The organism is Streptomyces sp. NBC_01549 (assembly GCF_026339955.1).
Taxonomy (GTDB): domain Bacteria; phylum Actinomycetota; class Actinomycetes; order Streptomycetales; family Streptomycetaceae; genus Streptomyces.
Genome location: NZ_JAPEPW010000004.1, coordinates 170,846 through 228,516, shown reverse-complemented (window position 1 = coordinate 228,516; position 57,671 = coordinate 170,846). Strand labels below are relative to the sequence as shown.

Below are 57,671 nucleotides of genomic sequence, written 5' to 3'. Positions count from 1 at the left end.
GGCTGCCGTACATCTCCACCCACTCGATGACCTGCTGGGCCGCACCCTTGCGGATGGCGCATACCGCGCCGTTGTCCCAGCGCAGGTCGACGCCGCTCATCCGGGTCTGGGCGCTGAACGGTACCCATCGCGCATGGCTCAACTCGCCCTCGGCGGGAGCCCGCAGCCCGTACCGTTCCTTCGCGAGTACGACGACGGACCGGCCCTCCGGTGTCTCGTCGGCCAGCGATGACAGCTGGGCGGCGTCGGCGAGCCGGGCCTCGTCGATGCCGGGCAGCGGGACGAACGAGGCCGCCTCGCGGTTGCCGAGAGTGATGGTGCCGGTTTTGTCGAGGAGGAGGGTGCCCACGTCGCCGGCGGCCTCGACGGCGCGGCCCGACATGGCCAGGACATTGCGTTGGACGAGTCGGTCCGTGCCGGCGATGCCGATCGCGGACAGCAGGGCGCCGATCGTCGTGGGGATGAGGGTGACGAGAAGGGCGACGAGGACGGTGGTGGACTGGGCGGCATCCGCGTACTCGGCCATCGGCTGGAGGGTGACGACGACCAGCAGGAAGATGATGGTGAGCGCGGCGAGCAGGATGTTCAGGGCGATCTCGTTCGGGGTCTTCTGCCGGGACGCGCCCTCGACCAGGGCGATCATCCGGTCCAGGAAGGAGTTGCCGGGGCGGGTGCTGACGCGGACGAGGATGCGGTCGGAAAGGACCGTCGTACCGCCGGTGACACCGCTGCGGTCGCCACCCGATTCGCTGATGACGGGTGCGGATTCCCCTGTGACGGCGGATTCGTCGACCGCCGCGACCCCGTCGATGACGTCACCGTCGGCAGGGATCAGTTCCCCCGCCTCAACGAGGACGACATCGAGGGGCCTGAGTTCGGTGGCGGCCACGGCCTCCGTCTCCACGTGGCGCAGGTCGGTGCCGTAGCTCCAGTGGCGCAGACGCAGCGCGACCGTGTCCGTGCGCGCCCGGCGCAGCGACTCCGCCTGCGCCTTCCCGCGGCCCTCGGCGACGGCCTCCGCAAGGTTCGCGAAGATCACGGTCAGCCACAGCCAGACGCTGATGACCCAGGTGAAGACGGCGGGGTGGAGGACCGCGGAGAGGGTGGTGAGGACGGCGCCGACGGAGACGACGAACAGCACCGGGTTCCTGACCAGGGCGCGCGGGTGCAGTTTGAGCAGTGCCTCGGGGAACGACTGGACGAGCTGGGCGGGTTCGAACAGCCCGCTCGGCGCGCGGCGTCTCTCCCGACCCTCCGATCCGGGCCGGGGGGTGCGCTGCGGGCGGGACGGCGGGGCCTGCTGGGGAGCGGCGGAAAACATGGGGACCTTCATGCCTCGGTGGAGACCGGGCGCACGCGCACCAGGGCACGCCGGAGACCGGTCGGGCTGACAGAACGCGTGGTGGCCGTGGGGCCCTGCGGTGCCGGGGCGGCACCGCAGGGCAGGGCAGCGCACGGACGCCGGGGAGGGACGACGAGACGCGTCCGGGTGCGCGGCCGCCGGAAAGGCGTTCTGACGGGAGCATCCGATGGGTGCTCCCGGAGGAGAGCCGTCATGCCACTGACGTCCGCAGCCTCTCCGACGGCCGAGAGGGAATCTAGCCCGGCCGGACGCCCGAACCGCTTTGTCCGGCACGGAATTTGCGCCTCCCTGACGGGCGATCCGCCGGTGGCGTCAGACTCCCGTCAAGGTCACCCGTCAAAGCGTCAGGAGGGCATCAACGGGCGACGCCCGTGGCCGAAACCGGCCGCAGACTGTGCGACACGGGCGACCGCCTGTGGCGTGACCTTGGAGGGCTCGTGACCATCACGGCCGGAACCACGAGCAGTTCCGAGGCGGAGGCCGGCGCTGTCGCGCAGCCACAGCACGGACCGGTCGCCCCGCCCGCGGGCGGGACCGGCCTGCGGCCACGAGGGGGGTCGCGGCCGGGCCGCCGAAGGCGGCACCTCCGGCAGCGGGCCGTGGCCGCGCGGGCCGCTCTGCGCCGCCGCTTCTGGGCCACCGTGCCCGCGCGGCTGCGCCTTCTGCGCGCGGCCACGGTCTCGCTCACCGTCACTCTGGTGCTGCTGCTCGGGCTGGCCGGGCTCGCCGCATCCGGCACGTGGGACGAGGTCGCCCGCCAGGAGGCTCCCAGGACGACCAGCGCCGCCGACCTCGACCTCGCGCTCAACGACATGGACGCGCAGGCGGCCAACATCCTTCTGTCCAGCGGCAATGCGGGCAAAGGGCGCCTGGCGACGCCGCACGAGAAGGCGGCCGGCTTCTACGGCGACGCGCGCCGCACCATCGGCCACGACCTGCGCACCCTCGCCGTCGCCGCGCAGGGCGACCGCACTGACGAGCACACCGTGGAGTCCCTCACCGACGGCTTCGCCGAGTACCAGGAACTGATCGGCCGCGCCCTGGAGAACGACGGCCGCGCCGGCGGCAAGCCGGCCGCACTCGCGGACTACCGCAAGGCCACCGACCTGCTGCGGAACCAACTCCTCCCAGACGCAAGGAAGTTGGTCGACTCCAACAACAGTGCGTTCAACAGGCAGTATGAAACAGCCCGTTCGGCCCTGTCGGGCCAACTCGCCGCTGTCCTCGTGCTCGGCGTGCTGCTGCTCGTCGCACTCGGCGTCCTCCAGTGGTACCTCGCTCGCCGCTTCCACCGGATCCTCAACCCCGGTGTCCTGGCCGCCACGGTCTGCGCCCTGCTCGCCGTGCTTCTCGGCGCCCAGGCGCTGTCCGCCTCCGCCGAGCATCTGCGCGGCGCCCGGCGGGATGCCTTCGACTCCGTCGTCGCCCTTTCCCGTGCCCGCGCGATGGCCTACGACGCGAACGCCGACGAGAGCCGTTACCTCCTCGACCCGGAGCGCCGCGAGCAGTACGGGCAGACGTTCCTCACCAAGTCGCAGGAGCTGTACGGCACTTCCAAGGTGACCCTCGGCACGTACGCCGACCAACTCGCCACGACCTGGCAGGCATATCGCTCCGACCACGACGACCTGCGCTTCACGGGTGAGTTCCGGCGCGAACTCGACAACATCACCTTCGCCGGGGAGCGGGCGGCGGCGGAGAAGACCGTCGAGACGTACGCCGCCTACCAGCGTGACGACCGCACGATCCGCGCGCTGGTGGCGCATGGCAAGGAGCGCGAGGCCGTCGCGTTCTGCATCAGTTGGGAGCCCGGGATGTCCAACGCGCACTTCGGGGCGTGGATGAACGCTCTGGACCAGGTGACCGACATCAACCGCTACCACTTCACCGCCTCCGTACGGGCGGGCCGCGCCGAGGTGACCGGCCTGCTTCCCTGGGCCCTCGGCGCACTCCTCGCGGCAGCCGCTCTCGCCGCGCTCGGGCTGCGGCCACGGCTCGCCGAGTTCCGCTGAGACGAGCTGTGCGGAGAACCGCGCTCACGCGTCCGCGAGCCGCGCCTCCTCCAGGTCCAGTGAGCGTTGCAGCCGGCGGCGGGTCGTGTCGCTGATGCGGTGTTCGTCGTACAGGCGCTGGAGTTCCGCCGCCTCGATGGTGATCAGGTCGCGGCGGAGCTGGCGGTAGACGAGGTCGGCGGACTCGGCGGGAGCACCCTGGCCGTTGCCCTCGGCGAGGCGGTCGTGAGCGTCGTCGAGGCGGGCCGTGAGGCCGCGGCGGAGGCGGTCGAGGACGACGTCGGGAACGGCTTCGAGTTCGGAGATCTCCTCCAGGCGGTTCAGCCCCGCGCCCGCCAGGCTGGAGCGTGCCTCGGCCTCCTCGCGTTCGGTGTGGTCGGGTTCCAGGGCGATGCCGGAGCGGCGGACGACCGGGGCGAGGGTGAAGCCCTGCACGACGAGGGTGGTGACGACGACCGAGGTGGTCAGGACGAGGACGAGTGGGCGCTCCGTGAGCGTGGCCCCGGCCTTCGTGGTCACCGGGATCGACAGCGCTGCCGCCAGCGGGACCACGCCCCGGGTGCCGGCCCAGGTCAGGACCATCGGGATCCGCCAGTTCATGCGCTGGATGCCTCCCTTGCGCTGAACCACCGCCGACAGCGGTGCCAGCCACAGCAGGCGCATGGCGATCAGGGTGGCGGCGACGGCGAGCGCGTACAGGGGCCAGGCCCGGTCGCCGTCGGACAGGGCCCGCACCTGGGCGGGCAGGGCCAGCCCGATGAGACTGAAGACGACGCTCTCCAGCAGGAACACCACCGTGCCGTACACAGCGTGCAGCTGGAGGCGGATGCGGGCGTTGGTGAGTCGGTCGCCCCGGCCGCCGAGGACGACTCCCGCCACCACGACGGAGGTGACGCCCGAGGCGTGCGCGGCCTCGGCCAGGACGTAGGCGGCGTACGGGGTGACGAGGGCGATCACGGTCTCCAGGACCGGGTCCTCGGTGCGCCGCCGGATCAGCGCTACCACGCCCGCGACGGCCGCGCCGATGACCATGCCGCCGCCCGCCAGCAGCAGGAACTCCCCGCCCGCCGCGTGCCAGTTCGCGGCGGCCGATGCCACGGCCACGCTCACAGCGACCCGGAACAGGACCAGCGAGGTCGCGTCGTTGAACAGGCTCTCGGCCTGGACGAGGACCTGGACCTTGGGCGGTAGCGCCAGGCGTCTGCCGAGCGCGGTGACCGCGACCGGGTCGGTGCTCGCGAGTACCGCGCCCAGTACGAAGGCCATCTGCCACGACAGCGGGGTGACCAGGGACGCCACCAGCGCGACGGCTGCGGCCGAGGCCAGTACCAGGCCGATGGACAGCACGCCGACCGGTTTCCACACCGCCCGCAGCTCACGCCAGGACAGTTCCTCGGCGCTCGCGTACAGCAGCGGGGGCAGGACGACGAGGCCGATGATCTCGGGGCTGATCTGGATCTCCGGGGTGCCCGGCAGCAGCGCGACGGCGAGGCCCGCGACCACCAGCAGGGAAGGGGCGGGGATGCGCCAGCGGCGCGCGAAGGTCGCCACCAGAGTGGCGAGCACCACGAGAGCCAGGACCGTTCCTACGCTGCGCATGCCGTCCCCTTGGCCTTGAAAAGGAGCCCTTGTGGCTCCCTGCCGACCAGACTTCCCGGCATACCGCTTTCACCCTATCGGGCCAGGGCCCGTCAAGGCAGTGTCAACGTCTACCGGAACGGCGCCAAGGATGCGTCAAGGGTCGTGCCGGGTGACCTGCGGAAGGGCTTCGGTGGGGGGAAGTACTCCTTCCCCATGGGGAGTTGATCGTCAGTGAGTGGAGCACGTCGGCTGCGATGAGTGACGTACGGAACGATGTGAGTGACGTACAGGCCGACAGGGGGGATGTCCGGCCCGGCCTGGGTGACGTACGGCCCGGTCGGCTGAAGGTCTTCCTGGGGGCCGCCCCGGGCGTGGGCAAGACCTACCGCATGCTCGACGAGGGACGGCGCAGGGCGGCGCGCGGCGCCGATGTGGTGGTGGGGTTCGTGGAGTGTCACGGGCGCCCCGGCACCGAGGCGATGCTCGACGGCCTGGAAGTGGCCGGGCGCCTCCCGTGTGTCTATCGCGGCGGGGAGTTCGAGGAGATGGACCTCGCCGCGGTCCTCGAGCGCCGCCCGCAGGTCACGATCGTGGACGAGTTCGCCCACAGCAACGTCCCTGGCGAGGGCCGCAATCCCAAGCGCTGGCAGGACATCGAGGAACTCCTCGCCGCCGGGATCGACGTCATCACGGCGCTGAACATCCAGCACCTGGAATCCCTCAACGACGTGGTCGAGAAGATCACGCGGGTGCCGCAGCGCGAGACGGTGCCCGACGAGGTCGTACGACGGGCCCAGCAGATCGAGCTGGTGGACATCCCGCCCGAGGGGCTGCGCCGCCGGATGGCGCACGGCAACATCTACGCCCCGGAGAAGGTGGACGCGGCGCTCGCGAACTACTTCCGGCCCGGCAATCTGACCGCGCTGCGTCAGCTGGCCCTGCTGTGGGTGGCCGACCGGGTCGACGAGGCGTTGCAGTCCTACCGCTCCGAGCACGGCATCGGCGGGGTGTGGGAGACGAGGGAGCGGGTGGTCGTGGCCCTCACCGGCGGGCCCGAGGGGGACACCCTCATCCGGCGGGCCGCCCGGATCGCCGACCGGTCCGTGGGCGGTGACCTGCTCGCCGTGCACGTGACCCGCAGCGACGGCCTCGCCGCCGGCGCCTCGCATGCCTCACTCGCCCGGCAGCGGCGGCTGATTGAGGACCTCGGCGGCAGCTACCACTCGGTCGTCGGCGACGACGTGGCCACCGCCCTGGTGGAGTTCGCCCGCGCCGAGAACGCCACCCAACTCGTCGTCGGCACCAGCCGCCGCGGCCGTATCGAGCGCTTCGTCACCGGACGTGGTACGGGTGAGACAGTGGTGGAGCTCTCCGGGGACATCGACGTCCACATCGTCACGCACGAGCGCGCAGGACGCGGCACGCTGCTGCCCTCGCGGCGGCGCACCCTGTCGACCGCGCGCCGGGTCGCGGGCCCGGTCACCGGGCTGCTGCTGCCGGTGGCGCTCACCTTTCTGCTCGATCTCGACTGGGCCCGGGACCGGCTCAACCTCACCAGCGAGGCGCTGCTGTTCCTGCTCACCGTGGTGGGGGTGGCCTGCATAGGCGGGGTCGTCTCGGCGGTGATCGCCTCGGTGACGGCGTCCCTGCTGCTCAACTACTGGTTCATTCCGCCCGTCGGGCAGTTCACGCTCGACGATCCCAACGCGCTGCTGGCGCTGGCGGTCTTCGCGGCGGTCGCCGCCGTGGTCGCCGGCGTTGTCGACCGCTCCCTTCGCCTGTCCCGGCGCTCGGCGCGGGCGACGGCCGAGGCGGAGACCATGTCGTCGCTCGCGGGCACGATCGTGCGGGGCGGTGCGACCATCCCGGCATTGGTGGAACGGACCCGGGAGACCTTCGGCATGGACTCCGCGGAACTGGTGGACGAGCCGCCAGACGCCGCCCGGGCGTCCGAAGCCGCCGGCGCGACCGTCGTGCCCGCGGGCCCCAGTGCCTTCCTGGTCCTGCGTGGCCGCACCCTGCCGTCCTCCGAGCGGCGCGTACTGTCCGCCTTCGCCGCGCACGTCGGCGCCGCCGTCGAACGGGCCCGGCTCGCCGAGGCCGCCGCCCAGGTCGAACCGGTCAAGGCCGCCGACCGGATGCGTACGGCGCTGCTGCGGGCGGTCGGCCACGACCTGCGCACCCCGCTGGCCGCCGGCTGGGCCGCCGTCACCTCGCTGCGCAGCCGTGACGTGGAGTTCTCCCCGGAGGACCGGGACGAACTCCTCGCCACCGCCGACGAGTCCATGGCCCGGCTGAACCGGCTGATCGAGAATCTGCTGGACCTCAGCCGCCTCCAGGCGGGCGCGCTCACCCTGAACCTTCGGGCCACCACCCTGGAGGAGGTCCTCCCGGCGGCGCTGGCCGACACCCCTGACGCGGAGGTGGCGGACCTGGAGGAGATCCCGGCAGTCCTGGCCGACCCACCGCTCCTCGAGCGGGTGATCGCCAATCTGGTCGGCAACGCCGCCCGCCACAGTCCGGCGGGACGCAGGGTCCTGCTGACGTCCAGCGCCCACGCGGGCCGGGTCGAAGTCCGGGTCGTCGACCGTGGCCCCGGCCTGCCGCCCACCGACCTCGACCGTCTTTTTGAACCCTTCCAGCGCCTCGGCGACACCGACAACACCACCGGACTGGGCCTGGGCCTCGCCCTCGCGCGCGGTCTGACCGAGGCGATGGACGGCACGCTCACTCCGGAGGACACTCCCGGCGGCGGTCTGACCATGGTGCTGTCCCTGCCCTTTGCCGAGCGGGTGGAGCACTCCAGTGCTACGCAGAGCATAGGAGGAGGCGTATGAGCCTTCAGAAGAGCTTTCGAACGGGCCCTCACATGAGCCTTCGAAAGAGCGACGTAGGCGGGCGCGGGCCCGAAGGCGCCGCGGTGGACGCAGGAGGTGAAGGCGTGATGACCGGCTATGCGATCCGGGACCGGCTCGCCCTGGTGGCGGGCCTCGCGGGGCCGTTCCTGGTGGCGCTCGCGCTTGTGCCGTTCCGTACGGACCTGTCGCGCACCAACGCGGCGCTGATCCTGGTCGTGGTGGTCGTCGCGGTCGCGGCCCTCGGGAGCCGCGTGGCGGGAGCGGTCGCGGCGCTGTCCGCCGCCGCCTGGTTCGACTTCTTCCTCACCCGCCCGTACCAGACCTTCGACATCACCGCGTCCGCCGACATCGAGACCGCGGTCCTGCTTCTGGTCGTCGGCCTGATCGTGTCCCAGCTCGCGGCCCGTGCCCGTCGCCTGGAGGTGATCACGGTGACGGACGCCGGCTACCTGGCCCGTATCCACGAGACGGCCGAGCTCGCCCAGTCCGCCAAGTCCGCGGACACCGTCGTCGACCACGTCCGCCGGGAACTGACCGCACTCCTCGGCCTGCGGGCCTGCCGCTTCGAGTACGGCACCCTCATGGGACAGCCGCCCCGCCTGGAACAGGACGGGCATGTGGCGGTCGGCCGCCGGCACTGGGACATCGACGGCGGAGGCTGGCCGGACGGCGAGATCGAACTGCGTACATACGGCAACGGCCACTACCTCGGCCGCTTCATGCTCACGCCCGGCCCGGGCCCCGTGCCCCCGCTCCAGGCCCGCCTCGTCGCGGTCACCCTCGCCGACCAGACGGGCGCGGCCCTCGACACGGCGGGGCCGGTCAAGGACGGGTGACACCTGGAACCCCTCCGACGGCATGGACTATATGGGCGGCATGGACGGTCGTCACGAGGAGCATCTGACCTGCCGGTATCGCGGGCCGCTCCATACGGAACGTTGACGCGATCCCCCGTCCCATCCGGAACCGGGCGCGCCCGTCCTGCCGTTCATGACTGATGTGACGTCAACTCTGCATCTACGAACGGAACTTGGCCCCAGATCCCAGCACATGGTGATCTGCGGCGACGACGGTCTCGCGCACCGGCTCGCCGTCGAACTGGACGCCGTGTGCGGAGAGGCCGTCACCGTCGTACTGCCCTCCCGGCGCGACGGGCGCGGCGCCGAGATCGCCGCGCTGCACCGCGACCCGCACTCGCCGATCGAGCTGCTGGTGGCCCCGCATCCGGACGAGCAGACCCTGCGGTCCGCGGGCGTGCAGCGGGCCGCGGCCCTCGCGTTGACCTACGGCGACGACCAGGTCAACATGACCGCGGCGCTCCTGGCCCGGAGCCTCAATCCCTCCATACGCCTGGTCATCCGCATGTTCAACCGCGAACGCGGACACCACCTGGAACGCCTCCTGGACCGGGCTGCCGAGGCCACGGGAGGAAACGGCGACGATCCGTGGCCGGACATGTCCACCACGGTACTGTCCGACGCCGACACCGCCGTACCGGAACTCGTGGCGGCCGCCGCGGTCGGCCATGGCCACACCCTTCAGGTCGAGGGCAAGGTCTTCCGCGGTGTCGTGCGGGCCGCCGGGTCGCCACCCCGGTCGGCCGATCTGACCACCCTCGCCGTGCTCTCCGGCTCGCACCAGGACGACCCGGCGAGTGAGGACAGCCCCGAGACGCCGGGGGAGGAAGGCACCCAGCTCCTTCCCGACACCCGCACCGCCTACCACCGGCAGTTCACCCACGGCCGGCTGATGCTGGAGGAGGTCACCCACCACCACGCGCCCGAGCCGCCCGCCCGGGAACGCCACGGCCTGGCGGGCTGGCTGCGGGCACGGCTCGCACACCTGCCGTGGCGGGTGTTCCTCTCCCGCGAGGTCATCGCGGTCTACGGGGTGCTGGCCGCGATCGTGCTGGCGCTCGCGGCCGCCACGGCGCTCTTCGCGCACGAGCACCCGTGGTGGAAGAACGTCTATCTCCCACTGCTGGACATCTTCACGATGGGAGACCCGGCGACCGACGAGGCCGTGGCCCGCCGCGTGCTCCAGCTGATCGCGGGCTTCGTCGGCCTGGCCGTGCTTCCGCTGGTCGTGGCCGCGACCATGAACGCCACCGAGGCGTTCCGGACCGCCTCCGTCAGCAACGCGCCCGCCGACGACCTCTCCGACCACATCGTCGTGGTCGGCCTCGGCAAGATCGGCACCCGGGTGCTCGCCCAGCTGTGCACCACCGACCACCGCGTCGTGGCCGTGGAACGGGACCCGCACGCGCGCGGCGTTGCCCTCGCCCGCCAGCTCGGCGTCCCGCTGCTGCTGGAGGACGCCGGAGCACCGGGCGTCCTCGACCACGCACGCATCCGGCACAGCAGGTCGGTGCTCGTCCTCACCCACGACGACGGTGAGAACCTCGACATCGTGATGGCCGCGCGCGAGACCAACCCCGGTGTACGGGTGGTGATGCGGCTGTACGACGACGACTTCGCCGCCACCGTCCAGCGCACCCTGCGCGCCTCCTACCCCCAGGCCCCCACACGCAGCCGCAGTGTCTCCGCGCTTGCTGCGCCCTCCTTCGTCGCCGCGATGATGGGCCGTCATGTGCTGGGCGTGATGCCGGTCGAGCGCGGCTCGCTGCTGTTCACCGTGGTGGACGTGGCCGGCCATCCCGAACTGGAGGGGCGTTCGGTGCACGAGGCGTTCCGGGAGCACGAGTGGCGGGTCCTGGCCGTCGGCTCGGCCACGGCGCACTCCACGTCGTCCTCGCCGGACACCCTCGCGGGGATCCGGCTCCACCGGCCCGGCCTCGACTGGCGCCCGCCGCATGGGCGGGTCCTGCGTGCGGGGGACCGTGTCGTGCTCGCGACGACACGGCGTGGCCTGGACATCCTCACGACCGGGGTGCAGCCACATCCGGCCGATCGGCGGGGATGAGCGTCACTCCAGGCCGGAGACCTTGAACACGGTCAGGGCGGTTTCCCGGTCGACCTGCTCCGAGACCCGGCGCAGGGCGGTCTGCCCACAGGTCAGCGATCCGCAGGCCGCCGCTTTGTGTGCGTCCTCGTCCAGGCGGCGCCACAGGTCTGGGTTGTTCACCAGGACCTTGGGGTCGATCTCGACCCGGTCGCCGAACGTGTCCCGCAGGACGAGCCGCTGGGAGATGCCGTCCAGGCAGCGCACCGACACCAGCAGGTCGGTGCGGACCCGGCGCCGCCGCAGCAACCCCTGTGAGGCCAGCCACCCCTCGCCGACGGTGACCCTGTGCGGGAACAGGACCACGAAAAGGAGCGCGGCGAGGCCGGCCCACAGCACCGCGCGCAGGGCGGTGAAGGTGCCGGCCCCCCAGTCGATGAGCAGGAGAAGGGCGAGGAGTACGCCAGCGCAGCGGATCGAGCTGCGCAGGTCCTGGGCCCAGAATCAGTCGCGAGCGGTTTCGGCGGGGGTGTCCGTGTGTCCGTGGACCGCGTTGTGTCGCGCGTCGTTGCGGCGTCCGATAAGGACGACGGTAGATACCCGGAGGGCCTGAATCCGGTCCCTTGACGCGTCTCTGATGGGTGCCCTGCTCCTTCTTGACGCCCGGTCGTGATGGGCGCCGTGGGAAGGTCTTCGCTCCGATGGGAGTCGTGGGGGAGAGCCGTGGGGGAGTCGTGTGGGTCACACGACCGTCAGGGTCCCGTCAAGGTCCGGGGCTTCGGCGCGAAGAAGGCGCAAGGAAGGATCGAAAGCGGCCGGGGACGGACAGAACCTGGGCGGACCCGCGCATCGCCTCCCCGCGTGCGCGGGTCACCGCGTAAGGAGCCCGTATTCCATGTCTGTCCTGACCATCGAGCCGGGGGCGACCCCCGCCGACGAGGAGCCGCCGGATACCGGCGAGCGCCACCGCCTCACCGCCCTCACGGGTCTGGCCGCCCTGTCGCTCGACGCGATGGCGTCGGTGGCGTACGGCCCCGAGGCGATCGTCCTGGTGTTGGCCGCGGCGGGTGCGCACGGCCTCGGCTTCACGTTGCCGGTGACGCTGGCCATCGCCGGGCTGCTGGCGGTGCTCGTCGCCTCGTACCGGCAGGTGATCGCCGCGTTCCCGGACGGCGGCGGGTCGTACGCCGTGGCCAGGACCCACCTGGGCGCCCGTACGAGTCTGGTGGCGGCGGCCTCGCTGGTCCTGGACTACGTGCTCAATGTGGCGGTCGCCGTCACTGCCGGCGTGGCGGCCCTGACCTCGGCGTTCCCTGAGCTGTACGGCGACCGGCTGTGGCTGTGCCTGGCCGTCCTGATGGTGATCACGGGGGTGAATCTGCGGGGGATCGTGGAGTCGGCGCGGGCGTTCATCGTGCCGACCGTGATCTTCGTCGGCTCGATTCTCGTCCTCATCGTGGTGGGGCTGTTCCGGTCCGCGCCGGTGAGCACGGCAGCCGCGGCCGGCCATGGCTCGGTGCTGGCGGACAACGCGACGACGGTCGGCGCGCTGCTGTTGCTGAAAGCTTTCGCCTCCGGGTGCAGCGCGCTGACGGGTGTCGAGGCCCTCGCGAACGCGGTGCCGTCCTTCCGCGTTCCCCGGGTGAAGCGGGCTCAGCGGGCGGAGGTGGCCCTGGGGGCCGTCCTCGGTGTGATGTTGATCGGGCTGTCGGTCCTTATCTCGCGCTTCCACCTCCAGCCGGTGGAGGGCGTCACGGTCCTCGCCCAGCTCGCGGACGCCTCGTTCGGCCACAACTGGGCTTTCTACGTCATCCAGTTCGCCACGATGATCCTGCTGGCGCTCTCCGCGAACACGTCCTTCGGCGGTCTGCCCGTGCTGCTGAAGCTGCTGGCGCGTGACAACTACCTCCCGCACGTTTTCGCCTTGAAGGCCGACCGGCAGGTCCACCGTCACGGTGTGCTGGCGCTGGCCGCCGTCTCCGCCGTGCTGCTGGTCTTCTCCGGCGGTGACACCAACACCCTGGTGCCCCTGTTCGCCATCGGTGTCTTCATCGGCTTCACGATCGCGCAGGTCGGGATGGTCCGGCACTGGCGTGGTGAGCGGGGGAGGGGGTGGCGGGGCAAGGCTCTGCTGAACGGTTTCGGCGCCGTGCTCACGGGCGTCTCGGCGGTCGTGGTGACGGCGACCAAGTTCGAGGACGGTGCTTGGCTGATCGTGATCGCCGTGCCGCTGCTGGTGGCCGCCTTCGAGACGGTGCACCGGGCGTACGCACGCATCGGCGAACAATTGGGCCTCGGCCGCATCCCGACTGAGCCGCCGCACCGCGACCGCTCCGTCGTCATCGTGCCCGTGTCGAACCTGTCCCGCCTGACCTGCGAGGCGCTCAACGCCGCTGCCTCCCTGGGCGATGAGGTGCGCGCGGTCACCGTCTGCCACCCCGACCCCGAGGACCGCGCACACGCGCATGCCCTGGCCCGGGACTGGGCGCAGTGGGACCCCGGCGTCCCGCTGATCGCCCTCACCTCCGAGCGACGCGCGCTGGGCCGCCCGATCGCCACGTACGTGGCCGAGACGGCCACGAACGAGCCCGGCACCCGGGTCACCGTGCTGATCCCCGAGGTCGAGCCGGACCGGCTGTGGCAGCGGTTGCTGCAGAACCAGCGGGGTGCGGTCGTTGCCCACGCGGTGCGCCGTGACACGGACGCGGTGATCTGCCGGCTGCGGTTCCGTATCTCCTGATGCGGCCGCCTCGACGGCCCGCACCTCGCCGGTGCGGGCCGAGGGCGTCTTCAGGCGGCCGGGTGGATTAGTTCCCCCTGGTGGACGTGTCGGGCGTAAGAGTTCCGTCAAAGGCGTACCGGCTGCCGTAAGAGAGGTGTCAACGGCGGCCGAATCCGGCCACGGAGGCGCTTTCCTCTAACAGTCCGTTCGATCCGATCCTCATCTAGGAGTTCGCGATGGCCGATCTGGCCTTCGTCGTCACCACGATCGCGGTGTTCGCGCTGGTGGCCCTCGTCGCCAAGGGGGTGACGAAGCTGTGACCGCCGAGAACATCGTCGGCCTGGTCGTGGCCGTCGCCCTGCTGGGCTATCTCGTCCTCGCCCTGATCTTCCCGGAGAGGTTCTGAGAAGCGATATGAGTCCCGTTCTTGCCGGTGTGCTCCAGCTGCTCGCTTTGATAGTGGCACTGGGGCTCGCCTACGTCCCCCTCGGCGACTACATGGCCAAGGTCTACTCCTCCGACAAGCACCTGCGCGTCGAGAAGTGGATTTACAAGGGCATCGGTGCCAACCCGAACACGGAGATGCGCTGGCCCGCGTACCTGCGCGGCGTCCTCGCCTTCTCCGCGGTCAGCGTCCTCTTCCTCTACCTGCTGCAGCGCCTCCAGGGCCATCTGCCCGGCTCGCTCGGCTTCTCCGCCATCGACCCGGACCAGGCGTTCAACACCGCCGCGTCCTTCGTCACCAACACCAACTGGCAGTCGTACTACGGCGAGCAGGCCATGGGCCACGTCGTGCAGACCGCCGGTCTGGCCGTGCAGAACTTCGTCTCCGCCGCCGTCGGCATCGCGGTGGCCGTCGCGCTCGTACGGGGCTTCTCCCGCTCCCGCACCGGTGAGCTGGGCAACTTCTGGTCGGACCTGGTGCGCGGTGTCGTGCGCATCCTGCTGCCGCTCTCCGTCGTCGCCGCGATCGTGCTGGTGGCGTGCGGTGCGATCCAGAACTTCTCCGGGATTCACTCGGTGGGCCAGTTCATGGGTGGCTCGCAGCAGTGGAACGGCGGCGCGGTCGCCTCGCAGGAGGCCATCAAGGAGGTGGGTACCAACGGCGGCGGTTACTTCAACGCCAACAGTGCGCACCCCTTCGAGAACCCGACCCCGTTTACGAACCTCTTCGAGATCTTCCTGTTGCTGGTCATTCCGTTCGCGCTGACCCGCACCTTCGGCCGCATGGTCGGCTCGATCAGGCAGGGCTACGCGATCCTCGCGACGATGGCCACGATCTGGCTCGGCTTCATCGCCCTGATGATGTGGACCGAGTTCGCCCACCACGGTCCGGCGTTCGACATCGCCGGCGGTGCGATGGAGGGCAAGGAGAACCGCTTCGGTGTCGGCGCCTCGTCGATCTTCGCGGTGTCGACCACCCTGACCTCGACGGGTGCGGTGGACTCCTTCCATTCCTCGTTCACGGGTCTGGGCGGGGGCATCGCGATGCTGGGTATGCAGCTGGGTGAGATCGCGCCCGGTGGTACCGGCTCCGGTCTCTACGGCATGCTGATCATGGCAGTCATCGCGGTGTTCATCGCGGGGCTCATGGTCGGCCGCACGCCGGAGTACCTGGGCAAGAAGATCGGCACCCGCGAGATCAAGTTCGCGGCCTGCTACATCCTCATCACCCCGGCGCTGGTGCTGATCTTCACCGCGGCGGCGATGGCCCTGCCCACCCCGGGCAACTCGATGACGAACTCGGGCGCGCACGGCTTCTCCGAGATCCTGTACGCCTACACGTCGGGCGCCAACAACAACGGCTCGGCCTTTGCGGGTCTGAACGCGGACACGCAGTGGTTCAACAGCACCATCGGTATCGCGATGCTGCTGGGCCGGTTCCTGCCGATGGTGTTCGTGCTGGCGCTGGCGGGTTCGCTGGCCGAGCAGAAGCCGGTCCCGGCGACCGCGGGCACCCTGCGCACCGAGAAGCCGCTGTTCACGGGTCTGTTGGTGGGGGCCATCCTGATCATCACCGGTCTGACCTACTTCCCGGCGCTCGCGCTGGGTCCGCTGGCCGAGGGGTTGGCGTCATGACCACACGTATAGACAACCAAGAGGACGCCGTGTCCACGACTACTCCCACTCGGGCGCCGCACAGCGATGTGCCGACCGGCCACAAGGACGAAGGAAAGGTCGGCGCGGGTCTGTTCGACCCCAAGCAGCTGATCAAGTCGCTGCCGGACGCCTTCCGCAAACTCGACCCGCGGGTGATGGTCAAGTCCCCCGTGATGTTTGTGGTCCTCATCGGCTCGGTCCTGACGACGATCTTCTCCTTCAAGGACCCGGGTGACTGGTTCGGCTGGGCGATCAGCGCCTGGCTGTGGCTGACCGTGATCTTCGCCAACCTGGCGGAGGCGGTGGCCGAGGGCCGCGGCAAGGCGCAGGCGGACACGCTGCGCAAGGCCAAGACCGACACGGTGGCCCGTCGGCTCTCCTCGGACGGCATGTCCGAGGAGGAGGTTCCCGGTACCGAGTTGCGCGTCGGTGACCTGGTCGTCTGCGAGGCGGGTGACATCATCCCCGGCGACGGTGACGTCGTCGAGGGTGTGGCGAGCGTCGACGAGTCGGCGATCACCGGTGAATCGGCCCCGGTCATCCGGGAGTCCGGCGGCGACCGCAGTGCTGTGACCGGCGGTACGAAGGTCCTCTCCGACCGGATCGTCATCAAGATCACGACGAAGCCCGGTGAGACCTTCATCGACCGGATGATCGCTCTGGTCGAGGGCGCGGCTAGGCAGAAGACGCCGAACGAGATCGCGCTGAACATCTTGCTCGCGTCGCTCACGATCGTCTTCCTGCTCGCGGTCGCCACGCTGCCGCCGTTCGCGGACTACGCGGGCACGCACCTGACGATGGTCGTGCTGGTGGCCCTGCTGGTCTGCCTGATCCCGACGACGATCGGCGCGCTGCTCTCGGCGATCGGTATCGCGGGCATGGACCGGCTGGTGCAGCGCAACGTGCTGGCCATGTCCGGAAGGGCAGTTGAGGCGGCGGGTGACGTCTCGACCCTGTTGCTCGACAAGACGGGCACCATCACGCTCGGCAACCGTCAGGCGTCGGAGTTCGTGCCGGTGACCGGGACGACCGAGGCCGAGGTGGCCGACGCGGCGCAGCTGTCGTCGCTGGCCGACGAGACGCCCGAGGGCCGCTCCATCGTGGTCCTGGCGAAGGAGAAGTACGGACTGCGCGAGCGGCACCAGGGCGAACTCGCGGGGGCCGAGTGGATCGCCTTCACCGCCCAGACCCGTATGTCGGGTGTGGACGTCGACGGACGCAAGATCCGCAAGGGCGCGGCCGGTTCGGTCATCACCTGGGTCAAGGAACAGGGCGGCACTGTCTCCGAGGACGCCGACACGCTCGCCAACCGGATTTCGGAGGCCGGTGGCACCCCGCTCCTTGTCGCCATTGAGGATGGCGAAGGCGCCCGCGTCCTTGGCGTCATCCACCTCAAGGACGTCGTCAAGGAAGGCATGCGCGAGCGGTTCGACGAGCTGCGCCGGATGGGCATCAAGACCATCATGATCACGGGTGACAACCCGCTGACGGCCAAGGCGATCGCGGACGAGGCGGGCGTCGACGACTTCCTCGCGGAGGCGACTCCCGAGGACAAGATGGCGCTGATCAAGCGGGAGCAGGCGGGCGGCAAGCTCGTCGCGATGACCGGTGACGGCACCAACGACGCCCCCGCGCTGGCGCAGGCGGACGTGGGCGTGGCGATGAACACGGGTACGTCGGCCGCCAAGGAGGCCGGCAACATGGTCGACCTCGACTCGAACCCGACCAAGCTCATCGAGATCGTCGAGATCGGCAAGCAGCTCCTCATCACCCGGGGCGCGCTGACGACGTTCTCCATCGCCAACGACGTCGCGAAGTACTTCGCGATCATCCCGGCGCTGTTCGCGGCGGTGTACCCGGGCCTGGACAAGCTGAACATCATGCACCTGTCCTCGCCCGACTCGGCGATCCTGTCCGCGGTCATCTTCAACGCGCTGATCATCATCGCGCTGGTGCCGCTCGCCCTGCGGGGTGTGCAGTACCGGCCGGTGAGCGCCGACAAGATGCTGCGGCGCAACCTCGGGATCTACGGCATCGGCGGCCTGATCGCCCCCTTCATCGGCATCAAGATCATCGACCTGCTCATCTCCCTCATCCCCGGAATCGGCTGATCCCCATGAACAACTCGGTTACCAACACCGCCCGGTTGCTCTGGGCCGGACTCCGTGCCCTCCTCGTGCTCACCGTCATCTGCGGTGTGCTGTACCCGCTGGCGATCACCGGGGTGGCCCAGGGCCTGTTCTCCGACCAGGCGAACGGCTCGGAGATCAAGGCGAACGGCACTGTCGTCGGCTCCTCGCTGATCGGCCAGTCCTACAACCTGCCACTGAAGAAGGGCCAGGAGACCCCGGATGCCGACCTGAAGTGGTTCCAGGGCCGCCCCGCCAACGGACTGGGCGCCAACAGCGTCAACACGCAGTACAAGCTGATCCTGTCCGGTGCCACCAACCGTTCGGGTGACAACGCCGACCTGATCAAGTGGGTCAAGGATGCCAAGGCCGCCGTCATCAAGGACAACTCGGTGAACGGCTACACGGTCAGGCCCTCCGACGTGCCCGCCGACGCGGTGACGTCCTCCGGCTCCGGCCTGGACCCGGACATCTCCCCGGACTACGCGGACATCCAGGTGCACCGGATCGCGGAGAAGAACGGCCTGCCCGTCGCCCAGGTGCAGAAGCTGGTCGACGAGCACACCGACGGCCGCACCCTCGGCTTCATCGGCGAGCCCCGCGTCAACGTCCTCCAACTCAACATCGCGCTCAAGGAACTCGTGGCGAAGAGCTGATGGGCTTACATGCACCACGCGGGAGTCGGCGGACGGGGACACACCCCCAACCGCCGACTCCCGTGGCCATGAGGCCGGTTCCGACCGCTCCGGCCCTCCGCATGCTCAGGAAAGGCGCACACCGATGACCCGGGTACTGGTGGTGGAGGACGACCCTCAGCTCGTCCGGGCCCTCGTGATCAACCTGCAGGCCCGCAAGTACGGAGTGGACCCGGCCCCCGACGGCACTACCGCACTGCGCCTCGCCGCCGCCCGCCAGCCCGACGTGGTCCTGCTCGACCTCGGCCTGCCCGACATGGACGGCACGGACGTCATCAAGGCCCTGCGCGGCTGGACCCGCGTACCGATCCTCGTCCTGTCCGCCCGCCGGGCATCCGACGAGAAGGTCGCGGCCCTCGACGCGGGCGCCGACGACTACATCACCAAGCCGTTCAGCATGGACGAACTCCTCGCCCGGCTGCGCGCCGCCGTCCGCCGCACCGAGGACATTCCACTGGGCCCCGAGACCGTCCTGGTCACCACGGAGCACTTCACCATCGACCTGCTCGCCAAGAAGGCCACCCGCGCCGGGCACGACGTACGCCTCACACCGACCGAGTGGCATCTGCTGGAGATCCTGGTCACCAACCCCGGCCGGCTCATCACACAGAGGCAACTGCTCCAGGAGGTGTGGGGCAGCTCCCAGACCAACAAGACCAATTACCTGCGGGTCTACATGGCCCAACTCCGCCGCAAACTGGAGGCGGACCCCGCCCACCCCCGCTATCTGATCACCGAAGCGGGCATGGGATACCGCTTCGAGAACTGACCCCTGTTCGACGCGGGCCCCGACACCGACCCTCACCGACCGCAGACTCGCAGACACGAAGAGACGAGACCATGGCACGCGGCAAGCTTCGGATCTACCTCGGTGCGGCACCGGGGGTCGGCAAGACGTACGCCATGCTGTCCGAGGCACACCGCCGTGTCGAGCGGGGCACCGACTGCGTCGTCGCCTTCGTCGAGCACCACCACCGGCCGCGCACCGAAGTGATGCTGCACGGCCTGGAACAGATCCCGCGCAAGGAACTGGAGTACCGCGGCACCGTCTTCACCGAGATGGACGTGGACGCGGTACTCGCCCGGCACCCCCAAGTGGCTCTCGTCGACGAGCTGCCCCACACGAACATCCCGGGTTCACGCAACACCAAACGCTGGCAGGACGTCGAGGAACTGCTCGCCGCCGGGATCGACGTGATCTCGACCGTCAACATCCAGCACCTGGAGTCACTGGGCGACGTCGTCGAGTCCATCACCGGCATCCGGCAGCAGGAGACCGTACCGGACGAGGTCGTACGGCGGGCGGACCAGATCGAGCTGGTCGACATGTCCCCGCCGGCACTGCGCCGCCGCATGGCGCACGGCAACATCTACAAGCCCGACAAGGTCGACGCGGCCCTGTCCAACTACTTCCGCCCCGGCAACCTCACCGCCTTGCGCGAGCTCGCCCTGCTCTGGGTCGCCGACCGGGTCGACGAGTACCTCAATGAGTACCGCAGCGAGCACAAGGTCTCGAAGATCTGGGGCTCGCGCGAGCGGATCGTCGTCGGGCTGACCGGCGGCCCCGAGGGCAGGACGCTGATCCGTCGCGCGGTGCGGCTCGCCGAGAAGGGCGCCGGCGGCGAGGTCCTCGCGGTCTACATCGCCAGCAGTGACGGACTGACCAACGCCTCGCCCAAGGAATTGGCCGTCCAGCGCACCCTCGTCGAAGACCTCGGCGGCACCTTCCACCACGTCATCGGGGACGACATACCGGTCGCGCTGCTCGACTTCGCGCGTGGCGTGAACGCCACGCAGATCGTCCTCGGTGTCTCCCGCCGCAAGGGATGGCAGTACGTCTTCGGACCGGGTGTCGGCGCCACCGTCGCCCGGGAGTCGGGGCCCGACCTCGACGTCCACCTGATCACCCACGACGAGGCGGGCAAGGGACGCGGACTGCCCATCGGCCGGGGGGCACACCTCGGCCGGCTGCGCGTCGTCTGGGGCTGGCTGGTCGGCGTGGCAGGCCCGGCCCTCCTCACGTTCCTCCTCGGCAGCGTCACCCCCGAAGTCGGCCTCGCCAACGACATGCTGCTGTTCCTGACGCTGACGGTGGCCTCGGCCCTGCTCGGCGGGCTCTATCCGGCGCTCGCCTCGGCGCTGGTGGGCTCCCTGCTGCTGAACTGGTTCTTCACTCCGCCCGTCCACACCCTGACGATCGCCGACCCAGAGAACATCGTCGCCATCGCGATCTTCGTGGGAGTAGCCGTGTCGGTGGCCTCTGTGGTGGACCTTGCCGCCCGCCGCACCCATCAGGCGGCCCGGCTGCGCGCCGAGTCGGAGATCCTTTCCTTCCTCGCCGGCAGCGTCCTGCGCGGGGAGACAAGCCTGGAGGCCCTGTTGGAGCGGGTCCGGGAGACTTTCGGCATGGAGTCGGTGGCCCTCCTGGAGCGGGCCAGTGACGTCGATCCGTGGACCTGCGCGGGCAGTGTCGGCACGCGGACGGTGGTCGAGCGGCCGGAGGACGCGGACGTCGACATGCCGGTCGGCGATCACATGGCGCTGGCCTTGTCGGGCAGGGTTCTGCCGGCCGAGGACCGGCGGGTGCTGGCGGCGTTCGCCGCACAGGCCGCGGTGGTCCTGGACCGCCAACGGCTGCAGTCCGCGGCCGACCAGTCGCACGCCCTCGCCGAGGGCAACCGCATCCGCACCGCGCTGCTGGCCGCGGTCAGTCACGACCTGCGCACCCCGCTCGCAGGGATCAAGGCCGCAGTGTCCTCACTCCGCTCGCAGGACGTCGAATGGTCCGAGGATGACCAGGCGGAGCTGCTCGAAGGCATCGAGGAGGGCGCCGACCGGCTCGACCACCTGGTGGGCAACCTGCTCGACATGTCCCGGCTCCAGACGGGCACGGTCACCCCGCTGATCCGCGAGATCGACCTCGACGAGGTGGTGCCGATGGCGCTGGGCGGCGTGCCCGAGGACAGCGTCGAGCTCGACATCCCCGAGACCCTGCCGATGGTCGCCGTCGACCCCGGTCTGCTGGAGCGCGCGGTCGCCAACCTCGTCGAGAACGCCGTCAAGTACAGCCCCGCCGACGAACCGGTCCTGGTGTCCGCGAGCGCCATGGCCGACCGGGTGGAGGTACGAGTGGTGGACCGCGGCCCGGGCGTCCCCGACGAGGCCAAGGATCGTATCTTCGAACCCTTCCAGCGGTACGGAGACGCTCCCCGCGGGGCCGGGGTGGGGCTGGGTCTCGCGGTCGCCCGAGGCTTTGCCGAGACCATGGGCGGCACCATCGCCGCCGAGGACACCCCTGGCGGCGGCCTCACCATGGTCCTCACCGTCCCGGCCGCACCGGATCTCCAGCCGGCCCCCGCCGACCTTCCGGCGACAGCCATCTCCTGACGCGTCGACGTCCCTCAGGACACCGTGCCCAGCAGCCTCCGGGCGTTTCCGCGCAGTCCAGCACGCCCCACCTCTCCTCTTCGTGCCACTCCCTGGCCCTTGCGATCGCCAGGGCCACGACCCTACGCGGCCGCCGCTTCCGGGCGATCCGAAGGACCATGGAGAAGTAAGAGGACCCGCTGGCGCCCGGAAGGAGCGAAACGTGCCGCACGGCACTCTCCGGGTCTACCTCGGGGCAGCCCCTGGGGTAGGCAAGACGTACGACATGCTCGGCGAGGGGCAGCGCCGCGCGGGGCGGGGCACCGACGTGGTCATCGCCTTCATGGAGGACTACGGCCGTCCGCTGACCCGGCAGATGGCCCAGGGGCTTGAGACCGTGCCCCGTAGGACCATGCGCTACCGGGAGGCGACCTTCACCGAGATGGACCTCGATGCCGTACTGGCACGCCACCCGAAGGTCGCGCTGGTCGACGAACTCGCGCACACCAACATCCCCGGCTGCCGCAACGAGAAACGCTGGCAGGAGATCGAGGAACTGCTCGACGCGGGCATCGACGTCATCTCCACCGTCAACATCCAGCACCTGGAGTCGCTGAACGACGTCGTCGAGCAGATCACCGGCATCAGACAGCGGGAGACCGTCCCCGACGAGGTCGTCCGCCGCGCCGACCAGATCGAGCTGGTATGTCGGCCGAGGCGCTCCGTCGGCGGATGGCCCACGGCAACGTCTACCCGCCCGAGAGGATCGACGCCGCTCTGGCGAACTTCTGCCGCGTGGGCAACCTCACCGCCCTGCGGGAGATCGCCCTGCCGTGGGCGGCCGACCGCGTCGATGAAGCCCTGCTGCGCTATCGCGAGGAGCGGGGCATCCAGGAACCCTGGGCCACCCGGGAACGCGTGCTGGTCACCCTGTCCGGTGGGCCGGAGGGCGAAACCCTCATCCGCCGCGGCGAGCGGATCGCCTCCCGGAGAGCGGGCGGTGAAATGCTCGCCGTCCACGTCATGAGCGGCGACGGGCTGGTCACCGCCTCCCCGCAGCTGCTGGACCGGCAGCGCGCACTGGTGGAAAGCCTCGGCGGCAGCTACCACACCCTCGTCGGCGACGAACCCGCCGAGGCCGTCCTGGACTTCGCCCGCCAGGCCAACGCCACCGAGCACCCGCCCTGCTGGCCCGGCTCCGCTCCGCTCCCGTCGCCCCGGTCAGTCTCCCCGCGTCCGTCCTCACCACGCTCATCACGTTACAAGTCCAGCTCCTGCGCAGTCTGCAGGCAACCATCACCCAGCTCGAGACGACCATCAAGAAGTGTCTCGCCAGGCACCCGCGCGCCGTCCTCCTCGCTCAGTTGCCTGGCGTGGGCACCATCAACCTCGCGCCTGCCCGCTGAGGTGGGCCCGATTTTCGACCGCGTCGAGTCCGCGAACAGGCCGCCGCCGAGTGCGGAGCCGCACCGGTAACCGAGGCATCCGGGAAGGCACACGGCGGCTACTTCCGGTGGGCCGCCAACACACGCGCCCGCAAGGCCTGTCACTGCCTTCACAACTCCCGCATGCAATCACCCTGGGCCGCCGCCCTCTTCGCAAACGCCCGCGCACGCGGGAAACGCAACCCGCACGCCACCCGTATCGTCGCCCGCGCATGGCTCCGCGTCATATGGGCCTGCTGGCACAACGCCACCGCCTACGACCCTGACAACCACCCCACCACCCGACGCCTCAAAGCCAGCTGACTTGACTCAGAGGACTCAAACGCTATGCGGCCCGGGAGGTCTTCCACCTGGTCATACAGCTACAGCCAGGACCCCGCTCATAGGGGCTGTGTGAGACGACGAAGCCCCGTCGGGCCTTCGAACGGACCCAGCCCGCATGCAACATCGCGGAACGCACTGTCGAGGAGCGGCACGTGCACCACAACACCATCGTCTACCGTTTGCACCGCCGTCTACCGTGTGCACCGCATCGAGGACCTGCTGCCCGTCCCGCTCGCCGAGCGGCGCCTCGAGATCCACGTCGCACTGCACCTCACCGCTGCTCGTGCTCAGCGTCATCCGAGTCCTTCCAGGCGCATTTCCTCGAGGTAGGTGGGCTCGTCGGGCCGCGCGCGGATCACCCGGGAGTAGCGGCTGGAGCTGCGGCACCAGTCGTGACAGCCCTTCATCTGGGCCTGGAGGTCATCGACGAAGACATAGGCGACGCCCCGGTCGTGCGGGGAAAGGGCCGCGGCATCGAAAAGTGCCGGGAGCCGTGCTTTCAGGCGAAGGAATTCATCGGTGTGGCCGCGGACTATCGACCGGGCCTCCGCGAGGGCCTCCCCACGTGAATAGTTCCGATGGTGCTGGAGTACGAGAACCAGGTTGTGACAGTCTCCTCTGGCTTCCTCCTTGGCAACCGAGAACACGTCCTGAACAATGTTGACGACCTGGACCGTCGCATTGTGCATTTCCTGGATCTCCGGCAGGGTAAACAGGGCATCAGGCACTTCGTAATGGCCGATGCGTTCGGCGTAGTCGATCAGCACATTCTCCAGTCCTGCCTTGTGGCGCAGACTGAGATATGTGCTGACGTCGGGAATGATGCCGCTTCGACGGTTGATGCTCTCGCTGGTGTAGGCGTTGAGAAAGTCTTCCCAGTTGCGGGTCGACCGCTGCTGCCACGCGGCGGACATTCCCCGGACCTGACGTGACCAGAGTGAGATGAGCCCGCTTGCCGCGGGGGTGAGACTTTTGTTCGGACCCGCGGGTACCGCGCCGGGACGCGCGTACACGACATCGATGAGTTCTTGGACGATCCGTGCGACTCTGTGCGGCTCCACTCCGAGCGGCCCATCGAACTGGTCGTCGAACAGGATGAACCAGCCTGCTATATCGACCCCCAACTCCAGGTCCACTCCGCCCGCATGTGGCCAGAAGCGGGCGGCTACCTCCGGCACGTTCCATCGGCGGTACTCGGGGAGGGACTCCTGGCTCAGCAGTCCATGCTCCTGGACCCAGCGGAAGTGGTGAAGCGCTGCCGATTCCATGGCCTGACTGACTCGAGAAGGGAAGGGGAGTTCGAACGAGTATTCCTGCATGACGCTCTCCTCGTCCGGGTGACCTTACGCGGATGACCTCGGCGAACCGCAAGCCCGCATCAGGCTAGCGGGTGTCCGATACGATTATCAGAGCGCGAGATGGCGGTCGGTCCAGAGTGGGAGCACAACCCCAGAGCGAGCAGAGTGGGAGCACAACCCCTGCGCAGTCGACCGGAGTCCGGCACCTCGGCGCTCAGGAAAGGCCAAGGACGAGGCTTCCTGCCGCAGTCGAACGCCGCGTGCGCGGAACGTGCCTGGCGAGAGGGTCAATTTCTGCGACGCGCTCACTCCTTCAGGTGTTCCAGTGATCATTCCTCCGCGAGACGGCCTGCCGGGGTTCTACGCTGAACGCCTCGTCAAATCACTCTCCAGGAGGCGTCCTTGCGCACAGCAGGGAGTGACCAGTGACAGATATCCGATCCCTGTCCTGGCCGAACGGCGGCGAGGGCATCGCAGGGAGCGCCACTCCCGCGCTGCCCTCCCACGCCCGGCGGACGGGCGAGCCGGGCGCCAAGGATCCGGGCAGGGAGGAGTCGTCCAACTCTCCGTTCCAGCCGAGCGCCGGCCCCGTGCAGGCGGGGTTCTTCTGCTGGGACGTCGCCACGGGAGAGATCAACTGTGATCCTCTCACCTTCTCCCTCCACGGCCTGCCCGAGGACGGCCCGCCTCATCTCGACAGCTTCTTGTCGAGGATCCCGGAGTCCGATCTGCCCGAGTTCGTCGTCGCGCTGCAGTCGATGGTGGAGTCCGGTGGCGACTACCAGATCGCCTACCGGGTCGCGGCGGGTGAAGGCGTCTGGCGTTCGTTGGAGGCTCGCGGGCGGGTGCTGGCCGACTCGGCAGGAGTGCCGACGACAATGGTCGGGGTGGTGATGGACACCACGGCCGCGCATGAGCGTCAGGAAGCCGAGAGGCGAGGCTTCCACGAAGGGGCGACCCGCAATCGCCGGATGCAACAGCTCACCGCCGCGCTGGCGGCGGCCGTGACGGTCAAGGACATCGTGGCCGCCACGCAGGCAGGACTGCAGGACTTCGGCGCGGATGGGTTTGCCGTGGTGGCGTCGTTGCCCGGTGGGCTGTCCGCCGTGGCCTCCTGCGGCTATTACGACGAGGAGCTGGCAGCCGTCTGCGATGTGCGTCCCGGCGTGCGCTCCCTGCTGCAGGATGCCCTGGCACGCCAGGCTCCGGTGTTCGTCGCTTCCGTCACCGAACTGGCCGCCGCCTACCCGCAGCTGGCACAGGCGGCCGAAAGTTCTCGCCGTCGCGCGTGGGCGGCGATTCCCATGGCGGATTCTCGGGGGCCGACCGGGGTCTGCCTGATGGGGTTCGCCTCGCTCCAGGAGTTCGGTCCCGAGGAGCGGGCCTTGCTGGTTGCCGTCGCCGGACTGCTTGCCCAGTCCCTGGAGCGGGCGAGGATGTACGAGGCACAGCAAGCTCTGGCCACGGAACTGCAGCGTGGAATGCTGCCTCCCGGCCCGCTGTCGGCGCCCGGTTTGACGATTGCCGCACGCTACCAGGCGGCCACCTCGGGCATGTGGATCGGCGGCGACTGGTACGACGCCATCTGCCTTCCCGGCGGCGCGGTTGCACTGGTGATCGGAGATGTCCAGGGCCACAGCGTGCCGGCCGCCTCCCTGATGGGCAAGTTGCGCACGGCTGTGCGCGCCTATGCATGCGAGGGGCATGGTCCGGCTGCCGTGCTGACACGGACCAACCGGCTGCTCGTCGAATTCGACACCGATCCGGACCGGGCCATGTTCGCCACCTGCTGCTATCTGGTGATCGACCCCGCCGAGGGGACGGTCGAAGCCTGCACAGCGGGCCATCCAGCACCTGCCCTGGTCGCTCCAGGTGAGCCACCGCGCCTCCTCGACATCACCAGCGGCCTTCCGCTGGGTGTCGACCCGCAGGCCCGGTACGCGACCAAGCTGACACACATCCGCCCTGGCAGCGTGCTGGCGGTCACGACCGACGGTCTTCTGGAAGCGGCAGAGGGAGACATCGACGCGGGCATCGAAGCATTCCTGGCGGGGCTGGAAAGAGCCACGACGGCCGACCTCGAGGTCCTGGCAGACGAACTCCTCGCCGGGGTACGGCGGACACCGCGCCACAGCGACGACATCGCCCTCCTGCTGGCCCGCCTCAACGCTCCCGCAGCGCACTGAGGACCACCTGCACTTCATGTCCATCGAGCGCTACTCGCACGTGATGGACATTGTGTCCACCGTGACCGGCCGGGTCGCGGCGGGTCGTACCGCCTTCGACGTGCGCTCACGGCCTGCTTCCCGGCCGGCACGCTCTCCGGCGCGCCCAAGCCGCGTGCGATGCAGATCATCGACGAACTCGAGCCGTCCAGGCGGAGGTTGTACAGCGGCTGCGCCAGCTGTCTCGACTTCGCCGGCGACTCCGACACCGCCATCCGTACGGCGCTGTTGCGGGGCGGCACGGTGTACGTCCAGGCCGGAGCCGGCATTGTCGCCGACTCCGACCCGGTCGCGGAGGACAACGGGTGCCGCAACTAGGCGGCCGCCGTCCTCCGCGCGGTGCTTACATCCAACAGGCTTACCTCATAGAGCCGTTCAGCCCGTGAAGGCCGTCGTGCCGTTAGGGACGCCGAGGCCGGTCGGGCCGTCGTAGCCGGTGGTGCCGGTGCACAGGTACGAGCCGGAGCAGCTGCCGTTCGAGCCGCTGGTCACGTCGTACAGTGCCGAGGTGTGGGCGTAGGGGAACGACGCCGGGTACGAGCCGGAGGACGGGGCGCCCGCCAGCGCGTAGGTCGCCGCGATCAGCGGGGCCGAGGCGCTGGTGCCGCCGAAGACCATCCAGCCGGTGGCCTGCCGGTAGCTGTCGTAGACCGCGACGCCGGTGTTCGGGTCGGCGACCGCGGAGACGTCCGCGACGGTCCGCTTGGCGCAGCCGCTGTCGGTCTGCCAGGTGGGCTTGGCGTCGTACGAGGAGCAGCCGGAGCCCGCCCCGCTCCACACCGTGTCGGTCCAGCCGCGTGTGGTGGACGAGGTCTTCAGGGATGTACCGCCCACGGCCGTCACGTACTTGGACGCGGCCGGGTACTCGGCGCCGTAGCCGTTGTCGCCGGAGCTGACGGTGATGGCGACGCCGGGGTGGTTGAAGTACGACGAGTCGTAGGTCGAGTCGCTGGAGGACTCGCTGCCGCCGTAGCTGTTGGAGACGTACTTGGCGCCCAGGCCGACAGCGGTGTTCACGGCCGTGCCGAGGTTCGTCATGGTCGCCGAACTGGCCTCCACCAGAAGGATCTTGCAGTTCGGGCAGGCCGCGCTGACCATGTCGAGGTCGAGGGATATCTCCTCGGCCCAGCCGGAGTCACCGCGCGGATAACTGGTGCCGCCGGTCTGGTTGACCTTCTTGAAGCAGCCGTTGGCGGTGGTGCAGGCGGACAGGCCGTACTGTGAGCGGTAGACGGCCAGGTCGGCCTCGGCGTTCGGGTCGTCGTACGCGTCGACGATGGCCACGGTCTGGCCCGAACCGCCGCTGGAGGAAGGCAGGTTGTACGCGGCCTGCAGCGAGGCGGGGCCGTAGCCCGACGGGGCGGCGGCTGCCGTCAGGTCGCTCTCGGCGTGCGCGGACTTGGGGGTGCCCGCGGTGACGTGCAGCGCCTTGCACGCCATCACGTTCTTCTGCGTCGGGGTCGCACAGGAGTGGGCGACGGTGACGCCGTTCGACGACGGTGAGGTCGAGGGCGCCGCCTGGCCGGCGGGGGCGGCCAGGGCCAGAGCAGCCGTGGCCAAGGAGGCCACGGCGGTGAGAGAAACGGTTCTGCGCAACGTACTTCCTCCGGGAGGTGGGTGAACCAGGGGAGACATGCGGGTGCGCTGGACGGCCGGGACGCGTGATGCGCGTCATGATGGCGCAAAACCTATGAGTGGCTGGAACATGCCAACAAGAAGATCGTTGAAACTGTGACTGCCCTTTGCCGTTCCTGGTCAACTCATGTGTTGTTCCTGAGATGTCCATGACGGAACGGTGGCGCGATCATGGGTTAACGCGCCCCGGGTGAAGCGGATTTCGCGGCGCTCGAGCGACGGCTCCGCCCTCGACGAGATGGCCGCGGCCGCCCCCGGCGACACCGCCGCCATTGCGAGCGCTCTCAGCCACACCGCCTAGCCCTACGCCGCCGCGGCGGGCGGCGCGCTCGTTCTCCTCGCGGGCTGCTCGCGCCCCACCCCCACGCTCATCTCCCCGGCCCTGGACATCCCGTTCCTCGTGCTGCGGAACTCACCCTTCCGGGGCCTCGACACCGCCGCCTCCATGTCGACCGGTACCGAGGAGCCCGCGACCCCGTGACGATCGACAACCGGCCCAGTACTGGGACCCGCTATGGCCATCCGGGCGCCGCTACCGCCGCCTCGGCCCCGAAGACAGCAGCTGACCGGCCAGTGGTCCGGGTGCGCGTGGCTGATGACCAGGGGAGGACGCTGTCCGGGTTGTCCGTCTCCAGGACGAGTGCCGCTTTTCCATGCCGAGGCGGACCAGGCGATGGATTAGGCGGCCCGGGCGCACCTTGAAGAGATCGCTCTCAACGCTTCCGCCGACGTCCGCCCCGGCCCGCAGCCGCTCCGCCGGCCGCCACCGCGGCCGGAGTCGCTGATTCGGTCTGCGGACCGGGCCGGTCCGCCGAGACCACCAGAGCCGCAAGGGCCGTGGTGACCGGCACCGAGGCGACCAGGCCGATCGATCCGACCAGCGTGCGCACGATCTCCTCGGCGACCAGCTCGCTGTTGGCGACCGTGCCGACCCCGCTCTGGGCGATGGAGAAGAGCAGCAGCGGCAGCGCGGCACCCGCGTAGGCGAGGACGAGGGTGTTGACGACGGAGGCGATGTGGTCGCGGCCGATGCGGATGCCGGCGCGGTACAGCCCGCGCCAACCCATCGTCGGGTTGGCCTCGTGCAGCTCCCAGACGGCTGACGTCTGCGTGACCGTGACGTCGTCGAGCACGCCGAGGGAGCCGATGATGACGCCGGCGAGCAGCAGTCCGCTCATGTCGATCGACGGATACAGGCCGTGGATCAGGCCGGTGCTGTCGTCCGTATTGCCGGTGAGGGCGGCCCAGCCGATGAACTGCGAGCCCAGGATGCCGATCAGCAGCAGCGAGACCAGCGTGCCGAGCACCGCCACCGACGTGCGGGCCGACAGGCCGTGGCACATGTAGAGCGCGATGAGCAAGATGGCGCTCGACCCGATCACCGCCACGAGCAGCGGATTCGAGCCCTGCAGGATTGCCGGCAGGATGAAGAAGTTCAGCACCATGAAGCTGATGGCCAGGGCGGCCAGCGCCATCACGCCGCGCAGCCGGCCCAGTACCACGACGGCGAGCGCGAAGATGTCGGCCAGTAGACCCATCGGGAATCGGCGGTTCACGTCGGCGACCGAGTACTGCAGATCCTTGGGCGCGGAGGGCTCGTAGGCGGCCACGACCTTCGCGCCCTGGTGCAGCTGCCGCGACTGGGCGGGCTGCACGATCTCGTTGAACGTACGGCCCGTGTCCTTGCCCGTGTCGACCCGGATCGTGGCCTTGTGGCAGGTGCCGTTCGCCTCCTGCTGCGCCGAGGTGCCCTCGGCGGTGGAGGTGTCGCCGGTCGGGTGTCGCCGGAGGCGTTCACCGACTTGCAGCTCACTTCGACGACCTTGGTGACCGTGGCCTGCTGCGTCTGGCGGTCGAAGCCGACGCCGGTGCGCGCGTGGGACGGGGCGCCGCCGGGCCAGAGCACGACGAGCCCCACCACGACGGCGGCGGTGAAGGGGATCAGGATCGCCGCGATGAGCTTGCGCAGATGCCGCGAGACGGGGGCGGCAGGCCCGTGGCTGTGGCTGTGCGCGTGTCCGTTGCCGTCGGCGCCCGCTCCGGGGCCGTGGTCGGAGCCATGCCCGGTGCCAGCCATCTCGGCGCGCCCGTTGCCCACCCACCGTGTCACGGTGGTGCGGTGTATCCCGTTGCCGCCGGCCAGGTCGCCCGGCCGCTGGTCACAGCGCAGCACCGCCAGCACGATGGCGGCGATCTTCCCCGCGGGCAGGGCCTGCCACCGCGAGCCGATCTTCTTCAGGTGGCCGCGTACCAGGTCGGCGAGCCAGTTCAGGGTGGCACTCGACAGCGGCAGGCGAGCGGTGTAGACAAGGCTGTCAGGGCCCTCGGCATGGTTGTTTTTCTTCACACCAAACTCAACTGCCGCCGGGGGTCCGCCAGTTACGCCCCGTCGGCGTCCGTTCCGGCGTGGCTACGGGCGTGCGGTGAACCGCCCGTCGCCTCGTTTGTGCAGCCAGCCACGGTCGGCGAGCTTGGTCAGCTTCGCGCGCAGCGGTTCCAGCTTGCCGCGCACTGTCACCTGAAGGCCCAGTTCCTCGCCGACATCCCTGACCTGGACCGGGCCGTCGGCAGCCCGCGCGATCGCCAGGATCCTGCGGTAGTCACCAGGCAGGGCGGCCTCGTCGGGAGTTTCGCTGCGGTGCGGGATCAGCAGGACCGCCCGCCCCGCCACCCGGGCGGGAGTCGGGGCGACAGCCGCGGTGGCCTGCGCCGCGGCCCGGTCCTGCTCAGCCAGCCGGTTCAGGACCCGCTCGGCGATCACCAGCTCCTCCCGTTCGGCCCGGACCTCCTGAAGCTGCTTGGCTAACTGCTCAGCGAGCACGTCCAGTTCATTCCGGCGAGCCGTGATCCGCTCCAGCTCCTGCATACCCACGCCCACCCCCGTGCTTTCCCGGCGTACTGACCGGTGACGGATCGTAAGAGCGGCACGGCGGTCGGCGCAGCAGAACCCGACAACGCCTCCGGCCGACACGCCAGACGATCTTCACCGTGGATACCGGCCGACGACCAGCGTGAGTATCCCGCCCACCCCTCACACCAGACCCGCGACCTGCAACTTCACGATGCACAGTGCTCATTGAGTCCCACCGAGATCAGACGCCTGATCACCCGCCGCACCAGCCGCCGCCCGGCACCAGCCGACCACATCCTGCACTGGTCACACTGGCGCCGAAGACGGCAGCACCCAGCCCGCACCGGCGACTGCACCCGATGCGGACACAGTCCCTGAGCTGCCCGGCAATCGGATCAGTCACCGTTTGCCGTACTGACGCCCGTCCCCGCGGTGTGGGCCGGTTCGGCGCCGGGATCAGCGCGACTGCGGCGGCGCGGTGGTGGAGCGCGGGGTGAGACGGGCGGGCAGCACGGTCGTCTCCGGGGCGTCCTGGCCGACGAGCTTGGCCATGAGCAGGTCGACCGCCAGGGTGCCGATCTCGCCCGAGGGGATGGACACCGAGGTAATGGGCACGGGTGCCTGCTCGGCCGTCTCGTCCGGGCAGATCGCGATGACCGACAGGTCCTGCGGAACGCGCAGGCCCATGGCGGTGAAGGACGCGATGAGCTGCTGAGTGACCGGTTCGTTGTGGACGACGACCGCGGTGAGCGACGGATCCTCGCGGACCAGCAGCTCGGCCATCGCACGGGCCGCGGCCGGCGTCTCGGAGCAGGGGTGCACGGAGGAGCGCACCCCGAGCCGGTCGGCGGCGTGCGTGAAGCCCGCGGCGACGCGGCGGGCGAACCCGGTACCGCGCACGTACACCTCGGGCGGCGACCCGATCAGGGCGACGCTGCGGTGCCCGAGTGCGGCGAGGTAGTCCACGCAGGCCTCGCCGGCGCCCTGGAAGTCCAGGTCGATGCAGGTCAGCCCGGTCGGGTCGGCCGGGAAGCCGATGAGCACGGACGGCCGGTCGAGGGTCCGCAGCAAGGGAAGCCTACGGTCCTCGACCTCCACGTCCATGATGATGAACCCGTCGGCCATCGCGCTCTCGGCGACGCGGACGATGCCCTCCTCGCCCTCGCCCTGGGTGAGGAGGAGCACGTCGTGGTCGTGTTCCCTGGCCGCGGTGAGCACCGACGTGGCGAACTGCATGACCACGGGGACGTGGACGCCCTTGCGCAGGGGCAGCACGAGGGCGAGCACCCGGGACCGGTTGCTGGCCAGGGACCGGGCCCCGGCGTGCGGCCGGTAGCCCAGGACGCGGATGCTCTCCTCGATGCGCTGCCGGGTCTCCGGGGAGATCGGCCGCTTCCCGCTGAGCGCGTAGCTGACGGTGCTCGGGGACACGTTGGAGTGCCGCGCCACGTCAGTGATCTTGACCATGCAACTCCCTTGTCGATGGGGTGTGTCGGGCAGCTGTGGCCGTCAGGACTCGGACAGCTCCAGGGTAAGGACGGAGGTGCCCGCTTCGGCCCGGGCCGCGGGACCGCCCGCGACCTCGACGCTCCAGGGCAGGGAGGCGTCGGAGGTCTCGGCCCTCAGTGTGCCGCCCTCGCGGACGATGGTGATCTCCACCGCGGCGCTGCCGTCCTCGCGGGGCACACGCACTGTGCTCCGGGAGCCGTCGGCGGGCTGGAAGACGCGGATGGTCACGTCGTTTGCCCAGGTGTAGTCCGGGCGGTCATGGACCGCTCCGACCGGGATCGCGGCGCCGGGACGTGCCAGCAGTGGGACGCCGAAGTAGTCGTGGCTCTCGCGCACCCAACGGGGCCCGGTGACCGTGCGGCCGGTGACGAAGTGGGTCCAGGTGCCCTCGGGCACGTAGTAGGAGACCTCGCCGGTCTCCGAGAAGACCGGCGCCACCAGCAGGTCCGTGCCGAGCATGTACTGGCGCTCCAGCGGTGCGCAGGCCGGGTCGTCCGGGAACTCCAGGACCATGGCGCGCATCATGGGGAAGCCCTGGGTGTGCGCCTCGTACGCGGCCCCGTACAGGTAGGGCATGAGGCTCAGCTTGAGTTCGGTGAACGTGCGCAGTACGTCCACCGCCTCCTCGTCGAAGAGCCACGGCACGCGGTACGAGGACGAACCGTGCAGGCGGCTGTGCGAGGAGAGCATGCCGAAGGCGACCCAGCGCTTGAACAGGCCGGCGTCCGGGCGTCCCTCGAAGCCGCCGATGTCGTGGCTCCAGTAACCGAATCCGGAAAGACCCAGGGATAGGCCGCCGCGCAGAGACTCCGCCATGGACTCCCAGGTGGATTCGCAGTCGCCGCCCCAGTGCACCGGGAACTGCTGGCCGCCGGCGGTGGCCGAGCGGGCGAAGAGCACGGCCTCGCCCTCGCCGCGGTGCTTGCGCAGGACGTCGAAGACGGTCTGGTTGTACAGCTGCGTGTAGTAGTTGTGCATGCGCTCCGGGTCGGAGCCGTCGAAGTACGCGACGTCGGTGGGGACGCGCTCGCCGAAGTCGGTCTTGAAGCAGTCGACGCCCATCTCGAGCAGGGCCTCGAGCTTGGAGGCGTACCAGGCGCAGGCGTCCGAGTTGGTGAAGTCGACCAAGGCCATGCCGGGCTGCCACAGGTCCCACTGCCACACACTGCCGTCAGGGCGCTTGAGCAGGTATCCGGCGGCCTTGCCCTCGGCGAACAGCGGGGAGCGCTGGGCGATGTACGGGTTGATCCACACACAGATGTGCAGGCCGCGGTCCTTGAGGCGGCGCAGCATCCCCTCCGGGTCGGGGAAGACCCTCGGGTCCCACTCGAAGTCGCACCAGTTGAACTCGCGCATCCAGAAGCAGTCGAAGTGGAAGGCTGAGAGCGGGAGGTCGCGCTCGGCCATGCCGTCGACGAATCCGGTGACGGTCTGCTCGTCGTAGGAGGTGGTGAAGGAGGTGGTCAGCCACAGTCCGAAGGACCAGGCGGGCGGCAGCGCCGGCCGGCCGGTCAGGGCGGTGTACTTGCTGAGGATCTCCTTGGGGGTGGGCCCGTGGATGACGTAGTACTGCAGCTGCTGGCGCTCGGCGCTGAACTGGACGCGTGAGACCTGCTCCGAAGCGACCTCGAAGGAGACCTTGCCCGGATCGTCGACGAAGACCCCGTAGCCGGCGTCGGTGAGGTAGAAGGGGATGTTCTTGTAGGCCTGTTCGCTGCTGGTGCCGCCGTCGGCGTTCCAGATGTCGACGGTCTGGCCGTTCTTGACCAGCGGTCCGAAGCGCTCGCCGAGCCCGTACACGGATGTGCCGACGTTCAGCCGCAGCTGCTCGCGCACGTAGTGCCGTCCCTCGCCCGTCTCCATCAGGGCCATGGCCTTGATGTCGCTGCTGGTGAGGGTGCGGCCGTCGGCCTGGAACGCCATGCGCCAGTTGTCGTCGAGGCTGAAGCGCACGCTCAACTCGCCGGAGGTGAGGGTGGCTTCCTTCTCGTCGACGGACACGACGGCGTCATGGGGTTCGTGGGTGAGGGCGAAGTGCGGGCCGGTGTCGACCTCGCCTGCGAAGTGGGTGATCCGTACGCCGATCACGCCGGGCATCGGGGCGGTGGCGTCGATGGTGACGACCGGGCCCTTGAGGAGGTCGCCGCGGCGCTGGATGTGCTGGGTGGGGGCGTAGACCGTGAGCGATCCCGGACCGGGGACGGCATCGAGGACTTCAGCCGGATAGGCCGCCGTGACGCCTTCCCGCAGGAGCCAGTATCCGTCGGTGAACTTCATGGTCGATGCCTTTCACGGTGGGGCTATCGATGTGCGCAGTACGGGGTGGGGGAACAGGGCGCTCTGCCTTCCGCCCGAGGGGGCGGGCGGAAGGCAGAGCGGCTCCCGGGCGGCGAGGTGTTCGCGCCCGGGAGGGGTGCGCGGACGTGGCCGTCCGGGCACGGGTCACTTCACGGCGCCCACGGCGATGCCCCGGGTCAGGGTCCGCTGGAAGACCAGGAAGAAGACGATGGCAGGCAGCGCGCCGAGCAGGCCGGCCGCGTTGGTCATCGTCGCGTCCATCAGCCGCTGGCCCTGGAGGACACCGAGCGCGACCGAGACGGTCTGGTTGTCGTTGGACGGCAGCATGACCAGGGGCAGCAGGAACTCGTTCCAGGTCCAGATGAAGAAGAACACCATGAGGACACCGAGGGTGGGCCGGCTGACCGGGACCACCATCCGCCACAGGATCTGCCAGCTGTTGGCGCCATCGATCCTGGCCGCCTCGATGATCTCCTTCGGGAAGGCCCCGAGCACGGAGGAGAGGAGGTAGGTGCCGAAGGCCGCCTGGATGACGCTGAAGACGATGATCAGGCTGAGCCTGGTGTCGTAGAGGCCGAGCTCTTTGGACAGGTAGTACAGCGGGTAGATCAGGGCTTCCTGCGGGAGGACGTTGGCCAGCACGAAGAAGCCGAGTATCCAGGCCCGTCCCTTGATCCTGCCGATGCCGATCGCGTACGCGTTGAGCACCGAGAGGATGACGCCGAACACGGCCACCGATCCGGAGATCAGCACCGAGTTCAGGAGCATGCGCCCGAAGTCGACCCGGGTCCAGAAGTCGCTCAGCGCGTTCAGGCTGATGCCGTGGGGCAGGGCGAGCGGACCGTGCGCGGAATAGTCGGCGGGCGACTTCAGCGCGTTGTTGAGCACGATCAGAAGCGGCAGCACCATGAAGATCGCACCGAGGATGATCGCCACCAGCACCGGGTAGCGTTTTACCGCCTTCACTGTTCGTCCTCCGCGCGGGTCTGGAAGCGCAACCCGACCATGGTCAGCGTCAGGATGATGACGGTGAGCACCGTCGCGATCGCCGAGCCGTAGCCGACGTCGGTCTTCTCGAAGAAGGTCGAGAAGGAGAAGTAGGACGGCACGATGGTCGAGTCGGCGGGTCCGCCCTTGGTCAGGACGTAGACGGCACCGAAGACCTTGAGCGCCGCGATGGTGCACCAGAGCATCACCACGTAGATCTCGGGCCGGATCTGGGGCAGCGTCACATGCCAGAACCGCTGCCACCAGTTCGTCCCGTCCAGCTCGGCCGCCTCGTACAGCGACGGATCGGCCCGCTGGAGCCCCGCCATGAAGATCACGACGGGGAAGCCCAGCTGCACCCACACCATCACGGCCATCACGCTCCACAGCGCGAACTTCGGGTCACCCAGCCAGTCCTGCTGGAGCGAGCCCAGGCCCACCGCCTTCAGCAGCTCGTTGAGCGAGCCGTTGTCGGGGGCCAGGACCCAGCTCCAGACGATGCCGGCCACGGTGATCGGCAGGACCTGGGGAAGGTAGAAGCAGGCCCGCAGTACGCTGGCCAGCTTCGAGCCGAAGTGCTTGGCGATGAAGTCGAACAGGACCGCGGCCACGACGAGGCCGACCGCGGTGGGGATCACCGCCATCGCCGCGACCATGGCGACGCTGTGCCTGAAGGACTCCCAGAACCGCGAGTCCTTCAGCAGCTCCTGGTAGTTGTCCAGCCCGGCCCAGGTGGGCGAGCCGACGCCCTGCCAGCGCGTGAAGCTGAAATAGACGTTCATCCCGAACGGAACGACGATGACCGCCAGAAACGCGACGACACCGGGGATCAGGTAGAGCGAGTACGGGTTGCGCAGCCGGATAGGTCGTGCGCTCATGACGTGGGGGCACCCGCGTCATAGGCCTTCTGCAGCTCGTCGAGCACCTTGTCGGGGCTCGCGCTGCCGGTGATCAACTTCTGCGTGGCGGAGACCAGGACGTCGTAGAAGCCGGGGATCGGCCAGTCGGGGTAGAAGGCCAGCCCGTCCTCGGAGGAGACCTTGTTGAAGTTCTCGATCAGGCCCTTGGAGCTCGGGTCGGTGATCGCCGACGGGTCGGCCGCGACGGGGACGCCGCCGTGGTTGCCCAGGGTGTTCTGGATCTGCTTCTTCAGCGTGATGTTGATGAAGTCATAGGCCAGCTGCTTGTTCTTGGCGTTCTTGGGGACGACCCACAGGTTGCCGCCGGAGCCGAGGGTGAGCTTGGACCCGGGCCACAGGAAGGAGCCCCACTTGAACTTGTTCTCGGTGTTGAAGCGTCCGAACCACCAGGTGCCGGAGAAGAAGATGGGCGCCTTGCCACTGATGAAGGAGACGCCGGCGTCCTCGGCCTTCGCGCCGCTGCTGGTCTTGGCGATGTAGCCCTTCTTGACCCAGTCCGCGAAGGTGTTGGCGGCGTAGGTCCAGGCGGCGTCGTGGAAGTTGACCTTGCCCTTGTAGAGCTCGTAGGAGTCCACCCAGCTGCGGTCGGCCTTGGACAGGGCGAGCTGGTACAGGTACTGCTGGGCGGGGTACTCGGCGCCGCCGTTGGCGAGCGGGGTGATGCCCTTGGCCTTGAAGGCGTCCAGCGCGTCGGTGAACTCGGCGAGCGTGGTGGGGACCTTCACGTGGTTCTTCGCGAAGAGGTCCTTGTTGTAGTACACCATCGTGTACTCGCCGAAGTTCGGGATGCCGTACCAGTTGCCCGAGCCCATGACGCCCTTGGCATCGTACTTACTGGTGGTGGTCACGCTCGGGCTGAGCAGCTTGTCCCAGCCGTACTTGGTGACCTGGGGCGTGAGGTCGGTGAGCAGGCCCTGCTTGGCCAGAAGGCCGGCGGTGGCATTGCCCTTGTTGTATTCCATGACGTCGGGGGCGTTGCTGGAGTTCAGCACCATCGAGGCGGTCTTCTGGACCTGCTCGAAGCCCTTCGCCTCGAACTCGACCTTGACACCGGGGTGGGTCTTCTTGAACTCGGTTATCGCCTGGTCCCAGGCGACGCCCATGGCGCTGTCCGGGCCCTCGTAGTGCCAGAGCTTGAGGGTCTTGCCGTCGCCCTCGGCACTGTCGCCGGAGCTTCCGCAAGAAGTGACCAGCAGCGTGCCCGCAAGGACAGCCGCGGCGATTGCCGCCGATCTGCGCACCTTCATCATTGAACGTGACCTCCACCTGAGCCGGACGAACGGTGTGATTGCCGCGTCGAATGGATTCGACGCGGCAATCGAAGCGCTTCGACGGGGGACGGTATGTAAGGCCCCGGGTATATGTCAATGGTCTTAACAAATCATCTCCTTGGGGTTTCGTGAACCCGGCGAAACCGTCAACCTCGTGAACCTCTCCGCCGGGCCTGCCGCAGGCAGAACTGCCGCGCCGGCGCTGTCACGTCGGCCGGCCCGGCGGGATGGTCTTCTGGCTGATCACGGTGGAGGCGAAGCCGTCCGTGGAGAGCGCGTCGCCGTCATACGAGGGGGCAGCACCGGCAGCCGGTCGAGGTGTTCGTCAGGATCGGCTGGCAGGAGCTGAACTACCCGTGGCGGGCCGTCGGCCAGGACGGCAACGTACCCGGCATCCTCCTCCACAACCGGCGGGACAAGGCCGCCGCCCCGGGCACCGAGCCGGAACGACCACCCGCTTCGCCGTCTGGGACCATGCCGGCGAAGTCGTCGGCAGGGGCGCAGCGGCCCCGGATCCGACACCCGGGCCAGCCGAGCCCTGACACACCATCGGGCTCTCGCGCACCCGGCAACGTGACAACGCCCTGTCGCGGGATCCCGCGCCGTCGCCGCACCGCCGGGGGCGGGCCGCCGTCGCAGAGCTTGCCGTTGACGAAGCCGTGGGCCGGGGCCTCCCGGGTGTCGGAGGCGGATGCCCGCTGCGTCCAGGCTCCGGTCCTCGGGTCGTAGCTGTACAGCTCGTTGGTGTCGGAGGTGCCGTTGAAGCCGAAGCCGCTGTAGATCTTTCCGTCGTAGCTGTCGACGGAGTTGTCCTGGGTGGGGACGGGCAGGTCGGGGGCCGCCTGCCAGGCGTCGCCGGCTGCCGGGGCGGCCGGCGGGGAGGCGGCCGCGGCGCGGGCCGCGGCCGGTGCCTTCGTCATCGACAGGTGCCAGTCGGCGCCCTTGACGCGCCGGAGCGCCGCACCCTGGGCGGCGATCGTGGTGCCCCCGGCGTGCTCCTTCAGCTTCAAGGTGGCAGCGGCGCCGCCGGTGTTGGTCACCGTCAGCGTCTTGGTGGCCTGCTTGCCGAAGGCCACCGTGGCCTTCAACTCCCCTGGTTTGACCACGAGTTGCTCGGTCTGGAGAGTGAACGCGGCCTTGGCGGTGCTGTCCCCGATCACCGTCGGGCTCTTCGACGCAGAGGTGTATGGGTACTTGGACGCGGTCAGGTTCCGCTTTCCGGACTGGTCGAAGAACCAGTAGAAGCCGTCGCCGACCGACGGGTCCTCAGGTGTGGCGGTGCTCGTCGCGCCGGCGCCCGAGGTGTCCGCGACCCGGACACCGGCGATGCCCTTGCCCGTGTTGGCGTCGGTGACCGTGCCGGGCAGCAACCGCAGGCCGCGGTTGCCCACGAAGACGTCGTCGACCTTCCACCAGTTGGTCCAGTCGCCGGCGAAGTGGAACCGCAACCGCACCGCGGACCGGCCCGCGTACTCGGTCAGCGGGACGTCGACGGTCGCCGGCCCGGGGACGTCGGCCGGCTGCGGGGGCGCCGTCCAGACGCTGTTCCAGGTACTGCCGCCGTCGGTGGTGATGTCGACCGAGGCGTTCTGTCCGAACGAGCCGCGGTAGTCGGTCCGGAACGAGATCTCCGGACTGCTCCGGTCGGTGAAGTCCAGGACCGGGGTGACCAGACTGGAGTCCTGCTTGGTGCCGAACCCGTAGTGGTCGCTGTCCAGTACGGCGAAGCGGCCCGTGCCGCCGGTGGTGTTGCCGCGGTTGCCCGGGTCGTCGAACTCTCAGCCGCCGGTGGTTCCTTCGGCGTTGTCGACGCTCCAGCCGGGCGGGGTCGACGGGGCGTCGAAGCCCTGGGTGGCGCCGGTCAGTTGCGGGGCGTAGCCGGGCGCGGTGATGTTCCAGGAGTCGGCGGACAGCGGGATGTTCTTGGTGACCGCGGTCTTGGCGACCTGGGCCGAGGCGGTGGCCGGCAGGTAGCCGGGGTAGGCGCTCGTCACGTGGAAGGTGTAGTCGCTGCCCTGGGGCAGGTCGACGTTGTAGGCGCCGGTGACCGGATCGGTCCACAGCCGGCCGCCGGGCACCCCGTCGATGGTGATCTCGGCGTACAGCGGCCAGTCGTGCCCGGACCCGTCGGTGACCTTACCGGACACGTTCTCGGTCGCGACCGTGGTCAGTGCGAAGTCCTGATGGACCGAGCCGCCGTCGGTGACCTTGATTCCGGTCGCGGCCGCCGCCTGGTGGCCGAAGGCGGTCGCCTGGAAGTCGTAGCTGCCGGCCGGCAGCACCAGCCGATACGCGCCCTTGGCGTCGGTGTGCCCGGTGGTCCGGCCGGCGCTGACGGTGGCGCCGGCGATGGGCGCGCCCTTCGCGGCGTCGGTGACGGTGCCGGAGACCACGCCGTGCGCACGGTCGCGGAAGGCGGCGAGGCCGTCGGGGGTAGACGACCGGCACACCGGATCCGCCTCGGCAAAGTGACTGTACGGCCGGCCACGGCCGTCGTCGCGGCCCTCACCCTGGTTGCGGCCGCCCTTGCGCTCATGCACGGCGTCCCCTTCAGCATCGTGTTGCCGGCGGCCGCGCTAGCCCCGCTGCTCGTGGAGCACCTGCCTGACCGGATCGATACCCGTGCCGGCGAGAACGCCCGGATCGTCGAGGCCGAAGCCGCCTCTACCTGCAGCGCCTCACCGCTCTGCACGCCGGCCTCGTCCAGGCCGCCGTCAGCAGCGACCGCTACGAGGTGCGGCGCGCCGTCGAGATCGGCCACCACCAGCTGTTCGACACAGCCAACCTGCTCCAGCGCCACGACACACGCTCGGCCTCCAGCGAGCTCATCGCCCGGGAGCGCCTGATGCTGCAACTCGCCGTCCAGACCCGACAGTTAGTCACGCCCACGCAGGGCGACGCGGCGGCTGCCCGGCATGACCGGTTCGGCGGGCAGCCGCCGCTGGGTCCCTATCCGCCCGGGCCCCGCCGGCGGCCCCAGCCCTCAGCCGAGCACACGACCCCCGTCCCGCCGACGAAGGAGGAAACGAACATGCCCCAGGACGGCGTTGTCACGTTGTTGGGTGCGTGACTGTCTGATGGTGCGTCGGGGTGTGGTGGGTCTGCGGTCCGGGCCTGTGTTCAGGCCGTGGCGGGCCGGTTGGCAGTGCCGGTGATCTGGTCCCAGATGGCGAAGCGGATGGTCATCTCGGCTCGGTGGTCGAAGGCTGTCATCAGGTGGCGGTGGGGTCGGAAGTGGGGTGAGATGCCGCTGAACGCGGACAGGAACCGCTGGGCTCCACCGGTACTGCGGAAGCCCTTCATCGCGCGTTCACGCTGCCTGGTGGGCTGGTGGCTGTTCTCGGCCCGGTTGTTCAGTCCCTTGTGCGAGCGGTGCTCGACGGAGGGCATGACCTCACGGTGGGCCGCGCCGTAGGAACGCAGCTTGTCCGTGACGACCACCCGCGGCACCGCACGCGTCCTCTTCATCAGACGGCGGAAGAAGCGCCGGGCCGCGGCCTTGTCCCGCCGGTTCTGCACGAGGATGTCGAGCACGTTGCCGTCCTGGTCGACGGCCCGCCACAGGTACTTCAGCTCCCCGTTGACCTTGATGAACACCTCGTCCAGATGCCATTTATCCCCGGGCCGGGGACGGCGGCGGCGCAGTCCGTTCACGTAGGCCTGGCCGAACGTGGCGCACCAGCGGCGGATCGTTTCGTAGGAGACGATGACGCCTCGCTGGAGCATCAGCTCCTCGACCTCGCGGAAGCTGAGCGGGAAGCGGAAGTACAGCCACACACAGTGCGAGATCACCTCGACCGGGTACCGGTGCCCCCTGTACGACGGCGACGCACTCCCCACCGACAACCCCCCTACAGCAGATCAACCCGAAGATCATCCCACCCGGTCAGCCAACGTGACAGCGCCACATCCTGGCCGGCGCCGAGCCAGAGCTCGTGGTGGCCCAGGGTGCCTTGGCCAATCCGGGATCACTCAGTGCGTTCCAGGACGCGGCGGTCCGCTACCGTACGCATCATCGTCCACAGAGCGTCACCGAACCGAGCCATGGAACCGAGTGAGAGGGCACCCATGACGACGACCACCCCGGCCACTACCGACAACTTCGCCGCCTCCATCGACGACCGGTACTTCGAGGACTACGTGCCGGGCGCCGTGCACGTCTTCGGCAGCAGCACCCTCACCGAGCAGGACATCCTCGAGTTCGCCCGGCGCTTCGACACCCAGAGCTTTCACACGGATCCGGTGGCGGCGCAGGACGGACCGTTCCAGGGACTGATCGCGAGCGGCTGGCACACCACGGCCGTGATGATGCGCATGTACGCGGACCACTACCTCAGCAAGGTCGCGTCGCTCGCGTCCCCCGGCGTCGACGAAGTGCGCTGGCAACGGCCGGTGCGGCCGGGTGACACCCTGTCGGTCCGGGCCACGATCACCGGGGCCCGCGTGTCGCGGTCCAAGCCCGACCGCGGCCTAGTGCACACCGACGTGGAAGTGCTCAACCAGCACGGTGAGACGGTGCTGACGATGACCATCATGAACATGCTGCGGCGCAGGCCGTAGCGGCCAGTACACCGCTTCGGGCCGCAGGGCCGCACCTCCGCGCTCCCGCATCGCTACGCAAACGTCAGCACGATCTTCCCGATGTGCCGTCCGCCCATCATCTTCCGGAACGCGCCATCGGCCCGCGTGACCGGAAACGGGGTGTAGGGCAATGGCGCCAGCGCGCCCGAAGCGAACAACGGCGCCAGTTCTCCCAAGAGCTCACCGATAAGTTCCGGGCATCGGTCGACCAGCAGCCGGAGATCCACGCTGTGCATGCTGAGGCTGTTGCGGAAGGGACCGAGACCGAGCGCGGCGTCAGCCATGATGTCGCGCTTGCCGATCTCGACGAACCTGCCACGGACCCGGAGCAGCTCCAGGCCGCGGCGCAGCAGCTCTCCCGTAAGGGAGTTGAGGACGACATCGACCCCCTCACCGTCGGTGGCGGCGGGGGTCTCGTCCCCGAATTTCGTGCTGTGGGAGTCCATGACGTGCCGCACGCCATGCTCGTGCAGGTATGTTCGTTTGTCGGGAGTTCCGGCGGTCGCCAGTACCTCGGCTCCCCGTACCCTCGCGATCGCCAGCGCAGCCGACCCCACTCCGCCCGCCGCGGAGTGGATGAGGAGCCGCTCGCCGCGCTGGAGGCCAGCCATGCGCACCAGGCCGTACCAGGCGGTGAGGAACGCGACCGGCACCGTGGCGGCCTGCGCGAAGTCCATGTGGTCGGGCACGGACATGACCGATGTCGCCGGCACGTTGACCTCGGACGCGAAAGCCCCCTCGATCACGGCCGCGACACGGTCGCCGACCTCGAACGCCGTCACTGCGGGTGCCGATAATTCATTCGCTCAGGTGAAGCGCTTGATCCCGGATCTCCGGCTGCGCCTTCCTTCACCCTGTTGTCTTCGTCTGCGCAGGGCATCGACGGCATCATGATTTTCGTGCTGCTGCGTCTTGCGTGTCTCGCCGTGACCCACACCTTTGCGTTCCTGCGCCTGTTGCCGATGAGCGACAGAGACAAGGACGTGGAGATCCTGGCGCTGCGGCACCAGCTGCTGGTCCTGCAGCGCCAGGTCGGAGGCCCACGTTCACCGACACCGACCGCGCTGTCCTCGCCGGCCTGCTCCACCACCTCCCCATGGACAAGCTGCGGCATCTCCTGCTGCTGGTCCGCCCGGACACGCTCCCGCGCTGGCATCGCGACCTGCTCAAGCGGTGCCACGCTGCGGCCTGCGTGCCCAAGCGCCGCGGACGCCCGCCGACCATCCGGTCGATCCGGGCTGCCCTGGTCGTGCGTCTGGCGGGCGAGAATGCCTCGTGGGGCTACCGGCGGATCCACGGCGAGCTCGCGGCGCTCGGCATCAAGGTCGCCGCCTCCACCGTCTGGGAGATCCTCCGCGAGCACGGCATCCCACCCACGCCCGAACGGCAGAGCACCACCTGGGCCGACTTCCTGCGCAGCCAGGCAGAAGCGCTGCTCGCCTGCGATCTGTTCGAGGTCCGCACCCTGACCGGGGCGCGCCTGTACGTCTTCGCGGTGATCGAGCACGCCACGCGGCGGGTGCGGATCCTGGGCGCCGGCGCACACCCGACGGCGGAGTGGATCGTGTGCTCGGGCGCCATCTCCTCATGGACCTTCAGGACGCAAGCAGCAGGGCCAGGTTCTTGATCCGCGACCGCGACTCGAAGTTCACGGCCGCTTTCGACGACCTGCTGACCGACGCCGGGCTGAACGTTGTCACCACCGGCATCCGGATACCGCGGATGAACTCCCACATGGAGCGCTGGATACAGACGTGCCGGCGTGAGTTGCCGGACCGCACCTTGATTGGGAACCAGAGCCACCTTCCGCACTCGCTCCGCGAGTTCGAGACCTTCTACAACTGCCATCGACCGCACCGAGTCCTGGGACAAGCCGCGCCGCTGCGCCCACTGCCTGCACCGATCAACGTGCCAGAGCAGATCGGGCATCTTGAGGTCCGCCGACGAGACCGGCTCGGCGGAACCCTGCACGAGTACCAACATGCCGCCTGAGCAGGCCGGACGATTTATCGGCACCCGCACTGCCCGCCGAAGCCTGAGCACCGACCCAAGACCCGACCTCCGCTACGCCCCGACATGACGTCAGAAACCCACGCACTCAAAGGTTCGTTGACAACTTGACCAGCGCATGCCATCGTCGTGAGACGGGGTGGACTGAGATCATTGGCTTGACGCGCGTACCGGGCTTGCCTGAAGGGCGTCCGGTTCATGGGCGGCGTCGACATGCGACGAGCACCCCTCCAGCGAACGGAGGGGTGCGATTCGGGATGTGGCCTGGAGGTTTCTTCGCGCAATGCGACGGAGAGCGACCGAGAAAGCGTGAGAGCCGGAGTGCCGATGCTCGCTTCCGTCAATGCGCTGCAACCCACCAATCGGAGCGTTGTCATGTGCACATCATTCTCGTCATTATGCCTTGCCACTTCGCCTACCGTATTCGCCACTGTGCACAATGTCCCTCCGAGGGCGCTTCGCAGCGACGGTGAGATTTCGAGCAACTGGGCCACTGCGGAGCGTCGATGCCGGTTGTGGGTGTTCACGTGTCCGACAGTCCGCTGACGGAACAGGTTTTGCCGGCGTATCGGATGCGATGCCCTGAGGGTCGGTGGGAGCTGGCCTTCGGACACCCGCATCCATCCCTGGCGCCGGGAGTACTCAGCTACCGGGGATTCCGGTTCGCGCCAGGACCGGTGCGCAGACGTCTGGAGATCCCGTGCGGACTGGCGACATTGGTCCTGGGGTTCGGTGAGTCGCTGCGGATCTCGCCGGTGGGTGCAGCTCACGGGGCCCGCACCGTCGTATCCCTGTTGAGCCCGCCGAGTACGCGCCCTGTGCTGGGCGAGCACACCGGCGGGATACACGGCGTTGAGGTGATGCTCGCACCGTGGGCGGCCTTCGAACTGTTCGGTGTGGCCTTGGGGGACCTGCCCGAACCTGGCGTAGAGCTCGCCGACCTCCCCGGCATCCGGGTCCACCACCTGTTGGAGCAGCTGGCAGGGGCATCGGGGTGGTCTTCGCGCTTCGCCCTCGTCGACCAGTTCCTCTTGCGCTGCCGGAAGGAGGGTCGCCTCGCATCCGAGCGGGTGGTCGCGGCCTGGCAGCGTCTGGAGCAGTCCCGCGGCAGGCTGGAGATCACCGCCTTGGCTGAAAGCATGCGGTGGAGCCAGCGTCAACTCGAGCGCGGGTTCGGCGAGCAGCTCGGTCTGACTCCCAAACGACTGGCCCGGGTGCTGCGACTGCAACACGCCGCCGCGTTGCTCTCCGCCGGCCGCAGACCCGGTGAGGTGGCGTCCAGCTGCGGGTTCTACGACCAAGCACACCTGACAAGGGAGTTCACCGCGCTGACGGGACGCCCGCCGCTGCGTTTTATCGCCGCATACCAGCGCGGGGGAGGCGGTGTCGACCGGGTGGCAGGCCGGATCACCAGCATTCTGCAAGAAGGCTGAACGCTGCGGGTGAGTGGGAGTCCGCTGCAGTGGGGCGGGTCGAAAAAATACAATGTCGATTTCCTCCAATACCGGTCTGTCGGCGGAATGCGAAGGTGCCTCATCCGACGTCGGGTCGGGACGATCCACAAAGGAGGGGATGACATGCTTCGTAAACTGGAATCCGCTGGGCAGGCGCTTCTTGAGCGCTTCGTGCCCAAGATTTCCGCCTCGGCGCAGGTCTCGCCGCAGTCGTGCTGGACGCAGTGCTGGCAGTGCAACGTGGCCAACGGGTACACAAACGTGAACACGTGGTGCACCAACAACGCTCCGTGCTGCGGTACCTACGGCGGCCACCTGACCTGCTACTGCTGATCGTGGCTCTGGGGCCCGGGGCATCGGCGCCGGGCCCTGTTCCACGCGGCTGGAAGGGGGCATCGGTCCCCCTGTTCCAGGTCAGGTGTGCGCCGGCACACGAACTATCAAGTCTGGGGGATCGTGGAGCACTATCTCTCGCCCTGGATCAAAAGTCTGATCGGCCTGATTTTCCTGGTGTCCTCGGTGAGCAAGGTCTCCGGACGCCGGTCCTTCGACGAGTTCGCCGCAGCGGTTGAGGTGCTGGCCCCGGTTCCCGGGGCACGCAGACTGCTGGCTCCAGCCGTGGTGGCTCTGGAATTCGCGGTGTGGGGGCTGCTGGCGCTGCCCCTACCCGTGGCGTTCCGATACGGCGCCTGGCTTGCGACGGGCCTGCTGCTCGCCTTCGCTCTCGGCATCGCGTTCGTCGCGCGCCGGGGGAAGGCCACGGCTTGCCGCTGCTTCGGCCATTCCACGGTACCGGTCAGCGGGTGGCAGGCCGTCCGCAACCTGGTGCTGGCGGTCCCGACCGGCCTCTCGGCACTGTTCGGTCCGAGCTCTGGCGGCACCACTGCCGGAGTGTTGCTGACGATCGCGATCGGGCTTACGTGCGGGGCGCTCGTCACCACTCTCGATGAACTCGTGGAGCTGTTCCGGCCGGGTGCGCGGCCCACTGCTCCGCCCGCCGCCATGTCCACCAAGTTCCGACAGGAGAAACATCATGCCCGTGGTGATCGCCGCCCTCGTCTTCGTCGGGGCGTTGTGCGTCCTCAATCTCGTGCTGAGCTTCGGAATGATCAAACGCCTGCGGGACCAGGCCGAGATCCTCAACCGCAACGGCAGGTCCAACCCGGCTGTCTCCGTCGGAATGGGCGATGAGATCGGGGAGTTCACCACCCTCACGGAGGACGCCGAGCCGGTGGATGACAACAGCTTGCGGCACGGCGACACCTTGGTGGCCTTCTTCTCGCCAACCTGCCGGCCGTGCCAGGAGAAGTTGCCGAAGTTCGTTGACTTCGCTGCCTCGTTCCCCGGCGGCCGAGAGAAGGTGCTGGCCACTGTCGTGGGCGAGCCCGAGGCGGTCGCCGACATGCTGGAGCGCCTGCGTCCGGTGGCCCGGGTGGTGCACGAGTCCAGCAACGCGGGCGCGGTGAGTTCAGCCTTCGCGCTCAAGGCGTTCCCCGCGCTGCTCGTCGTCTCACCCAGCTCTGAGCACGGACGCCCCATCGTCACCGCTGAGGAGATCGACCTCGACGTACCGGTGCAGGCACGGTGAGAACACGCCGCCGACGTCCGCCAGGCCGCTCCGGGAAGGGGCACACGCGCTCCGCGCGCCGACGCATCACCGCCGCCCTAGTCCTCTGCGCTGCCGCGGCGCCCTGGGCCTCGGCCGGATACGCCGCGATCACGCTGACGTCCGGGCTGGTGCCGGTGATGGTCGCGTGGATGACGAAGCTCTTGATTGACGGTCTGACGCACGGTGCGGATATCAGGACGTTGCTCGTCCCCGCGCTCGGTTACGTCCTTGCGGCTACCGTGGTGGGCCTCGGCCCGCTGGCTGCCCGATATCTTCGAGGCGTTGTGGACCGGGAGGTGGGATTGCTGACGCAGGATCGGCTCTTCACCGCGGTGGGCCGCCAGCCTGGCCTGGGACGGCTGGAGGATCCGGCATTCCTCGACCGCCTGCGGGTGGCCCAGGATGTGGGCAGGACTGTCGCCGGCCAACTCGCGGACGCGGCGCTGGCTGCGGGCAGGTCCATGCTGACCGTGGCCGGGTTCATGGTTTCACTGGTCGCGCTCAACTCGTTGATGGCCATCATCGTGCTCGCCGCAGGTGTTCCGTCGCTCGTGGCCCAACTCGCCCTGTCACGACACCAGGCACGCGCCGTGTTCGAAGTCGGCAGGATCGAGCGCAGGGAGGACTTCTACGCCGGGCTGATCGCCACGCCCACCGCGGCGAAGGAAATCCGGCTGTTCGGGATCGGCGACTTCCTACGGTCGCGTGTGCTGGCCGAGCGCCGGGCGGCCAACGCCGTCACCCAGTCCGTGGAAGCACGCCAGACCAAAGTGCAGAGCGTTCTGGAACTGCTGTCCGCACTCGTTTCCGGGGCCGGACTGGTGTGGGCGGTGTTCGCGGCCCACGACGGCGATCTGACGGTCGGCGGGGTGACCATGTTCGTGGCAGCGGTCGATGGTGTGCAGAGCTCGCTCGGCAGCCTTCTGATCCAGCTCGCGGCGTCCCAGCGTGCGCTGCTCATGTTCGACCACTACCTGGAGGTGGTCGAGGCCGAACCGGACCTTCCAGTGGCCCTCGAACCGGCTCCACTGGCGCCGTTGCGGCACGGGATCGAACTGCGGGACGTCTGGTTCCGTTACGCCGCGGACCATGACTGGGTGCTGCGCGGGCTGAACCTGTTCATCCCGTGCGGACAGTCGCTGGCCCTGGTGGGTCTGAACGGTGCAGGGAAGTCCACGCTGGTGAAACTGCTGTGCCGCTTCTACGATCCCACGCACGGCGCCGTGCTGTGGGACGGCGTCGACGTGCGCGACGCCGATCCGGCAGAGCTGCGCGAACGCATCAGCACTGTGTTCCAGGACTTCCAGCACTACGACATGACCGCTGCCGAGAACATCGGGCTCGGTGACCTGCGGTTGCTGGACGAACGGGACCGGATCGAGGCCGCGGCGAGTAAGGCGGGCATGCACGAGAAACTCGCGGGGCTTCCGCAGGGGTACGACACGATGCTCTCCCGCACCTTCCACCGTGACAGTCAATCCGCGGAACCGCGGTCGGGGACGCTGCTCTCGGGCGGGCAGCACCAGCGTCTGGCCCTGGCCCGTGCCTTCATCCGTGAGGGGCGCGACCTGATGATTCTCGACGAACCCTCGGCGGGACTGGACGCGGAGTCGGAACACGAGATCCACATCTCGATCAGGCACCACCGGGCAGACCGCACAAGCCTGCTGATCTCGCATCGGCTCAGCGCCGTGCGCGACGCGGACCGGATCGCCGTACTCGGTGACGGGCGTGTGCTGGAGGAAGGCAGCCACATGCAGTTGATGCGGGCTGGGGGCGAGTACGCGCGCCTGTTCACCTTGCAGGCTGACGGGTACACGGACACTCTGCGTCACGCGGAGCGGGTCAGCCCGACGGACCCGGTGGAAGCGGCGGCCAGGAAATGATCGCGGACCACGCCTCGGTCGTCGCCGCCGCGCTCACCCGCCGACTGGTGGCTGTCACCGTCGACGGCGTGAGCATGGAGCCGACGTTCCGGGACCGTGATCAGGTGCTGGTGATCCGGGGCACGAAGCCGGAGGTCGGCCGGGTGGTGGTCGTCGAATCCCCCTTCGGGACGCGTGGCTGGAGGCAGCGGCCGCTCGTGGCGAAGGCCGCTCCCTCCCTCGTGGCGAGGCGCCGCTGGATGATCAAGCGGGTCGTTGCCCTGCCTGGGGATCCGGTCCCGAGCTGTGGCATTCCGGCGCTCGCCGACGTGTCCGGCGAACGCGTGCCGGACGGCATGGCCGTGCTCCTGGGTGACAACAGCTCGGCGAGCTTCGATTCGCGGGAGTTCGGCTACTTCCCCCTTGAGCGGATACTTGGTGTGGTCAGGCTGCCGAGACGTTCGCGGACCGGCTGTGGCCGCCGTCCGGAGAGGCTGAATGACTGAGGAGCCCCTCGACCTGGCTTGAACGGCCGAGTGTGTCCGGATCGAGGTCGAACGCCCAAGACGCCGACGGCGCCCCCTTCAGCCGCGGTTCCCCGGCACCGGTACTCCCGCCACAGGTGCCACGGCCATGGGGGAATCCGTTCGGGGGCCGAGCCATTCGCAGAGGAGGATGGCGGGCGGCCAAGGCGGTGTTTTCAGACCTCGCCGGGGCGTTGTCACGTTGTTGAGGGGGTGAGGTGTCTGAGGTCGCGTCTGCGCGGGTCGGGCCGGGTGGCAGTCCCGGGGTCAGGCCCTGGTGGGCTGGCCGACGACTCCGGTGATCTGGTCCCAGATGGTGAAGCGGATGGTCATCTCGAGGCGGTGTTCGGTGGCGGTCATCAGGTGGCGCGAGGGTCGGAAGTGGGGTGAGATGCCGCTGAAGGCCGACAGGAACCGTTGGGCTGCGCCGACGGAGCGGAAGCCTTTCATCGCGCGTTCGCGCTGCCGGGTGGGCTGGTGGGAGTTCTCGGCCCGGTTGTTCAGGCCCTTGTGGGAGCGGTGCTCGACCGAGGGCATCACCTCGCGGTGGGCGGCACCGTAGGACCGGAGCTTGTCGGTCACAATGACGCGGGGCACCGACCGGGTCTTCTTCATCAGCTTCCGAAAGAAACGCCTGGCCGCGTCCTTGTCGCGGCGGCTCTGGACCAGGATGTCCAGGACGTTGCCGTCCTGGTCCACCGCGCGCCACAGGTACTTCCGCTCGCCGTTGGTCTTGACGAAGACCTCGTCCAGATGCCAATTGTCGCCTGGCCTGGGGCGGCGTCGGCGCAGCGCGTCGGCGTAGGACTGCCCGAATTTCCGGCACCACCGGCGGACCGTCTCGTAGGAGACGACGCCGCCGCGCTCGAGCATCAGCTCCTCGACCTCGCGGAAGCTGAGCGGGAACCGGAAGTACAGAGCCACACGCAGTGGGAGATGATCTCCACCGGGTACCGGTGGCCCTTGTACGACGGCCGCGTGCTCGCCACGCGCGATCCCCTCCCGAGCGTGATCGACGACTTGGAGACCATCTCAGACCGTCAGCCAACGTGACAGCGCCTTACCGACAGCTACTTGTCGGGGGCGGCAGCTATACGAGCACAGGGCCGGGTACGCGGTCGAGGGTCAGTGTCGGCCTGTTACGGCGTGCCGGTGGATCGCCGCCGTGAGCGTCGTGGCGGGACCCGTCAGGTTGCCGTGGACGAGTTCGGTGCGGTGGACGAGGTGGGGAGTCGAGAGTGGGACACCGGTCACATCGGGTTCGCCCTCTCGTTGGTGTTGCACGGCGGACGCGGGAAGCAGGGCGAGCCCAGCGCCGGCCGCGACGAGGGCCAGGAGACTGCGCACATCGGTGCCGTCGTAGTGCAGGCTGGAGCGGAACCCGTCGGTGCGTGCGACGGCCCGCATCCGGTCCAGCGGTGTGGCGACGTCGGGTGCGTCGATCCAGACAGCGTCGACGAGGTCGTCCAGACGGAGTCGGCTACGGCTTGCCAGGGGGTGCGTGCCGGGCAGGGCCACGGCGACGGATTCCTCGGTCAGGGCGACCGTGGTGAGCGGACCGCTGTCGAGCAGGCGGAGCGGGTCGCTGGCGGCGGTGACTCCGTCGACGAGACCAAGGTCCGCGTCGCCGTTGGCGACGGTCTCGAGGACACCATCACGGCCCATGGTTCTCACGACGATCGTCAAGCGCGGCATCGAGCGCTGCAGTTCGGTGAGTACGGCGATGGTGTGCCGGATGTCGGCGAGCGGCGACGCCCCGAGGGTCAGACGGGCCGGCGGTTCGCCTGACAGGCGCTGGACGTCGGTCCGGGCGGCGTTGAGGCGCAGCAGGATCGGCGTGGCGTGCTCCAGGAGTCGCTGCCCGGCCTCGGTCGGGATGACCGGGCGACGGTGCAGCAGTTGCACCCCGAGGTCCTTCTCCAACGTGGCGACCTGCTGGGAAACCGCGGACTGGGTGTAGCCGAGGTCGCATGCGGCGGCGGAGAAGGACCCTTCACGGGCTACCGCCACGAAGGTGCGCAGGAGGTTGACGTCCATGACTATAAGTATCTCTGATACTTCAACGATGATTTCTCGTTGGACTAATAACTGCGGGCTGCGCACGATGAGCCCATGGAGAGCAACGACGAGACGCATACGGCGAAGGTGGCACTCGTGGGCGACCGGTCGCCGCACGTGCGGTCCCACACGCGGATACCCCTCCTGCTGGAAACCCTGCGGGAGCGGGACGGAATCGCCTTGGACGCCTACTGGGTACCGACCGAGGAGGCGCACGCCACCAGGCTGGACCGGTTCGACGCCATCTGGCTGCTGCCCGGCAGCCCGTACCGCAGCGAGACCGGCGCGCTCCAGGCAGCCCGTACCGCCCGGGAAAACGGCATCGCCTACCTCGGTACCTGCGGTGGGTTTCAACACACACTGCTGGAGTTCGCGCGCAACGTCTGCGGGCTCACCACTGCCGGCCACGCCGAGAACACCCCGCACGCAGAGAGCCCGCTGATCGCACCCCTGGCCTGCTCCCTCATCGGGCACGAGGGCATGGTCAGCATCACCCCGGGCTCGGCAGCCGAACGTATCCTCGGCGTGGACCGGACCGTGGAGCGCTACCACTGCGGGTACGGGCTCAATCCCCAATACCTGGATGTCCTGTCCGCGCATGGCATGCGGTTCACCGGTCACGACGGCCCCGACGTACGTATCGCCGAACTACCAGGACACCCCTTCTTCCTGAGCACGCTCTTCCAACCCGAACTCGCCATTGATGACGGGCGTTGTCATCCGATCGTGCGCGCCTTCGCCTACGCCGCCGTCGCACACGCTGCGGGCGGGGCCACCGTGCCTGTCACAACCGGCAGAGGGTAACGCGATGCGACCAGGAACGCTGGCCGCGATCGGCAACACGCCGCTCGTGGAACTGCAGCATCTCGCGCCCTCAACCGGTGCCCGGGTGCTGGTGAAGCTCGAATACCTCAACCCAACTGGCGCCATGAAGGACCGGCTGGCGTTGGCGATGGTCGAGGGAGCCGAACGTGACGGCAGGCTCAGGCCGGGGATGACGATCGTCGAGTACACCGGCGGCAGCACCGGCCCGGGGCTCGCGCTGGTCTGCGCGGTCAAGGGGTACCGGCTCAAAATCGTCACGTCGGCCTGCTTCAGCGACGAGCCGCGGCGGCTGATGCGGGCACTCGGCGCCGACGTGGAGGTGCTCGACGCCGCCATCGCACCCGGTACGGTCACGCCGACCGACATCGACGCGATGCGCGCCCGCGCGGCCGACCTCGCCCAACAACCGGGCCACTACTTCACCGACCAGTTCAACAACCCGTATGTGGTCGCCGGTCTGCGCGACGGACTCGGCATGGAGATCCTGAACCAGAGCGCGCACCTGCCAGTGACAGCGTTCTGTACCGGTATCGGCAGTGGCGCGTCCCTGCTCGGTGTGGCAGCAGCGATCCGTCGGCGCGACCCGCGCCCCCGAATCGTCGGCTTGGAGCCGGCCGGATCGCCAGGTATCACCGCCGGCACCCGGGGCGTCTTCGCGATGCAGGGCTGGAGTGGCTTCGCCCCACCGCTGTTCGACATTGACGCCGTCGACGCGGTCGACATCATCAGCGACGACGACGCGTTTGCGACAACGTCCCGCCTGGCTGAGGAGGAAGGCATCTTCACCGGTGTCTCAGCCCGGATCCACCGGCTTGATTGTGGTGTGATCGGTTCGGGGTCGTGCAGGGCGTGTCGGGGCTGAGTTGCGGATTCGGGCGTGGGGTGGCCGCTGGTCTGCCCAGCCTTTCCACTTTTCCGCAGTTCTCGGGCCCTTTCGGGCAGGTCGGTCGGGGAGTGTCAGGGGGCTGGTGGCGCGTGCACGATGCTGAAGAGCTGGGTGAAGTCCGTGCTCCAGGGCCAGCGTTCGGGCAGGTGCAGGGTGAGGCGGCGGGCGGAGCGGGCCAGGCGGGCGGGCACGTTGATCAGGTGGTCACGGATGGTGGCGGTGGTCGCTCTGGCATGGAACGTGCCGGCCAGTGCGCCGGCGGCGCGGGTCAGGTTGTGCGCCAGGGCGGCCAGGGCGAGCCACGCGGCATTGGCCTGGAAATGCCCGGAGGGTGCGTGGGCGAAGGCGCTGTTCTTGACATCCGCGATCACCTGCTCGACGACAGCGTGCCGTCGGTGATCACGCTCGGCATCGTTCAAGGAGAGCGGGGAGTCGGTGAACGCGGCGTGGTAGCGCCAGGTGTCAAACAGCGTGCCCTGTCCGGCGGGGACGGTGCCAGTGTTCAGGCGTTTGACGCGGCGCACGATCAGACGGGCGGTGACCTGCTGCTTCTTCGGCTTGGAAGTGAAGGCGGTGTAGCCGGTCTCGGCTATCTCGGCGTCGGAGATCCAGCACTGGCCCTCCTCGTCCCAGACCGCCTTGGGGTACTTGATCGGCATCCAGGCGTCCTCATCGATGCGGGCGATGGCGGCCTTGACGGAAGCGTTCATCCGCACGGTGATGGAGAACCGCGCGCCCAGCGCCCGGCAGGAGTTGACGACATCGGCGCCGTAGAACGCCGAGTCCGCGCGCATCACCAGCAGGCCATTCGCGCCGCAGGCGCGGGCGGTGCGGATGGTCTCGGCGACGAACGCTGCCGCCCCGCGCGCGGAGTTCGATGGTCCCTTGCGCAGCCTCGTGGCGGCGATCACCGGGGCGGCCAGGGGTGTGGAGACGATGCCGAGCAGCGCGTTCAGGCCCTTGACCTTGCTGTATCCGTAACCGGTGCCCTGCTTGGCGTAGCCGTAGGTGCGGCGGATGGTGTCATCGATGTCCACGTAGGCGACCTGGTCCGCGCCGGGCAGCAGCGGGGCGTGACGGGCCAGTTCGGGAAGGAACCGGCGGGCCACGGCGTGCAATTGCTTCACATGCCCGTGCGTGAAGGAACGCAGAAACGACCCCAGCGTGGACGGGGCCCGCACACCGGAGAACAGGCGGCCCATCGCGCCGTGCCGTAGCCGGTGCATGTCATCGATGCTGTCGGCGCCCGCGACCATGCCGCCCACCAGCGACATCACTTTCGCTGTGGGGAAGGCACCGGTGCCGTCCTTCGAGGCCGGCAGACGGATGTACTCCCCGACCAGTGCGGGCAGACCGCACCGCTCGGCCAACCGCACCACCGGCTCCAGGCCGCCGTACGCGATTAGGTTCGGGTCGTCGAACGCGGATGAGACCGCCGCTGCGGCATGGGAAGATTGCATCTCGGAAGTGCCTTGCTGATCGTGCCTGATGTGGTCCTAGAGAAACCCCATCATCGCAGGTCACAAGGCACTTCTTCGTTCCCCGAGAAACTGTCCACAGACATCAAGCCGGTGGATCCAGGCTCAGGCGGTGCCAACGTCTATGGGGCGGTGCGCCTCGCGGCCCAACTGCCGCGAGAGGCGGCCGTCGTCACGCTGGCACCCGACTCCGGCTACAAGTACCTGGGTAGCGGCCTATTCGGATAAGCCATTCGTCAACGGGTGTAGTTTCTTAGCTCTCCCTTGGGGAGACTGTCTGAGCTGGGAACTTGAACCTCTGGCTGCGGTTCTGGCGGGTGTCTCCTACGGTGTCGTCACGACCTTGGGGGCGGCGATGGGCTCGTTGTTCGAGATGGACCGCCGCACTCCCGGCCGCGGAAAGGCGACCGTCATCTACGGCCGCGACAAGCGCCACACCGGCACATGGTCCCAAGCAGGCAATGCCAGAGGGCTGATCTCAGCTTGGCGTTTATGTGCGCCACGAGCGCAGAGGGTGAGGTTGATGTAGGTAGACCCACTTGATGCGGTGCTGTGCAGATGGTGAAGGTTTTGTGGCCCTTCGGCGTCGCCCTGCGGGGGGAGGCGTCAAATGTCCCTCCCCTCGTAGCGTGGAGTCCGTGATTGCAGGGGAAGTTGGGGTTCATGGGGTCCAAGCAACGGACGTACACGCCTGAGTTTCGTGAGGGGGCTGTACGCATCGTGATCGAGACCGGCAGGCCGATCCCGGAGGTCGCCGAGGAACTCGGCGTGCACTCCGGCACGTTGCACAGCTGGGTGTCGCGGTGGCGGCGCAACGGGTCGGCGTCGTCCGACCGGCCGACCGAGCCCGCGCCGCCGGGTGGACGGATGCGCGAGGCCGAGCGCGCCGAGCTGGAGCGGCTGCGGCGGGAGATGTCGGAGAAGAACAAGCGGATACGCGAGCTGGAGATGGAGCTTCCCAATCTTGTTGTCAAGCCGCCGCGGCAGCGGGTTGTGCGGGCTGGTAGCACTCTCCGTCACGGATCATCGCCCACAGGACGTTGACGCGGCGGCGGGCGAGGGCCAGCAGAGCCTGTTTGTGACTCTTGCCCTCGTTGCGCTTGCGGTCGTAGTAGGCCTTGGACGCGGGGCAGCACTTTAGGCTGACCATGGCCGACAGGTACATGGCTCGCAGTAGCCCGCGGTGGTAGCGCCGAGGCCGGTGCAGATTGCCGCTGACGCGGCCGGAGTCACGGGGTCTGGGGGCCAGGCCGGCGAAGCCGGCCAGCCGGTCAGCGGTGCCGAAGGCTCAACAGCCGCCCCCGCAAGACCCTCGCCTGGAAGACGCCCGGCGAGGCATTGAGCGAGCAGCTACGCTTGTTGACAGACAGTGTTGCAACGACTCCTTGAACCTGAGCGGCTCCCGGCGCTTTCGCCGGGCCTGTCGTCGCTTGGGCGTGACCCAGTCCATGGGCCGCGTCGGGTCGTGTTTCGACAACGCCGTCAGCGAGGCGTTCAACAGCGTGCTCAAGGTCGAGTACGTCTACCGGCACACGTTCGCCACCCGCACCGAGGCTCGACTGCGGATCGCGAGCTGGATCACCGGCTTCTACAACACGCACCGACTACACAGCGTGTGTGGATATCAGAGTCCGATCGACTACGAGCACGACCACCGGGCCAACTCCGCCTTGGAGCGGGCCGCTTAGAAGATCTCCACAGTTCGAGGGGATTGACAGCCGCCGCCCTCTCCAGCGCGGTGGACAGATCGGGAGCGTGGTCGGCGAGCACCGTCAGCCCTTCGTGCAGGTAGCGGTAGGCGGTCGGTACCGAGATGCCGTTGTCCCGGGCGAGTTGGACCAGCCGGGTACCGTCGACGAACCAGCGCAGCACGAGCACCGCCTGCCGGAAG

The 57,671-nt window shown here is 68.9% G+C and carries 40 protein-coding genes and 10 pseudogenes (2 of these 50 running past the window's edge); 29 read left to right on the top strand and 21 right to left on the bottom strand.

The window, feature by feature from the left end; genetic code table 11:
- Nucleotides 1-1,321, bottom strand: the 5' portion of a protein-coding gene (kdpB, locus tag OG819_RS51510; RefSeq protein ID WP_266656836.1) for a potassium-transporting ATPase subunit KdpB. Its footprint begins 833 nt before the window's first position; only the first 1,321 of its 2,154 coding nucleotides appear in the window; it begins with the start codon at nt 1,319-1,321; its stop codon lies beyond the left edge, outside the window.
- Nucleotides 1,322-1,800: 479 nt separating this feature from the next.
- On the opposite strand from kdpB (OG819_RS51510), the gene OG819_RS51505 reads away from it, so the two are divergent.
- The gene (locus OG819_RS51505) at nt 1,801-3,375 is read left to right on the top strand and encodes a hypothetical protein (protein ID WP_266656835.1); all 1,575 of its coding nucleotides are present in this window, start codon (nt 1,801-1,803) and stop codon (nt 3,373-3,375) included.
- Nucleotides 3,376-3,399: 24 nt separating this feature from the next.
- Here OG819_RS51505 and OG819_RS51500 read toward each other — a convergent pair whose 3' ends face one another.
- Nucleotides 3,400-4,974 carry a Na+/H+ antiporter gene (locus OG819_RS51500; RefSeq protein WP_266636757.1) on the bottom strand — a complete coding sequence of 525 codons (1,575 nt, stop codon included), beginning with the start codon at nt 4,972-4,974 and terminating at the stop codon, nt 3,400-3,402.
- A gap of 299 nt (nt 4,975-5,273) precedes the next feature.
- Here OG819_RS51500 and OG819_RS51495 point away from each other — a divergent pair, with 299 nt between their 5' ends.
- From OG819_RS51495 to OG819_RS51485, 3 genes are all read left to right on the top strand, one after another.
- Nucleotides 5,274-7,793 (top strand): ATP-binding protein, encoded by a 2,520-nt coding sequence (locus OG819_RS51495; RefSeq protein ID WP_266657429.1) that lies wholly within the window; start codon nt 5,274-5,276, stop codon nt 7,791-7,793.
- Nucleotides 7,794-7,900: 107 nt separating this feature from the next.
- The gene (locus OG819_RS51490) at nt 7,901-8,650 is read left to right on the top strand and encodes a DUF4118 domain-containing protein (protein WP_266636759.1); all 750 of its coding nucleotides are present in this window, start codon (nt 7,901-7,903) and stop codon (nt 8,648-8,650) included.
- Between the two features lie 214 nt (nt 8,651-8,864).
- Nucleotides 8,865-10,736: an NAD-binding protein gene (locus OG819_RS51485; RefSeq protein ID WP_266656834.1), complete on the top strand. Its 1,872-nt coding sequence runs from the start codon at nt 8,865-8,867 to the stop codon at nt 10,734-10,736.
- 3 nt (nt 10,737-10,739) lie between these two features.
- Here the strand turns inward: OG819_RS51485 and OG819_RS51480 are convergent, their stop codons facing one another.
- Nucleotides 10,740-11,114 (bottom strand): hypothetical protein, encoded by a 375-nt coding sequence (locus OG819_RS51480; RefSeq protein WP_266656833.1) that lies wholly within the window; start codon nt 11,112-11,114, stop codon nt 10,740-10,742.
- 496 nt (nt 11,115-11,610) lie between these two features.
- On the opposite strand from OG819_RS51480, the gene OG819_RS51475 reads away from it, so the two are divergent.
- The 9 genes and pseudogenes from OG819_RS51475 (at nt 11,611) to OG819_RS51435 (ending at nt 23,475) form a co-directional block, all read left to right on the top strand.
- Nucleotides 11,611-13,455 carry an APC family permease gene (locus OG819_RS51475; RefSeq protein WP_266656832.1) on the top strand — a complete coding sequence of 615 codons (1,845 nt, stop codon included), beginning with the start codon at nt 11,611-11,613 and terminating at the stop codon, nt 13,453-13,455.
- A gap of 298 nt (nt 13,456-13,753) precedes the next feature.
- On the top strand, nt 13,754-13,843 hold the full coding sequence (gene kdpF / locus OG819_RS51470; protein WP_016434100.1) for a K(+)-transporting ATPase subunit F: 90 nt from the start codon (nt 13,754-13,756) through the stop codon (nt 13,841-13,843).
- Between the two features lie 8 nt (nt 13,844-13,851).
- Nucleotides 13,852-15,516, top strand: a complete 1,665-nt coding sequence (kdpA, locus tag OG819_RS51465) for a potassium-transporting ATPase subunit KdpA (protein ID WP_266656830.1) — start codon at nt 13,852-13,854, stop codon at nt 15,514-15,516.
- Nucleotides 15,513-17,648, top strand: a complete 2,136-nt coding sequence (kdpB, locus tag OG819_RS51460; RefSeq protein WP_266656828.1) for a potassium-transporting ATPase subunit KdpB — start codon at nt 15,513-15,515, stop codon at nt 17,646-17,648. Before kdpA ends, kdpB (OG819_RS51460) begins: the two co-directional genes overlap by 4 nt.
- Before the next feature lie 5 nt (nt 17,649-17,653).
- Nucleotides 17,654-18,322: a potassium-transporting ATPase subunit C gene (locus OG819_RS51455; RefSeq protein ID WP_266636772.1), complete on the top strand. Its 669-nt coding sequence runs from the start codon at nt 17,654-17,656 to the stop codon at nt 18,320-18,322.
- A gap of 124 nt (nt 18,323-18,446) precedes the next feature.
- Nucleotides 18,447-19,130, top strand: a complete 684-nt coding sequence (locus tag OG819_RS51450; protein ID WP_266656826.1) for a response regulator — start codon at nt 18,447-18,449, stop codon at nt 19,128-19,130.
- Nucleotides 19,131-19,201: 71 nt separating this feature from the next.
- Complete coding sequence (locus OG819_RS51445) at nt 19,202-21,748, top strand: sensor histidine kinase KdpD (RefSeq protein WP_266656824.1); 2,547 nt, start codon at nt 19,202-19,204, stop codon at nt 21,746-21,748.
- Nucleotides 21,749-21,950: 202 nt separating this feature from the next.
- Nucleotides 21,951-22,903: pseudogene (locus OG819_RS51440) on the top strand (hypothetical protein); the annotation flags it as partial.
- A gap of 392 nt (nt 22,904-23,295) precedes the next feature.
- Nucleotides 23,296-23,475: a hypothetical protein gene (locus OG819_RS51435; protein ID WP_266656822.1), complete on the top strand. Its 180-nt coding sequence runs from the start codon at nt 23,296-23,298 to the stop codon at nt 23,473-23,475.
- Between the two features lie 314 nt (nt 23,476-23,789).
- Here the strand turns inward: OG819_RS51435 and OG819_RS51430 are convergent, their stop codons facing one another.
- Nucleotides 23,790-24,815 (bottom strand): hypothetical protein, encoded by a 1,026-nt coding sequence (locus OG819_RS51430; protein WP_266636780.1) that lies wholly within the window; start codon nt 24,813-24,815, stop codon nt 23,790-23,792.
- Nucleotides 24,816-25,219: 404 nt separating this feature from the next.
- Here OG819_RS51430 and OG819_RS58915 point away from each other — a divergent pair.
- Nucleotides 25,220-26,209: pseudogene (locus OG819_RS58915) on the top strand (PAS domain-containing protein); the annotation flags it as partial.
- Between the two features lie 21 nt (nt 26,210-26,230).
- Nucleotides 26,231-27,337, top strand: a pseudogene (locus tag OG819_RS51420) (SpoIIE family protein phosphatase).
- A gap of 57 nt (nt 27,338-27,394) precedes the next feature.
- On the opposite strand, the gene OG819_RS51415 reads toward OG819_RS51420, so the two are convergent.
- Nucleotides 27,395-28,654: a peptidase S8 gene (locus tag OG819_RS51415; RefSeq protein ID WP_266656820.1), complete on the bottom strand. Its 1,260-nt coding sequence runs from the start codon at nt 28,652-28,654 to the stop codon at nt 27,395-27,397.
- A gap of 214 nt (nt 28,655-28,868) precedes the next feature.
- Between OG819_RS51415 and OG819_RS51410 the strand changes: the two are divergent.
- Nucleotides 28,869-28,952, top strand: a pseudogene (locus OG819_RS51410) (TIGR02234 family membrane protein); the annotation flags it as partial.
- Nucleotides 28,953-29,367: 415 nt separating this feature from the next.
- On the opposite strand, the pseudogene OG819_RS51405 reads toward OG819_RS51410, so the two are convergent.
- The 9 genes and pseudogenes from OG819_RS51405 to OG819_RS51365 all read right to left on the bottom strand — a co-directional run bounded on the left by OG819_RS51405 (nt 29,368) and on the right by OG819_RS51365 (nt 41,030).
- Nucleotides 29,368-30,731 (bottom strand): annotated as a pseudogene (locus tag OG819_RS51405) (YibE/F family protein).
- Nucleotides 30,732-31,064: 333 nt separating this feature from the next.
- Nucleotides 31,065-31,520: a hypothetical protein gene (locus OG819_RS51400; RefSeq protein ID WP_266637388.1), complete on the bottom strand. Its 456-nt coding sequence runs from the start codon at nt 31,518-31,520 to the stop codon at nt 31,065-31,067.
- Nucleotides 31,521-31,961: 441 nt separating this feature from the next.
- Entirely contained in the window at nt 31,962-32,972 is a 1,011-nt protein-coding gene (locus OG819_RS51395; RefSeq protein ID WP_266636784.1) for a LacI family DNA-binding transcriptional regulator, read from the bottom strand.
- 42 nt (nt 32,973-33,014) lie between these two features.
- Complete coding sequence (gene yicI, locus OG819_RS51390; RefSeq protein WP_266636786.1) at nt 33,015-35,291, bottom strand: alpha-xylosidase; 2,277 nt, start codon at nt 35,289-35,291, stop codon at nt 33,015-33,017.
- A gap of 165 nt (nt 35,292-35,456) precedes the next feature.
- A complete protein-coding gene (locus OG819_RS51385) occupies nt 35,457-36,221 on the bottom strand; it encodes a carbohydrate ABC transporter permease (protein ID WP_266637390.1) in 765 nt (254 codons plus the stop codon).
- 53 nt (nt 36,222-36,274) lie between these two features.
- Nucleotides 36,275-37,177, bottom strand: a complete 903-nt coding sequence (locus OG819_RS51380) for a carbohydrate ABC transporter permease (protein ID WP_266656818.1) — start codon at nt 37,175-37,177, stop codon at nt 36,275-36,277.
- Nucleotides 37,174-38,469: an ABC transporter substrate-binding protein gene (locus OG819_RS51375; protein WP_266636790.1), complete on the bottom strand. Its 1,296-nt coding sequence runs from the start codon at nt 38,467-38,469 to the stop codon at nt 37,174-37,176. The genes OG819_RS51380 and OG819_RS51375 overlap by 4 nt, the downstream gene beginning before the upstream one ends.
- Nucleotides 38,470-38,840: 371 nt before the next feature.
- Nucleotides 38,841-39,938: a hypothetical protein gene (locus tag OG819_RS51370; protein ID WP_266656801.1), complete on the bottom strand. Its 1,098-nt coding sequence runs from the start codon at nt 39,936-39,938 to the stop codon at nt 38,841-38,843.
- Nucleotides 39,939-40,268: 330 nt separating this feature from the next.
- Nucleotides 40,269-41,030, bottom strand: a complete 762-nt coding sequence (locus OG819_RS51365) for a carboxypeptidase-like regulatory domain-containing protein (RefSeq protein ID WP_266656799.1) — start codon at nt 41,028-41,030, stop codon at nt 40,269-40,271.
- 194 nt (nt 41,031-41,224) lie between these two features.
- Here OG819_RS51365 and OG819_RS51360 point away from each other — a divergent pair, with 194 nt between their 5' ends.
- A complete protein-coding gene (locus OG819_RS51360; RefSeq protein ID WP_266656797.1) occupies nt 41,225-41,560 on the top strand; it encodes a hypothetical protein in 336 nt (111 codons plus the stop codon).
- A gap of 50 nt (nt 41,561-41,610) precedes the next feature.
- On the opposite strand, the gene OG819_RS51355 is transcribed toward OG819_RS51360, so the two are convergent.
- Nucleotides 41,611-42,336 (bottom strand): IS6 family transposase, encoded by a 726-nt coding sequence (locus OG819_RS51355; RefSeq protein WP_266656795.1) that lies wholly within the window; start codon nt 42,334-42,336, stop codon nt 41,611-41,613.
- A 222-nt stretch (nt 42,337-42,558) separates the two neighbouring features.
- Here OG819_RS51355 and OG819_RS51350 point away from each other — a divergent pair, with 222 nt between their 5' ends.
- Complete coding sequence (locus OG819_RS51350) at nt 42,559-43,050, top strand: MaoC family dehydratase (RefSeq protein ID WP_266656793.1); 492 nt, start codon at nt 42,559-42,561, stop codon at nt 43,048-43,050.
- A 53-nt stretch (nt 43,051-43,103) separates the two neighbouring features.
- On the opposite strand, the gene OG819_RS51345 is transcribed toward OG819_RS51350, so the two are convergent.
- The gene (locus OG819_RS51345) at nt 43,104-43,853 is read right to left on the bottom strand and encodes a zinc-binding dehydrogenase (protein ID WP_266656791.1); all 750 of its coding nucleotides are present in this window, start codon (nt 43,851-43,853) and stop codon (nt 43,104-43,106) included.
- Nucleotides 43,854-43,970: 117 nt separating this feature from the next.
- On the opposite strand from OG819_RS51345, the pseudogene OG819_RS51340 reads away from it, so the two are divergent.
- The 7 genes and pseudogenes from OG819_RS51340 (at nt 43,971) to OG819_RS51315 (ending at nt 50,515) form a co-directional block, all read left to right on the top strand.
- Nucleotides 43,971-45,063 (top strand): annotated as a pseudogene (locus OG819_RS51340) (integrase core domain-containing protein).
- Between the two features lie 695 nt (nt 45,064-45,758).
- Entirely contained in the window at nt 45,759-46,514 is a 756-nt protein-coding gene (locus OG819_RS51335; RefSeq protein ID WP_266636834.1) for an AraC family transcriptional regulator, read from the top strand.
- Between the two features lie 144 nt (nt 46,515-46,658).
- Nucleotides 46,659-46,868 (top strand): hypothetical protein, encoded by a 210-nt coding sequence (locus OG819_RS51330; protein ID WP_266636832.1) that lies wholly within the window; start codon nt 46,659-46,661, stop codon nt 46,866-46,868.
- Nucleotides 46,869-46,955: 87 nt separating this feature from the next.
- Nucleotides 46,956-47,378, top strand: a pseudogene (locus OG819_RS59410) (MauE/DoxX family redox-associated membrane protein); the annotation flags it as partial.
- A gap of 190 nt (nt 47,379-47,568) precedes the next feature.
- Nucleotides 47,569-48,123, top strand: a complete 555-nt coding sequence (locus OG819_RS51325) for a redoxin domain-containing protein (protein WP_266656789.1) — start codon at nt 47,569-47,571, stop codon at nt 48,121-48,123.
- Nucleotides 48,124-48,293: 170 nt separating this feature from the next.
- The gene (locus OG819_RS51320; RefSeq protein ID WP_266656787.1) at nt 48,294-50,030 is read left to right on the top strand and encodes an ABC transporter ATP-binding protein; all 1,737 of its coding nucleotides are present in this window, start codon (nt 48,294-48,296) and stop codon (nt 50,028-50,030) included.
- Nucleotides 50,027-50,515 (top strand): S26 family signal peptidase, encoded by a 489-nt coding sequence (locus OG819_RS51315; protein WP_266656785.1) that lies wholly within the window; start codon nt 50,027-50,029, stop codon nt 50,513-50,515. The genes OG819_RS51320 and OG819_RS51315 overlap by 4 nt, the downstream gene beginning before the upstream one ends.
- A 285-nt stretch (nt 50,516-50,800) precedes the next feature.
- On the opposite strand, the pseudogene OG819_RS51310 reads toward OG819_RS51315, so the two are convergent.
- Both OG819_RS51310 and OG819_RS51305 read right to left on the bottom strand, forming a co-directional pair.
- A pseudogene (locus OG819_RS51310) lies at nt 50,801-51,564 on the bottom strand (IS6 family transposase).
- A gap of 94 nt (nt 51,565-51,658) precedes the next feature.
- Entirely contained in the window at nt 51,659-52,570 is a 912-nt protein-coding gene (locus OG819_RS51305; RefSeq protein WP_266636825.1) for a LysR family transcriptional regulator, read from the bottom strand.
- A 75-nt stretch (nt 52,571-52,645) separates the two neighbouring features.
- Between OG819_RS51305 and OG819_RS51300 the strand changes: the two genes are divergently transcribed.
- Both OG819_RS51300 and OG819_RS51295 read left to right on the top strand, forming a co-directional pair.
- Complete coding sequence (locus OG819_RS51300; protein WP_266636818.1) at nt 52,646-53,395, top strand: hypothetical protein; 750 nt, start codon at nt 52,646-52,648, stop codon at nt 53,393-53,395.
- Entirely contained in the window at nt 53,295-54,278 is a 984-nt protein-coding gene (locus OG819_RS51295; RefSeq protein ID WP_323139468.1) for a cysteine synthase family protein, read from the top strand. Before OG819_RS51300 ends, OG819_RS51295 begins: the two co-directional genes overlap by 101 nt.
- 95 nt (nt 54,279-54,373) lie before the next feature.
- Here the strand turns inward: OG819_RS51295 and OG819_RS51290 are convergent, their stop codons facing one another.
- The gene (locus OG819_RS51290; protein ID WP_266622617.1) at nt 54,374-55,762 is read right to left on the bottom strand and encodes an IS1380 family transposase; all 1,389 of its coding nucleotides are present in this window, start codon (nt 55,760-55,762) and stop codon (nt 54,374-54,376) included.
- A 681-nt stretch (nt 55,763-56,443) separates the two neighbouring features.
- Between OG819_RS51290 and OG819_RS51285 the strand changes: the two genes are divergently transcribed.
- Nucleotides 56,444-56,824: a transposase gene (locus OG819_RS51285; RefSeq protein WP_266623300.1), complete on the top strand. Its 381-nt coding sequence runs from the start codon at nt 56,444-56,446 to the stop codon at nt 56,822-56,824.
- On the opposite strand, the pseudogene OG819_RS51280 reads toward OG819_RS51285, so the two are convergent.
- A pseudogene (locus OG819_RS51280) lies at nt 56,751-57,065 on the bottom strand (transposase); the annotation flags it as partial. The gene OG819_RS51285 and the pseudogene OG819_RS51280 sit on opposite strands and share 74 nt — an antisense overlap.
- A 151-nt stretch (nt 57,066-57,216) precedes the next feature.
- Here OG819_RS51280 and OG819_RS51275 point away from each other — a divergent pair.
- Complete coding sequence (locus tag OG819_RS51275; RefSeq protein ID WP_266656783.1) at nt 57,217-57,468, top strand: integrase core domain-containing protein; 252 nt, start codon at nt 57,217-57,219, stop codon at nt 57,466-57,468.
- Between the two features lie 43 nt (nt 57,469-57,511).
- Here OG819_RS51275 and OG819_RS51270 read toward each other — a convergent pair.
- A pseudogene (locus tag OG819_RS51270) lies at nt 57,512-57,671 on the bottom strand (IS5/IS1182 family transposase); its annotated part runs 59 nt beyond the window's last position; the annotation flags it as partial.

What these genes read in the sequence shown, in the direction of transcription:
- OG819_RS51500 (WP_266636757.1), bottom strand. Translation starts at nt 4,974, where the DNA reads ATGCGCAGCGTAGGAACGGTCCTGGCTCTCGTGGTGCTCGCCACTCTG.
- OG819_RS51490 (WP_266636759.1), top strand. Translation starts at nt 7,901, where the DNA reads ATGACCGGCTATGCGATCCGGGACCGGCTCGCCCTGGTGGCGGGCCTC.
- OG819_RS51485 (WP_266656834.1), top strand. Translation starts at nt 8,865, where the DNA reads ATGGTGATCTGCGGCGACGACGGTCTCGCGCACCGGCTCGCCGTCGAA.
- OG819_RS51475 (WP_266656832.1), top strand. Translation starts at nt 11,611, where the DNA reads ATGTCTGTCCTGACCATCGAGCCGGGGGCGACCCCCGCCGACGAGGAG.
- kdpA (WP_266656830.1), top strand. Translation starts at nt 13,852, where the DNA reads ATGAGTCCCGTTCTTGCCGGTGTGCTCCAGCTGCTCGCTTTGATAGTG.
- kdpB (WP_266656828.1), top strand. Translation starts at nt 15,513, where the DNA reads ATGACCACACGTATAGACAACCAAGAGGACGCCGTGTCCACGACTACT.
- OG819_RS51455 (WP_266636772.1), top strand. Translation starts at nt 17,654, where the DNA reads ATGAACAACTCGGTTACCAACACCGCCCGGTTGCTCTGGGCCGGACTC.
- OG819_RS51450 (WP_266656826.1), top strand. Translation starts at nt 18,447, where the DNA reads ATGACCCGGGTACTGGTGGTGGAGGACGACCCTCAGCTCGTCCGGGCC.
- OG819_RS51445 (WP_266656824.1), top strand. Translation starts at nt 19,202, where the DNA reads ATGGCACGCGGCAAGCTTCGGATCTACCTCGGTGCGGCACCGGGGGTC.
- OG819_RS51435 (WP_266656822.1), top strand. Translation starts at nt 23,296, where the DNA reads ATGCAATCACCCTGGGCCGCCGCCCTCTTCGCAAACGCCCGCGCACGC.
- OG819_RS51430 (WP_266636780.1), bottom strand. Translation starts at nt 24,815, where the DNA reads ATGCAGGAATACTCGTTCGAACTCCCCTTCCCTTCTCGAGTCAGTCAG.
- OG819_RS51415 (WP_266656820.1), bottom strand. Translation starts at nt 28,654, where the DNA reads ATGTCTCCCCTGGTTCACCCACCTCCCGGAGGAAGTACGTTGCGCAGA.
- OG819_RS51400 (WP_266637388.1), bottom strand. Translation starts at nt 31,520, where the DNA reads ATGCAGGAGCTGGAGCGGATCACGGCTCGCCGGAATGAACTGGACGTG.
- OG819_RS51395 (WP_266636784.1), bottom strand. Translation starts at nt 32,972, where the DNA reads ATGGTCAAGATCACTGACGTGGCGCGGCACTCCAACGTGTCCCCGAGC.
- yicI (WP_266636786.1), bottom strand. Translation starts at nt 35,291, where the DNA reads ATGAAGTTCACCGACGGATACTGGCTCCTGCGGGAAGGCGTCACGGCG.
- OG819_RS51385 (WP_266637390.1), bottom strand. Translation starts at nt 36,221, where the DNA reads ATGGTGCTGCCGCTTCTGATCGTGCTCAACAACGCGCTGAAGTCGCCC.
- OG819_RS51380 (WP_266656818.1), bottom strand. Translation starts at nt 37,177, where the DNA reads ATGAGCGCACGACCTATCCGGCTGCGCAACCCGTACTCGCTCTACCTG.
- OG819_RS51375 (WP_266636790.1), bottom strand. Translation starts at nt 38,469, where the DNA reads ATGATGAAGGTGCGCAGATCGGCGGCAATCGCCGCGGCTGTCCTTGCG.
- OG819_RS51350 (WP_266656793.1), top strand. Translation starts at nt 42,559, where the DNA reads ATGACGACGACCACCCCGGCCACTACCGACAACTTCGCCGCCTCCATC.
- OG819_RS51330 (WP_266636832.1), top strand. Translation starts at nt 46,659, where the DNA reads ATGCTTCGTAAACTGGAATCCGCTGGGCAGGCGCTTCTTGAGCGCTTC.
- OG819_RS51325 (WP_266656789.1), top strand. Translation starts at nt 47,569, where the DNA reads ATGCCCGTGGTGATCGCCGCCCTCGTCTTCGTCGGGGCGTTGTGCGTC.
- OG819_RS51320 (WP_266656787.1), top strand. Translation starts at nt 48,294, where the DNA reads ATGACGAAGCTCTTGATTGACGGTCTGACGCACGGTGCGGATATCAGG.
- OG819_RS51315 (WP_266656785.1), top strand. Translation starts at nt 50,027, where the DNA reads ATGATCGCGGACCACGCCTCGGTCGTCGCCGCCGCGCTCACCCGCCGA.
- OG819_RS51305 (WP_266636825.1), bottom strand. Translation starts at nt 52,570, where the DNA reads ATGGACGTCAACCTCCTGCGCACCTTCGTGGCGGTAGCCCGTGAAGGG.
- OG819_RS51300 (WP_266636818.1), top strand. Translation starts at nt 52,646, where the DNA reads ATGGAGAGCAACGACGAGACGCATACGGCGAAGGTGGCACTCGTGGGC.
- OG819_RS51295 (WP_323139468.1), top strand. Translation starts at nt 53,295, where the DNA reads ATGACGGGCGTTGTCATCCGATCGTGCGCGCCTTCGCCTACGCCGCCG.
- OG819_RS51290 (WP_266622617.1), bottom strand. Translation starts at nt 55,762, where the DNA reads ATGCAATCTTCCCATGCCGCAGCGGCGGTCTCATCCGCGTTCGACGAC.
- OG819_RS51285 (WP_266623300.1), top strand. Translation starts at nt 56,444, where the DNA reads ATGGGGTCCAAGCAACGGACGTACACGCCTGAGTTTCGTGAGGGGGCT.